The sequence below is a fragment of the Sphingomonas antarctica genome (genome assembly GCF_965137005.1).
GTDB classification, from domain to species: domain Bacteria; phylum Pseudomonadota; class Alphaproteobacteria; order Sphingomonadales; family Sphingomonadaceae; genus Sphingomonas_O; species Sphingomonas_O antarctica.
The window spans coordinates 112567-167484 of record NZ_CBCRXM010000003.1 but is presented as its reverse complement, the minus strand read 5'-3'; the positions used below and the strand labels follow the sequence as shown (position 1 = coordinate 167484).

Sequence of the window (54918 nt, the reverse complement as noted above, 5' to 3'; positions counted from 1 at the left end):
CGGAATCACGCTGAATTCGCTGTTGTTCTCGCGGAACTACTGGATCGACGATCCATATCAGTATCGCTTGCCCCCGGCTTATCCGCCGTATCGTTGGGTACGTTACTATAACGACGCGCTGCTGATCGACGAACGCAGCGGCTATGTCGTCGATGCGCAGTACGACTTCTTTTACTGACGTCACGCCGGGACGGCCCGGAGCTTCACCGCTCCGGGCCGGTTCGCTATGAGGCGGGGATGCCTGCCGATAAACTGATCGAATTGGGAAAGACCGTTTCCCGCCGCCTCCGTGCCAACCCGCAGGTCCAGGTCGTCGAAGGTGCGGGCACCGAGTTGTTCTGTTTCCAGAATTTCCTCGATCCGCTCGAATGCGGCGGATTGGTCGCGATGATCGACGCGGACCGGGTGCCGTCGACCGTTTATGCGACCAATGACGACAAGCATTTCCGCACCTCGGAAAGCTGCAACCTCGCGCGGACACATCCCTTCGTTCATGCGATTGATGCAAAGATCGACCATTTGCTGGGGATGAAGAACAGGCAGGGCGAATCCCTGCAGGGTCAGCGTTACGCCATCGGCCAAGAGTTCAAGGCGCACCATGACTGGTTCCACGTCGAGCAACCCTATTGGCAGGATGAGCGCAAACGCGGCGGGCAGCGTTGCTGGACCGCGATGATCTATCTCGATCAACCTGAGAGTGGCGGGGAAACCAGCTTTCCCGCCGCCGGCCTGATGGTCACGCCGCGCGCCGGCATGCTGCTCGCTTGGAACAACGCCAGCCCCGAGGGCAAGCTCAACAGTGCGACCCTCCACGCCAGTCTGCCGGTGACGAGCGGGATCAAGAATATCGTGACGAAATGGTACCGCGAGCGCTTTTGGTGTTAGCGCCGGTGACGCCCGGGTGGTTCTGCTGAGCGCGTAAAGCTGACGAACGGACAGCGTTCGCCGTCCGCCACCACCGCGCTGAATTTGTCGAGACGGTCGTTCGGCGATGCATCGAACGCCAAGCCATAGCTGTCGCCCAATCGAGTACAGGGTCCGGCGAAGCGAGCATAATACCAGTCGCCCTTGAAACTCTCGACATACAGGCCGGCCTGTCCATCGGGGATGTGCCGCATCACGCCGTCGCGCGCCACGCCGTCGAGCGAGACTTCGGGCGAAGCGGCGGCAAGAGCGAACAGCAGCGCAATCATGCCGGGACAACGCGTGAAGTCACGCCTGGTCGCCCATCGCTTCGAAAAAATGGCGCCGACATAACGCGACGTAGCGTTCATTGCCGCCGGGTTCGAGCTGGGCACCCTCCCGGACCGCGCGACCCGATCCATCGACGCGCAGGTTCATTGTCGCCTTGCGCCCGCATTCGCACACCGATTTGAGTTCGACCAAAGCATCGGCCAGCGCCAGCAATGCCGCCGATCCGGGAAACAATTGCCCCTGAAAATCGGTGCGCAGGCCATAGCACAGCACCGGAATCCCCTGCCGGTCGGCGACCGTGGCCAGCTGGAGCACCTGGTCGCGGCTGAGCCATTGCGCCTCATCGACCAGCACGCAAGCAAGCGGTGCGACATCGTGCTCGGCGACGATCGCCGCCGCCAGATCGGTGCTTGCGTCGAACAGATTGGCGTCCAGCTCCAACCCGATGCGCGAACAGACCATCGCCCGCCGGTCCAGCGACCCGGTCCACAACATCGTCCGCATGCCGCGTTCACGGTAATTGAAATCGGCCTGAAGCAGCGTCGTCGACTTCCCCGCATTCATCGAAGCATAGTAGAAATAGAGCTTGGCCATCAGGCCACGTCGTCATCTGCCGCAAGGTCGCGCGCGACGTGCGGATCGCGCAGCAGCTTGTCGATATGGCTGCCCTCGTCGAAACTGTCATCGGCGAGGAATTTGAGCTTTGCCGCATATTTGCCGTTCACCGCGCGCGCGACTTCGCGTTGCAGGAATGCGGTGTTGGTCCGCAGCGCTTTCAGCACCGCCTCCTCGTCCTTGCCCAGCAACGGCTTGATGAACGCGGTCGCATGCCGCAAATCGGGTGACATGCGCACTTCGGTGACCGTCACCGAATGACTGGTCAGCACGTCGTCATGCACATCGCCGCGCGTGAGGAGGTCGCTGAGCGCGTGCCGCACCGCTTCGCCGACGCGAAGGGTGCGGACCGATTTGTCGGGACGTTCGCTCACAGCGTCCGCGCGCGTTCCTCGACCTCATAGGTTTCGAGGTAATCGCCCGCCTTGATATCGTTGGTCGCGTCGAAGGTGACACCGCATTCGAGGCCCGCCCGGACCTCGGCGACATCGTCCTTGAAGCGGCGCAGCGAATTGACCGAGCCGTTATAGATGATGACGTCGTCTCGCGTGATGCGCGCGCGCAGGTTCTTGCGGATGATGCCTTCGGTGACGAGCAGACCCGCCGCCTTGCCGGTCTTGCCGGCGGGGAAGACCTGCTTGATCTCGGCGCGCCCGACGACGGTTTCGATATATTCCGGACCCAGCTGACCCGCCATCCGCTCGCGGATTGCGTCGGTCAGGTGATAGATCACGTCGTAATAGAGGAACTCGACGCGGTCGCGTTTGGCCAAAGCCTGCGCCTTGGGGTTCGGACGGACGTTGAAACCGATCACCGGCGCCTTTGAGGCAGCGGCGAGGAGCACATCGCTTTCCGTTATGCCGCCGACACCCTGGCTCAGCACGCGAACCTTGATCTCGTCGGTCGACAGGCGGTTCAGCGCGCCGACGATCGCCCCGACCGAGCCTTGCGTGTCGGCCTTCACGACCACCGGCACTTGCTCGACCTTCGTCGCGGCCAGGTTGGCGAACAGGTTTTCCATATCGACCGGCGCAGCGCCGGTGCGTTTGCCGGTCGCAACGCTGGCGCGATAGGCAGCGACTTCGCGCGCCCGAGCTTCGTTTTCGACCACCGACAGCGGATCGCCCGCCAGCGGCACACCCGACAGGCCGAGGATTTCGACCGGCATCGACGGACCCGCCGTTTTCACCTGCTTGCCCTGATCATCGATCAGCGCCCGGACCTTGCCCGACTGTTCGCCGACGACGATGATATCGCCGACCTTCAGCGTGCCGCGACGGACCAATACGGTCGCGACCGCACCACGGCCCCTGTCGAGTTGGGCCTCGATCACCGTGCCTTCGGCGAGGCGATCGGGGTTGGCGGTCAGCTCCATCAATTCGGCCTGGAGCAGGATCTTTTCGATCAATTCGTCGAGTCCGGTCTTCTTGGTCGCGGACACTTCGACGTCCTGCACGTCGCCGGACATTTCCTCGACGACGACTTCGTATTGGAGCAGCTGTTCGCGCACCTTTTGCGCATTCGCTTCGGGCTTATCGATCTTGTTGATCGCGACGATCATCGGCACGTTAGCCGCCTTGGTATGGTTGATCGCCTCCACCGTCTGCGGCTTGATCGCGTCATCGGCGGCAACCACCAGCACGACGATATCGGTAACGTTGGCACCGCGAGCACGCATGTCGCCGAACGCCTCATGGCCCGGCGTGTCGAGGAACGTCACCTTGTCGCCCGACTTCACCTGCACCTGATAGGCGCCGATATGCTGGGTGATCCCGCCCGCTTCGCCGCGCACCACGTTGGTCCCGCGCAGCGCATCGAGGAGCGACGTTTTGCCATGATCGACATGGCCCATGATAGTGACGACCGGCGCGCGCGGTTGCAGCGTTTCCGACGCATCGACGTCCTGATCCACATCGATATCCGCATCGCTCTCGCTGACGCGCGTGACGTTATGGCCGAATTCGGTGACCAGCAGTTCGGCGGTGTCCTGATCGATCAAATCGTCCATCGCGCTGGGCGTACCCAGGTTGAACAGCGCCTTGATCAGGTCGGAACCGCGTTCGGCCATACGGTTGGCGAGTTCGCCGACGGTGATCTGGTCGGGGACGACGACGTCGCGGACCTGTTTTTCGCGCGGACCCGAATGGCTGCCATGCGCACGACGTTCCTTTTCACGGGCACGCTTCAGCGCCGCCAGCGAACGGGCGCGGGCGCCCTCGTCGCTGTCGAGCGCGCGGGTAACGGTGAGCTTGCCCGCCTGACGGCGGTCGTCGCCACCGGCGCGACCCGCCGACGGACGACGCGCGGGTTCTGGACGCCGCACCGGTGCGGCGTTGGCGCCAAAAGTGCGCGGGCGGTCGGCTTCGGCCACCGGGCGCGCAGCCGGTGCGGCTTCGACCGCAGCGGGTGCCGCTGGCTCGGGTGTGGGTTCGGCGGCGCGGGCAGCAGCGGCGGCCTCTTCTGCCTTGCGATTGTCTTCGGCACGGCGGCGCTCGTCATCGGACTGCTCGATCTTCGAGCGATCCTCGCGGCGGCGATTTTCCTCGAGCGAGTTCATCCGCGCTTCCTCGGCCTCGCGCAGCAGACGTTCCTGCTGTTCGCGACGCTCCAGCGGCGACATGGCGCGCGGGGCAGCGGGCGGGGGCGGCGCGACGGGTTCGGGTGCCGGGGCCGGCGCGGCCTCGACCACCGGTGCGGCGACCTCGACTTCGGGCACAGCCGCGGCTTCCTCGCCCGGCCGACCGATGATGCGACGCTTCTTGACCTCGACCACCACGGTGTTCGAGCGGCCATGGCTGAAGCTCTGCTTGACCTTGCCGGTCTCGACAGTGCGTTTGATGCCCAGCGGTGCGCGCATGCCCAGCTTTGGCTTGTTATCGTCGCTCATTACTTACCCAAAACCCTTCGATTAAACGTCATGCGCCGCGGGCCCCTGACCCTTGGCGGAATTTTCTGCAAGCCAACCGGTGGTCGGCAACCCGATAAATGCGTGCCAGCGATCGATCGCCAGGGCGACGCGATCCGCCGCGCGGCGGTCCGTCACGCCGATATGGACCACGTTGTCGCGGCCCAGCGCAGCACTTAACATGGCTCGTGGGGCGGACAAAACCAACCCCCGCGCGCCCGATCCCTCGTCGTCGTTACCGACGCGCCATGCCTGGTCGAGGCGGCGGTTGCCGTCCTCGGCCGCGTCGGCGGCGTGAAGCAACAGCGACACCTTGCCGCTGCGCGCGGTTTCGGCGACGCGCTCGCTGCCTGTGACCAGCGTCGACGCGCGTGCTTCGAGACCCAGCCGGTTGAGCGCATCGTCGGCCAAGGCGGTCTCGATCCGCGCGCCCAAATCCTCGGGCACCGCGACCTCGCCGTCCTTGAACGCGCGTTGCAGCGCGCCCTTCAATTTCCCTTTGGCAACGGCGGCATCCAGTGCTGGCCGGTCAACGGCGATCCACGCGCCCCGCCCCGGGGCACGCGCACGCACATCGGGCAGCACGTCGCCCGAAGGAGACAAGGCAAGCCGCACCAGCCGCGCCCGGTCTCCCTTGGCGCGGGTCAGGACACAGGTCCGTTCGCTTACCGTGTCATTGGGTGGAGTCCGCAACCGCGTCCTCCTTGTTGGCATCGTCGTCACCGAACCAGCCCGCCGCCTGACGCGCCGCCATGATGATCTCGTTGCCCTGTTCCATCGACAGGTTAAACGCCTGCAGGATGCCGCCCTTGGGCTCGTTCGCCGGAACGATCTTGCGGCGCGGTTCGACGCGGCGCTTTTCGACCAGTTCGTCGGTGGCGAGGTCGCCAAGGTCGTCGAGCGTCTTTACGCCCGCCTTGCCCAGCACGACCAGCATCGCTTCGTTCAGATGCGGCATTTCGGCGAGGGCGTCCTCGACGCCGAGGCCACGACGCGTCTCCCGATTGGCCTCGTCGCGGCGCGCCAGTGCTTCGCCCGCCCGGCTCTGCAATTCGGCGGCCAAGTCCTCGTCGAACCCTTCAATTCCGGCGATCTCGCTGACGTCGACATACGCGACTTCCTCGAGGTTGGTGAAGCCTTCGGCGACCAGCAACTGCGACAGCGTTTCGTCGACGTCGAGTTCCTGTTCGAACAGCGACGACCGCTCGACGAATTCACGCTGGCGCTTCTCGCTGGCGTCGGCCTCCGTCAGGATGTCGATCGCCTTGCCGGTCAGCTGACTGGCAAGGCGGACGTTCTGCCCGCGACGGCCGATGGCGAGCGACAATTGATCGTCGGGAACGACGACTTCGATCCGCTCTTCTTCCTCGTCGATGACCACGCGCGCGACGTTGGCCGGCTGTAGCGCGTTGACGACGAACGTGGCGATGTCCTCACTCCACGGAATGATGTCGATCTTTTCGCCCTGCATTTCCTGCACGACCGCCTGAACCCGGCTGCCCTTCATGCCGACGCACGCACCGACCGGATCGATCGACGAGTCGCGGCTGATCACGCCGATCTTCGCACGGCTGCCGGGGTCGCGGGCAGCGGCCATGATCGTGATCACGCCGTCGTAGATTTCGGGGACTTCCTGCGCGAACAGCTTTTTCATGAAGTCGGGATGCGCGCGGCTGAGGAAAATCTGCGGCCCGCGCACTTCGCGCACGACCTTGAGGATCAGCGAACGGATGCGGTCGCCGACGCGGACGACTTCGCGGGGAATCTGGGCATCACGGCGGATGACGCCTTCGGCGCGGCCGAGGTCGACAACGACGTGACCGAATTCGACACGCTTGACGACGCCGGTGATCAGCTCGCCGCCGCGATCCTTGAATTCTTCGAACTGGCGCTCGCGCTCGGCGTCACGGACCTTTTGAAAAATGATCTGCTTCGACGCCTGCGCCTGGATGCGGCCGAATTCGATCGGGGGCAGCGGGTCGACGATGAAGTCGCCGACGACGGCACCGGCCTGAAGCTTTTGCGCCTGCTCGACGGTCACCTGCTTGTAGATGTCGTCGACTTCCTCGACGACTTCGACGACGCGCCACAAGCGCAAATCACCCGTTTCGCCGTCGAGCTTGGCGCGGATTTCCATCTCCGAACCGTAACGCGTGCGTGCCGAGCGTGCGATCGCGTCTTCCATCGCCTCGATCACGATTTCGCGATCGATCAGCTTTTCCTTCGCAACCGAATCGGCAATCGCGATCAGCTCCGCCTTATTGGCAGTGGCGGGGGCGGCAGTGGCCATTAGTCGTCGTCCTCTTCTTCGAGTTCTTCTGCGTCACCGGCATCCAAAGGCGCGGTGGCGGCGATCAATTTGTCGGTCAGCACGAGCTTGCCCGCAGCGATTTGTGCGAACGGAACGCGCAGGGTTTCGTCGGTTACGGCAATCAGAACGTCGTCGCCCTCGACGCCCGCGAGATCGCCATCGACCTGCTTGCGATTGCCGAGCGCTTCGATGAGCTTGAGCTTCGCGCGATGCCCTACCCAATCGGCATAGTCGCCAAGCCGGGTCAGCGGGCGATCGATCCCCGGGGAACTCACCTCCAAACGATAGGCTTCTTCGATGGGATCAACTTCGTCGAACACTTCGGACAGGCGGCGCGACAGCGACCCGCAATCGGCGAGCGTCAGCTGGCGCGTGTCGGGCCGTTCCGCCATCACCTGCAGCACCGGGCCGTCCTCGCCGCCGAACATCGCCACGCGCACGAGATTGAGACCCAAAGCCCTGGCTTCGGGTTCGATCAATGCGGTCAGTTCGGCGAGGTCGTCCATGAAACTCCTGAATATGCAGCTTCCCGGCGTCCGGACCCTGCGGCCCGAACCCAAACACCCGACGATGTAAGGAAGTGACATGGATATAGTCCGGCCTGCCGCGCGCTGCAAGCGGTGATCGGGTGTGGCGTAACCGCCACGGTGTGGCGGACATGACCCTACCTTAGGGAACCAAATTAAATAATGCAGGTTAAACTGCGATATCTAAACCAAAACTGACCCGGATTATGACTCAGCCTGCCCGTATCCTGATCGTCGAAGACGAAATGCTCGTGGCCACCGAGATGGAAGCGATTCTCGAGGATCTGGGTCACGCCCCCGTCGGCATCGCGCCCGATCTTGAGACCGCGATGCAACTGGCCGATCGCAGTATTGATCTGGCGCTGGTCGACCTCAATTTGCGTGACGGCTTGACCGGCCCCGAAATTGGACGGCTGCTGTGCGAAAAGTGCAATATCACGGTGCTGTTCGTGACCGCCAATCCCGGGCTGCTTGGGACTGGCATTGCCGGCACCGTCGGTGTGCTCGCCAAGCCGACCAGTGAAGCCGATGTAAAGCGAGCGGTCGACTACGCGCTGCGCGTTCGTCACGGTGAGCGCGTGACGCCACCCGCAGGACTTCGCGCCTTCGGCTAACGGACGCTTATGATCAGCGGATCAGGCGACTCGCCGCGACGGTGACCCGCGCATGCAATCCCTCTGGACGCCAATCCTCATCGATCGCGCCGCCCAGTTGCCCTCCGATTGACATTTCCACCAATCGTGAGCCGAACCCGCGTCCCTGGGGCGGGCCATCGACGCGCGGCCCCCCATCTTCGAGCCAGTCGATCACCAGATCCTCACCATTGCGCACCACGTTTACCGCGACACGCCCGTCAGCCGCCGACAGCGCACCATATTTGGCGGCGTTGGTGGCCAGTTCATGGAAAACCAAGGCGATCGGCGTGGCACCGCGATCGTCGATCGGGGTATCCTCGCCCGACAGCGTGAAGCGCCCTTCGGCAAAAGCGGGATAGGCGGAAAACAGCCGAGCGAGCAACGTCTGCACCGAAGCTTCGGGTACATCGGGACGCGATTCTTCACTGTGCGGACGGACGAATTCATGTGCCTGGCCGAGTGCCGCGACGCGTTGCTGCAGCAATACGGCGAACGGCTTGGCCTCAGGATAGCTGCGCGCCGACTGGCCGATCAGGCCGTTGACCACGGCAAAGATGTTCTTGATGCGGTGGCTCAGCTCGCGCGACAATATGACATTCTGTTCGGCGTCCAGTTTCGCGTCGTGAATGTCGGTGCAAGTGCCGATCCAGCGACTTATTTGCCCTGCGTCATCCCGCACGGGCGACGCGCGTCCAAGCACCCAGCGATAATCCCCGCTGCGGTGGCGCAGGCGATATTCGATTTCATAGGGCTCGCCGGTCGCCAGGCAGTGTCGCCAGCGGTCCCAGGCGCGCTCCTGATCATCCGGGTGGAACATGCCGTTCCATGCTTCACCATCGGTCGAGCCTTCCGGCACCCCCGTGAATTCGTACCAGCGGCGGTTGTAATAATCGTGGAAGCCGCCGGGCAATGTCGACCACACCATTTGCGGCATGAGATCGAGCAGGACGTCGAAGCGCGCCGAGCTTTCGCGCAGGGCCTCGGCCGCGCCGCGATGGGTGCCCTTGGCAGTCTCGCTGTTTTCGCCAACCCACAGGCTGCCGCTCATCGCATCCTTGTCCGCAACCGACACTCGCACCGTCTCCTCAAAGCAGATCGAGAGGTCCGCACCGGTGAGGGGCGTGGACGCGCCCGACGCCTTCTGTCAAACCTCAAGTTGATGAAATGGTTGCCACTGGCGCTTGTCGCCTTCGCCTCTGCCCCGCCCGCTTTTGCCGATGGGCTGGTCGACAATGTCAATGGCGTGACGCTAGACGAGAATGGCCGTGTGGTGCGCTTTTCGGCGCTGACCGTCACTGCCGACGGCCATATCGGCAAGCTGATCGAGGCGGGTAACAAAAAGCCCGACAAGCTCGATTGGCGCTATGACGGCAAGGGCCAGGTGCTGATGCCCGGGCTGATCGACGCGCACACGCATGTCATGGAAACGGGGCTGGCGGCCTTGTCGCTCGACTTGTCCGGGACCACCAGTCTGGCGCAGGCGCAGGACCGCATCCGCGCCTTCGCCGCCGCGCATCCCGAACGGAAATGGATCCTGGGCGGCGGATGGAATCAGGAGCGTTGGGCACTGGGCCGGTTTCCGACCGCTGCCGAACTCGATCTGGCCGATGGCCGCCCGATCTGGCTGTCGCGCGCCGACGGGCATGCCGGCTGGGCCAACGCCGCCGCGTTGAAGGCGGCGGGCATCACCGCCGCGACCAAGGCGCCGCCGGGCGGCCGGATCGAAGGCGGGGTGTTCGTCGACAGCGCCAAGGGCCTGGTGGAGCGGGTCGTGCCATCGCTCACATCCAAGGATCGCGATCTGGGGCTGGCCAAGGCGCAGGACGTTTTTCTGGCGTACGGCGTCACCGCGGTCGCCGACATGGGCACTTCGGGCGAGGACTGGCTGGCGTTTCGCCGCGCGGGTGATGAGGGGCGGCTGCGCGTCCGCATCGTCAGTTATTCGCTGGGGCTCGAGCCGATGGAGGCGATCACCTCGGGCCAGCCGACGCCGTGGCTCTATGGCGACCGGCTGCGGATGTCCGGCGTAAAGCTTTACGCCGACGGGGCATTGGGGTCGCGCGGTGCGTGCCTCAAACAGCCTTATGCCGACAAGCCGACCGAAAGCGGCGCGTGCTTCATGGACGACGCCAAACTGCGCAATCTGATGGTGCGCGCCTCGATGGACGGGATGCAGGTCGCCGTTCACGCCATCGGCGATCGCGCCAATGCGCAGGTGCTGTCGGCGATCGAGGAAGTGTCTGGCACCTTTAACGGCGACCGGCGCTGGCGGATCGAACACGCGCAGATCGTCGATCCGGCGGACCTGCCGCGCTTTGGCAAGCATGGCATCGTCGCGTCGATGCAGCCGGTTCACCAGACCAGCGACCGGACGATGGCCGAGGCGCGGCTCGGGCCGGCGCGATTGGCGGGGGCCTATGCTTGGGCATCGATGCTGCGCAACGGCGCGAGCCTCGTCTTCGGATCGGACACGCCGGTCGAGCGGCCCGACCCCTGGGCCGGGATGGCCGCGGCGGTGACGCGCGAGGATGACAAGGGCGAACCGTTCGGCGGCTGGCAGGCGCAGGAACGCGTGACGCGCGAACAGGCGCTGGCCGGCTATACGATCGGCGCCGCGCGGGCGATGTTTGCCGAAGCGAAACTGGGGCGTCTGGCGCCGGGCATGGATGCCGATTTCGTGCTGGTCGATGTCGATCCGTTGCAATCGACGCCGTCGCAATTGCGCGCGACACGGGTGAGTGAGACCTGGATCGGAGGAGTGCGGGCTTGGAAACGATAATCGAAGCGCTGCGGACACCGGACGCGCGGTTCGCCGATCTGCCCGGCTATGCTTTCGCGCCGCACTGGCACGAGCATGCCAACGGGCTGCGCATGCATTACCTTGATGAAGGGTCGGGCGATGCGATGTTCCTGTGTCTCCACGGCCAGCCGAGCTGGTCGTATCTGTACCGCAAGATGATCCCGCTGCTGGCGCCGCATGGCCGGGTGATCGCGCCCGATCTGTTCGGGTTCGGCAAATCGGACAAGCCGATGGCGCAGCGGGTGTACAGCTTCGATTTCCACCGGCAGAGTTTGGTCGACCTGATCGTCGCGCTCGACCTGACCAACGTCACTTTGGTGTGCCAGGATTGGGGCGGGTTGCTGGGCCTGACTATTCCGCCGTTCATGGCCGAGCGTTTTACGCGGCTGATTGTCATGAACACTGGCATGGCGACCGGGGAAAGTCCGCTGGGGCCGGGATTCGAGGCTTGGAAGGCCTTCAACCGCTCGCAGCCCGATCTCGACCTGCAATCGCTGTTCGCGCGCGGCACGCCGGTGTTGAGCGAGGCCGAAGCGGCAGCTTATGCGGCACCTTATCCCGATGCGTCGTATAAGGCGGGAGTGCGGCAATTTCCCGAACTGGTGCCGACGCACCGCGATGCGGGCGGCGCCCATATCAGCCGTGCCGCGCGCGCCTGGTGGCACGACGAATGGACCGGGAAGAGCTTTATGGCGATCGGCGGCAGTGATCCGGTGATCAACGAAGACGCGATGCAGGCGCTGCGCCGAAATATCCGCAATTGCCCCGAGCCGCTGATTATCCGCGAAGCGGGGCATTTCGTGCAGGAATGGGGCGAGCAAGTGGTGTCCGCCGCTTTGGCCAGCTTCGCAGAGGTCTAGCTGCCGGTCTGGCGGATCAGCGTTTCGGGCGTGAGGATCTGCGGCAGCTCGCGAGCATTCGCTTCGCCCGGCGCATAATAGAGGTAGAGCGGCACGCCGGCGCGGCCGTGCGCGCGGAGGAAGGCTCCGATCGTCGCATCGCCGTCGGTCCAGTCGCCGACGAGCGTGGTGACTCCGGCTTTTTTGAACGCCGCTTGCGTTTCTTCGCGGTCGATTGCGGCCTTTTCGTTGACCTTGCAGGTCAGGCACCAATCGGCGGTAAAATAGACGAAGACGGGTTTTTTGGCGGCGACGAGTTGGGCGAGGCGGGCTTCGGAGAATTTTTCGCCGGTCGCCGGGCTGTCGGCGGTGGCCGATATTGCGTTTCGCGCCTTGGGCCGCACCAATCCGGCGGCAGCGATGGTGCCAACGACCGCAATGGCTGCGGCGATGGCGATGCCGGCGCGACCGACATGCTGACGCCGGCCACCGAAGAACAGTGCTACCGTCACGACGGCAACCACGCCCAGCATGAGGGCCAAGCCGGTCGAGCCTGTTTGCCGCGAAAACACCCAGCCGAGCCACAGCGCGGTCAGCGCCATCGGCACCGCCAGCACGCGGCGCAGGGTGACCATCCATTGGCCTGGTCGCGGCAATTTGCGGCGCAGCGCTGGGATGAAGCCGATGGCGAGGAACGGGAGTGCCAAGCCGAATCCCAGCCCGGCGAACACGGCCAAGGCTGCCGCAGGCGGCAGGATTAGCGCCGCGCCCAACGCTGCGCCCATGAACGGGCCGGTGCATGGGGTCGCGACGAAAGCGGCGAGTGCGCCGGTGGCAAATCCGCCTGCGGGATGTGTGCCGCCGCCGAGCACGGGCAGCTCGAATACGCCGAGCAGATTGAGTGTCAGCGCAACCATCAGCGCGAATAGGATCAGGACGACGCGCGGGTCCTGCAGCTGGAACGCCCAGCCGACCTTGAGCGCGATGACCAAGCCGCCGAGCGCGGTGAGGACAAGTATCGCCCCCGCTGCATAGGCCAGCGCCTCGCGCCGCGCCGCGCGCTCATCCGCGCCCGATTTGGCGAGGCTGAGCGCCTTCAGACTGAGGATGGGGAACACGCATGGCATGATGTTGAGGATCAGCCCGCCGAGGATCGCGCCGAGCAGCGCGATGATCGTCGCGCGCGCGTCGGCGCGCGGGGCGGGCGGCGGGACGGCGGGCACGGGGCCCGGGACGGCGGTAAAGCTCAGCCCGCGACCCCCGCCGATCGCCAGCACCCCGGCGATCGACGCCTGGCTGAAGTTCGGCGCGGCGGACAGGCTGACGACCAGCGTATCGCCGACGCGCGTCACGGCCTGCGGGCTCGAATCGATGATCGCCTTGCGTCCGATTGGATAGATGCGCGGATCGGTGAGGGCGGCGTTGGCGGGATAGGGGATGGCGAAGCGGATCAGCGGCTGTTCGTGCGAAAAATGCGCTTCGGCGGCCAGCGGTGCGGGGAGCCTGGCGCGCCATGCATCGAAGCGCGGATCGCGATCGGTGCCGTCACCGGCGGTCAGGGTCAGCGCGAATTCGGCGGCTTCGGGAACGCAGACTTCGGCGCTGCACACGAGGTAATGTGCGCTCAATTTGAGCGGTATCGCCCGGCCCGACGCGAGGCTGCGCGGGACCTTGAGGCGAAACAGCAGTGCATGCTCCCCCTCGAACACATAATTGGCGAGGCCCGCGACGGAGAGGACATGCGGCACCGGGAAATCGGGCCCGGCGACCAGCGTGTCCGCGGGCAGGGTCCATTTGAACTGGGGCGGGAAACCCGCCTCGCCCGGATTGCTCCAATAGCCATGCCAGCCGGGATGCGGGGTCAGGACCAGTGCAACCGCAACCTCCTGTCCGGCGCGCGGGTGCATCGTTTCGGCGACCAGCACCCCGTCCATGTTGCGCGCGGCGGCAGGCGCGGCGATGCAAAGAAACAGCAACATGAGCAGGCGAGACAAGCGCATCGCGCACGCTATAGCGCCGTTTCACGAATGCCCAAGGAGTTGTCATGCGCCGGTTCCTCGCCACTTTCGCCGCACTCGTCGCCAGCCCGCTCGCGGCGCAACCGGCGACCCCCCCGAAGCTGATCGTCGTCGTGTCGGTCGATCAGTTTTCGGCCGATCTGTTCGCCGAATATCGCGGGCAATGGACCGGCGGGTTCAAGCGCCTGGCCAGCGGCGCGGTGTTTCCGTCGGGCTATCAAAGCCACGCCGCGACCGAGACTTGTCCCGGTCATTCGACGATCCTGACCGGCGACCATCCGGCGCGCACCGGGATCATCGCCAACAACTGGATCGATCAGGCGGCGCGCGCCGAAAGTCAGGTTTATTGCGCCGAAGATGAAACCGTCCCCGGATCGACGTTTCGCGCCTATACGCCCAGCGCGGCACATTTGCTGGTGCCGACGCTGGGCGACCGGATGAAGGCGCTGAACCCCGAAAGCCGCGTCGTGTCGGTGTCGGGCAAGGATCGCGCAGCGATCATGATGGGCGGGCACACGACCGACCAGATGTGGTTCCTCGATCCGTTCACCAAGAACAGGTTCGTGACACTGGCGCCGCGAGCGCAGATGCCGATTCCGGTTCCGGTGACGCGCGTCAATGCCGGGCTGACCAAGCTGCTTGGCGCGGAGGGCAAAGCGCAGAAACTGTCGCCGCAATGTAGCAATCGCGATCGCGCCGTGCCCTTGTCGCCCACGCTGTCGGTCGGTGACGGGCGCTTCGTGCGCAAGGCGGGCGACGTGGATTCGTTCCGCGCCTCGCCCGATCTCGACCGTGCGACGTTCGCGCTGGCGGGTGACCTCGCCCACGACATGAAGCTGGGTCAGGGTTCGTCGACCGATCTGTTGATCGTCGGCGCCTCGGGCACCGACTATGTCGATCACCGCTATGGGACCGAGGGTGCGGAAACGTGCATCCAGCTGACCGCGCTCGACGGATTGCTGGCGGAGCTGTTCAAGCAACTGGACCGCGCCAAGGTCGACTATGTCGTCGTGTTGACCGCCGATCATGGCGGGCATGACATCCCCGAGCGCAACCGCGATCACGCGCTGTCCGATGCGCAGCGCATCGATCCCGGTGTCACCGCCGGCAAGATCGGTGTGCAGATCGGCAAGGAAATGGGCCTGACCGGTCCGGTGCTGCGCTATGCCGATCTGGGCGACGTCTGGGTCGATAACGCTGTACCGGCGGCCAAGCGCGCGGACGTCGTTGCGCGGGCGAAGGCATTGTTCATGGCGATGCCCCAAGTGGCGACGGTGCTGACCAAGGCCGAGTTGATGGCAACGCCGCCGGGAACCAGGCCAGTCGAACTCTGGACCCTCGCCGAACGCGCGCGCGCATCCTTCAGCCCGGCGCGGTCGGGCGATTTCCTGGTGTTGCTGAAACCGCGGGTTACACCGATCGCGGTGCCGACGCCGGGCTATGCCGCAACGCATGGCAGTCCGTACGATTACGACCGCCGTGTGCCAATCCTGTTCTGGCGCAAGGGCATGACCGGGTTCGAACAGCCCAACAGCGTCGAGACGATCGACATCGCGCCGACCCTCGCCGCGCTGATCGGTTTGGAGGTTCCGGCGGGCGATATGGACGGCCGCTGCCTCGATCTCGATGCCGGAGCGGGATCGACCTGCCGCCGATGACTGTCCCGAAGCGGGACATGTACCACCGAAAGTTGGCCCGCGTGTCGTTTCTGTCCAATTTTGTGAGGCCGCAAGGGTTTAGCAGCGCCGACAAGCAAGGCGGGCGCGTCGCACCAGCGACGGCGCTCGCGCAACCAGTCAACAGGTGGGGGCCTGTGGGGGCGTCGCGGGGGGACATCGCGGCGCCCCCTCTAGTTTAATCGATATTGGGCCTGAGCCAGCGGCGGGCGGTGTCGAGGTCAACGCCGCGCCGCGCCGCATAATCCTCGACCTGGCCTTCGCCGATCCGCGCGACACCGAAATATTCGGCTTGCGGATGGCCGAAGTAAAAGCCGGAGACTGCCGCGGTGGGCAGCATTGCGAAGCTTTCGGTCAGCGTCAGCCCGGTATCGCCCGCCTGTAGCAGTTCGAACAGGATCGGCTTGAGGCTGTGATCAGGGCATGCCGGATAGCCAGGCGCGGGACGGATGCCGCGATACTCTTCCTTGATCAGTGCCTCGGGGGTAAGTTGCTCGCCGGGCGCGTAGCCCCACAATGTCGTGCGGACATGGCTGTGAAGGCGTTCGGCAAAGGCTTCAGCGAAGCGATCCGCCAGCGCCTTGAGCAGGATGTCCTGATAATCGTCATGCTGTGCACGGAATCCGGCGAGGTATGGCTCGATGCCGTGGATGCCGACCGCGAAGCCGCCGATCCAGTCGCCATCATGGTCGACAAAGTCGGCGAGGCACATATTGGGTCGGCCTTCGCGCTTGGCGATCTGCTGGCGGAGGAAGCTGAATTTGAAGTGATCCTCCCCTTCGAGATGGAGGATCACATCGTCGCCGTGACGGCGGCACGGCCATAAACCAGCGACCCCGCGCGCGGTGAGCCATTTTTCGTCGATGATCCGCTTGAGCATCGCTTGCGCATCGTCGAACAAGTTGCGCGCCGACTCGCCAACCACTTCGTCGTCGAGGATCGCAGGGTAATTGCCCGCCAATTCCCACGCGCGGAAAAATGGCGTCCAGTCGATGATGCTGGCGAGGTCGGCCAAATCCCAATCGTCGAACCGATGCACGCCGGGCTGGAGCGGTGGTTGCGGTTTCAGCCGCATGTCCGCCTTGACACCATTGGCGCGCGCGTCTTCGAGGCTGAGCAGCGGGTTTTGCCCCTTGCCCTCGCGGACTTCGCGGACGTGCGCGTAGTCCTTGGCAAAACCTTCGACATAGGCGTCGCGCCCGGTGTCGCTGACCAACGCCGTTGCCACGCCGACCGCGCGGCTGGCGTCGAGGACGTGCAGGACCGGGCCTTTGTATGCCGGGTCGATGCGCAGCGCGGTGTGGACTTTCGAAGTCGTCGCGCCACCGATCAGCAGCGGCATGGTCATGCCCGCGCGCTGCATTTCCTCCGCCACCGTGACCATTTCGTCGAGCGACGGGGTGATCAACCCGCTGAGGCCGATCATGTCCGCATCATTCTCGTTCGCGGCTTCCAAAATCTTCGACCACGGCACCATCACACCAAGGTCGATGACTTCGTACCCATTACATTGCAGCACGACCCCCACAATATTCTTGCCGATATCGTGGACGTCGCCCTTGACGGTGGCCATGATGATGCGGCCCTTGGCGCGCTGACCGGGGGTCTTTTCGGCTTCGATGAAGGGCAGCAGATGCGCCACCGCCTTCTTCATCACGCGCGCCGATTTGACGACCTGCGGCAGGAACATCTTGCCGCTGCCGAACAGGTCTCCGACGACGTTCATGCCGTCCATCAGCGGGCCTTCGATCACCTCGATCGGCTTGGGCAAAGCGAGGCGCATCTCCTCGGTGTCCTCGACGACATACATGTCGATGCCCTTGACCAGGGCATGTTCGAGCCGCTTGCGGACTTCCCAGCCGCGCCATTCCTCGGCAGCCTTTTCGACCGCCGCGTCGGTGCCGCGATAGCGTTCGGCGAGATCGACCAGCCGTTCGGTCGCGCCGGGATCGCGGTTGAGGATGACGTCCTCGCACGCCTGACGGAGCGCGGGGTCGATCGTGTCGTACACGTCGAGCTGGCCGGCATTGACGATCGCCATGTCGAGGCCCGCGGGTATCGCGTAGTAAAGGAACACGCTGTGCATCGCGCGGCGCACCGGTTCGTTGCCGCGGAAGCTGAAGCTTAGATTCGACAGGCCGCCCGAAAAATGCGCGTGCGGGCAACGGATGCGGATGTTTTTGACCGCCTCGATGAAGTCGACCGCGTAGTTATTATGCTCCTCGATCCCCGTCGCGACGGCAAAGATGTTGGGATCGAAAATGATGTCCTCGGGCGGGAAGCCGATGGTCATCAGGAGGTCGTAAGCGCGCGCGCAGATTTCCTCTTTGCGTGCCTGGGTGTCGGCCTGGCCGGTCTCGTCGAACGCCATGACCACGACGGCGGCGCCGTAATTCATGCATTTGCGCGCCTGGTCGAGGAAGGCCGTCTCGCCCTCCTTCATGCTGATCGAATTGACGATCGGCTTGCCGGGGACGCACTTGAGGCCAGCTTCGATCACACTCCATTTCGAGCTGTCGACCATGACCGGGACGCGCGCGATATCCGGCTCGGCGGCGATCAGTTTGAGGAAGGTGACCATCGCCGCTTCGGAATCGAGCAGCCCTTCGTCCATGTTGACGTCGATGATCTGCGCGCCGTTTTCCACCTGTTGGCGCGCGACTTCGACCGCGCGCGAATAATCGCCCGCCATGATCAGCTTCTTGAACGCCGCCGATCCGGTGACGTTGGTGCGCTCGCCGATATTGACGAAGGTTGCGGTCGATTGCGTCATGAATGTGATGCGGCTCAGGCCGCGAGCGTCATCGGTTCGAGGCCGGCGAGGCGTGTCTGCACGGGAACACTGGGCAGCACGCGCGGCGCAAGTCCGGCAATCTTGCGTACCATGGCGGCGATGTGCGCGGGGGTCGAGCCGCAGCAGCCGCCCAAGATGTTGACCTGACCTGCCTCGGCCCATTCGCCGACCAATGCCGCAGTCTCGTCGGGCAGTTCGTCATACGCGCCGAGATCGTTGGGCAGCCCGGCATTGGGGTAAACCATGATCAAAGTGTCGGCGAGCGCGCTCAAGACCTTCACATGCGGGCGGATTTGCTGCGCGCCGAACGAGCAATTGAGGCCGATGGTCAGCGGGCGGGCATGGCGAACCGAGTGCCAGAACGCCTCGACCGTGTGGCCCGACAAATTGCGGCCCGACAGGTCGGTCAGGGTCATCGACATCATGATGGGTAGTTCGCGGCCCAAAGCGGCCTCGGCCTGCTTGACCGCCATGATCCCGGCCTTGGCATTGAGCGTGTCGAACACGGTTTCGATCAGAATGAAGTCGCAACCGCCTTCGGCCAGCGCTTCGGTCTGTTCGCGATAGACGGCGGTCAGTTCGTCGAAATCGATCTCGCGAAAACCCGGATCGTTGACGTCGGGGCTGAGCGACAGCGTCTTGTTAGTCGGTCCGATCGCACCAGCAACGAAGCGCGGGCGACCGTCCCTGGCGGTATATTCGTCGGCGAGCGTGCGCGCGACGCGACCGCTTTGCACATTGATGTCGCGGACCAGATGCTCGGCGCCGTAGTCCGCCTGGCTGATGCGGTTGGCGGAAAAGGTGTTGGTCGAGACGATGTCCGATCCGGCATCGAGATAGGCGCGGGTGATCGTCTTTGGCACGTCCGGTTTCGACAGTGCGAGGATGTCGTTATTGCCCTTTTGATCGAGCGTCAGGCCGAGCAACCCGGCGTAATCGGCTTCGGACAGCTTCCAGTTCTGGATCTCGGTGCCGAACGCGCCGTCGGTCAGCAGAATGCGTTTGCCGGCTTCGGCGATGAGCTGTTCGCGCTTGGTCATGCCGCCTGCTCCATCGCGCTGCCTTGCGGGCGAACGCCGAGCAGATGGCAGATCGCATAGCTCAGCTCGGCGCGGTTGAGGGTGTAGAAGTGGAACTGGCGCACGCCGCCAGCGTAGAGGCGGCGGCACAATTCCGCGGCAACGGTCGCCGCGACCAATTGGCGCGCGGCGGGGAGATCGTCGAGGCCGGCAAACAGCTTTTCCAGCCAGGCGGGAACAGCCGTGCCGCACATCGTCGACATGCGCTTTACACTGGCAAAGTTCATCACCGGCATGATGCCTGGGACGATCTCGGCGTCGATCCCCGCAGCCGTCGCCGCGTCGCGGAAGCGAAAGAACGTCTCGGCCTCGTGAAAAAACTGCGTGATCGCGCGCGTCGCCCCGGCGTCGAGCTTGCGCTTGAGATTGTCGAGATCGGCGGTGGCATGCGGCGAATCCGGATGGCATTCGGGATAAGCGGCGACGGAGATTTCGAAGGGATGCAGCTGGCGCAGTCCGGCGACGAGAGTGGCCGCGTTTTCATAACCGCCGGGATGCACAGCGTAGGGCGTGCCTGAAGTCGGCATGTCGCCGCGCAAGGCGACGATGTGGCGCACCCCCGCTTGCCAATAGGCGTCGGCGACGGCGTCAATTTCTTCGCGTGATGCTTCGACGCAGGTGAGATGCGCGGCCGCCGGGATGCTGGTTTCGCGCGCGATGCGTTCGACTGTCGCGTGGGTGCGCTCGCGTGTCGAACCACCGGCGCCATAGGTTACCGACACGAAACGGGGGTTAAGCGGGGCGAGGGTCTCGACCGACTGCCACAGGGTTTCGGCCATCTTGTCGGATTTGGGCGGGAAGAATTCGAACGACACGGCGATATCGCCCGCAACATCGGCGAACAACGGTGCGGCAAGCGCACGGCGCGCTTCTTCGAGCTGGCGGACCGAGAGCGTCATGCGGCGAGCTTTCGGGCCAAAGCGGGCTTGGCGGCGCGCCACAATTTGACGGTCAGCGTGCCGCCTTCAAGCGTTTCGGTCGCGTCGAGTGTCAGGCCCGCATCCGCCAGCCAGCCCGCGATTTGGGCATCCTCGAAGCCGAGCCGCGCGTGCGCGGCGCCGTCGCGCAATTCTTCATGCTCGTGGCTGGCAAAGTCGGCAATCAACAAGCGGCCGCCGGGCGCGAGAATGCGCGCGGCCTCGCCGATCGCGACGGCGGGTTCGGAAAGATAGTGCAGGACTTGATGGACGATGACCGTGTCGGCCACCGCGTCGTTCAGCGGCAGGGCGGCAATCTCCCCCTGACGCAGGTCGCAGGGTTGGCCGTCGAGCTTGGCGCGCGCGAGGCGGAGCATTTCGGGGCTGCGGTCGATGCCCGTCGCGCGGCTGGCTTGCGCGCTGAACAGCTCGATCATCCGGCCGGTGCCGGTGCCGAGATCGACGAGTTGGCCGAGTGGTCCCGAGAGCATCGCGCGCATCCGCGCCTCGACCGAGTCGTCAGGGGCGTGGAGTGAGCGCAGCGCGTCCCATTCGTGCGCGTGTTGAGCGAAAAAGCGCTCGGCCGCAGCGGTGCGTTCGGCGCGGATCGCCGCGAGGTGGGCTATGTCCTCGCGGCCCAGTTCGGCGCCGCCTGCCGCGTGGATCAATGCTTCGAGCGGTTCGGCAATGGTTGCGTCACCGGGGGTCAGGAATACCCAACTGCCTTCGCGGCGGCGGCAGGCGAGCCCGGCGTCGCACAGAATCTTGACGTGACGCGACACGCGCGGCTGGCTCTGTTCCAGCACCTGCGCCAGTTCGCCGACGGCCAGTTCCATTTGCCCGAGCAACGCGACGATGCGCAGCCGGGTCGGATCGGCCAAGGCCCGGAAAAGATCGGTCAGCGTGTCCACGAGGCGCATATAAAGAAATCCTTATATGCGGTCAACGCAGAGGTTAACGTGCAACGAATATGCCGGTCCGGGGGTTGAGCGGGAATCTACAGGGAGACGATGTGATGACCAAGACACTGCTGACCGCCGCCGCGATTGCGACCCTCGCGCTCGGCGCATGTTCGAAATCGACCGAACAAAATGCCAGCGAAACCTATAACGGCGCGGTCTCCGACACCGCCACGACGACCAATGAAGCGGTCAGTGACGTCAATGCCGCGACCAACGATGCGATGATGTCGGCAGGCAATGCGATGGACTCGGCGGGCAACCACACAATGTCCGCCGCCGACAAGATGCGTGCTTCGACCGCGAATGCGATGGACGATACCGGCGACGCGATGAAGGATGCCGGGAATTCGATGAAGCGCTAAGGCGCCTTGTCCGGGTAAGAAAGGGGCCAGGGCGCTGGGTGCGCTCCGGCCCTTTTTTGGTTGGTCAGAAGGGCGCCGTGGCAAAGCCACGTCGTCGGTCCTCGCAAGAGCGAGGCCGGCCGTTCTGATTTCGTGGTCGGGATAGCCCGAAGGCTATCCCGTGCCCGAAATCAGAAATCCATTCCGCCCATTCCGCCCATTCCGCCGCCGCCCATGCCGCCACCCATGGCAGGCTTGTCTTCGGGCATTTCCGAGACAGCCGCTTCGGTGGTGATGAGCAGACCGGCGACCGACGCTGCGTTCTGCAGCGCGGTACGGACGACCTTGGTCGGGTCGATCACGCCGGCCGCGACCAGATTCTCATACTTGTCGGTCTGGGCGTTGAAGCCCATTGTCGGGTCGTTGCCTTCGAGCAACTTGCCCGAAACCACCGCACCGTCATGGCCGGCATTCTGCGCGATCTGGCGAACCAGCGTCGTCAGCGACTTGCGCACGATGTCGACGCCGCGCGTCTGGTCGTCGTTCGAGCCGGTCAGCCCCTCGAGCGCCTTGGTCGCGTAGAGCAACGCGGTACCGCCACCGGGGACGATGCCTTCTTCGACCGCCGCACGGGTCGCGTGGAGTGCGTCGTCGACGCGATCCTTGCGCTCCTTGACTTCGACCTCCGAAGCACCGCCGACCTTGATCACGGCAACACCGCCGGCGAGCTTGGCAAGACGCTCCTGGAGCTTTTCCTTGTCATAATCGCTGGTGGTGTTCTCGATCTGCTGACGGATCGCTTCGACGCGGCCCTTGATCGCATCGGCTTCACCCGCACCGTCGACGATGGTGGTGTTGTCCTTGTCGATCGAGACGCGCTTGGCGGTGCCGAGCATTTCGAGCGTGACGTTTTCGAGCTTGATGCCGAGGTCTTCCGAGATCACTTCGCCCTTGGTCAGGACGGCGATGTCTTCGAGCATCGCCTTGCGACGATCGCCGAAGCCCGGCGCCTTGACGGCCGCGACCTTGAGGCCGCCGCGCAGCTTGTTGACGACGAGCGTGGCCAGAGCCTCACCCTCGATGTCTTCGGCGATGATCAGCAGCGGACGGCCCGACTGGACGACGGCTTCCAGGATCGGGAGCATCGCCTGCAAGTTCGACAGCTTCTTTTCGTGGATCAGGATATAGGGGTCCTGAAGCTCGACCGACATTTTTTCCGGGTTGGTGATGAAGTAGGGCGAGAGGTAGCCACGGTCGAACTGCATGCCTTCGACGACGTCGAGTTCGAACTCGAGTCCTTTGGCTTCCTCGACGGTGATCACGCCTTCCTTGCCGACCTTTTCCATCGCTTCGGCAATCTTTTCACCGACGACGGTGTCGCCGTTCGCCGAAATGATGCCGACCTGGGCGATTTCCTGGCTGCCCGACACGGGCTTGGACCGCGACTGCAGGTCTTCGACGACCTTGGTCACGGCGAGATCGATGCCACGCTTCAAGTCCATCGGGTTCATGCCCGACGAGACCGACTTCATGCCTTCGCGCACGATGGCCTGGGCCAATACGGTCGCGGTGGTCGTGCCGTCACCGGCATTGTCGTTGGTCTTCGAGGCGACTTCGCGCAGCATCTGCGCGCCCATATTCTCGAACTTGTCCTTGAGCTCGATTTCCTTGGCGACGGTGACGCCGTCCTTGGTGATGCGCGGGGCACCGAAGCTCTTGTCGATGACGACGTTGCGGCCCTTCGGCCCCAGGGTCACCTTGACCGCGTCGGCGAGGATATCGACGCCGCGAAGAATGCGCTCACGCGCGTCACGACCGAATTTTACGTCTTTGGAAGCCATGTCAGCTGCCCTTTCGGATTGGAAGTTTAGTCTAAGTTTAGCCCTGAAACAGGCCGCATCAGGTCAGGCGACGAGCCCGAGCCCGTTGGCGATCAGCCAACAATGCCCAGAATGTCGCTTTCCTTCATGATGATCAGGTCTTCGCCCTCGAGCTTGACCTCGGTGCCCGACCATTTGCCGAACAGGATCTTGTCGCCGGCCTTGACGTCGAGCGGGGTGATCGTGCCGTCTTCGGCCTTGGTGCCCGAGCCGGCGGCGACGATTTCGCCTTCCTGCGGCTTCTCCTTGGCAGTGTCGGGGATGATGATGCCGCCTGCGGTCTTTTCATCAGCCTCGATGCGGCGGACGAGCACGCGGTCATGCAGCGGTCGAAAATTCATAGTTTGGCCCTCTCAGCTCTTACAAAAAGCAATTGGCACTCCGAATCCATGAGTGCCAGCAAGGCGCATATGGGAAGCGGCCCATGAGCCGTCAAGCGGTGCAGATTTATACCCATAATGCACAGCAAGATGAAATGACTATCACAATAGTTCAAATAATGAACAAGACAAAGATCTTTGGTTTCAAATACAACGGAACCGCTACGAGAGTCGAAGGGTTGGCTTAATCGCAGCGGGTAAGTCCCGCGCACTAGAGGAGACAGACCATGCAGGGACAAACATTCAATAGTTTGCTGAAAACAGTAATCCTGACATTGCCACTGACGGCGATGGTGGCGTGCAGCAGCTCTGGCGGCTATCGTCTTGCGTCAGTCGGTGACGTTGGTGCGACGGGCGGCAATGGTAGTGACGGTAGCGATGGTACCGGCAGTACCGGCGCAACCGGTGGCACGGGATCGACCGGCGCGACCGGATCGACCGGCGCCACCGGAAGCACGGGTGCGACCGGGTCGACGGGTGCAACCGGTATGCAGGGCGGCCTGGGTGCCGGCGTGATCACCACGGCGGGCAACGTCGTCATCGGCGTGGCGGGCAAGCATGCCCAGCTCGCCAATACCGTGAACGGCGCAGTTCCGGCGCTGACTCCGGTGACCGGCACAGTAACCGCGGTGCTGCGCAATACCGGCCAGACTTTGGTCGATATCGGCAATGGCCGGACGGTTTCGCTCAACACGGTCAAGGGCGTTGTCGGCGACGTCGTGCGCATCGATCTGGGCACCAACAGCGTGATCGCTGCACCAGGGCGGCCGTCGCTGATCGGCGTGGGTCTGCTCAATCCGGTGCCGGTCCAGGGCACGCTGGCGGCGGTCAATGTCGGCAATGGCATTCCGCTGGCGGGCGGACTGGTCGGCACCGGCGCGGCGTCGGGTGTCCTCGGCACCGTCACCGGCGCGACCGGGACGACAACGGGCACGACCGGCATCGTCACCGGCGTGGTCAATACCGCAACCGGGACTGTCGCCGGCCTGACCGGATCGGCGGGCGGTGTAACCCTGCCCATTACCGCGGCCGGCGGTGCTGGTGCGGGCGTTGCGACACCGCTCGGCGCGGTCGGGACGCTGGTCGGCGGAACGGTCAAGGGCGTGCTCAAGCCCGGCGGCTAACTCCCCCTTGGAGCGGCGGCGCGGACTGCAATCCCGCACGCCGCCGCTCCCCTTTTGTCCAGTTGTGAAGGGGATATCATGATCCAAGCCTTGATGCTGCTCGCCGCAGGAGCGGCGAGCACTGCGCCGCGCATTGGCGATTTGCCGATTTCGCGCGACCGTATCGACCGCGCGGCACCACGCGCGCCAGTGCCGGTTCAACCGGTGCGGATCCCCGCCAAAGTCATTTCGGTGGGCAGCGATACGCCGATCAAGGGCATTAGGTTCAGAGGGGCCAAGGCGCCCGCTCCCGTCGCTGCCGCCGCCGGACGTTTCCTCGGCAAGCCGGCAACAGCCAAGACGCTGGGCGAACTCGCTGCGGCGTTGTCAACCGCTTATGGCTCGAGCGCGGTGGCCCTTTATACCGTTGCAATCCCCGAACAGGATTTTGCGGGCGGCATTGTCACTGTAAGCCTGACCGAAGGCAGCATCGCGCGAGTCGAAATTCAGGGCGATCCGAAGCGACATCCGCAATTGCGCCGCCGCCTCGCCCCGCTGACGCAGCAAAAGCCGCTGAGCCGGGCGACGTTCGAACGGCAATTGACGCTGGCACAGGCCATCCCCGGGCTGACGATGACGCCGCAATTCACCGATCCGAATTTCGACGGTGCGCTGGTGATGGGCGTTGCGGTCAAGCAAAAGCGACACAAGCTGACCGGCGGATTCAGCAGCCGCGGGATCGATTTGCTGGGCGGCGGACAGTTCGACGCCGCGCTCGAGCTCTATGGCACCGCGATAGATGGTGACCAGTTCACGCTGACGGGGAGCGCGGCCCGCGATTTCAAACGCTATCGCTTTGCCTCGGCAGGTTACAGCGCACCGATCGGCGGTGACGGGCTGACCGCGGGGCTGTCCGCCGCCTATTTCGAGACGCGGCCCAAATTCATTCCGATCCGCGGGAAGGCGCGGCAGGCGGCAGCATCGCTATCTTATCCGTTGATCCACAGTTTCAAACGATCTGCCGATGTCAGCCTGTCGTTCGAAGGGTTGAACAGCGACAATGCCGCGTTCGGCAACATCATCGCCAGCGAACGCACGCGCGTGGTGCGCGGTGCCGCGAGTTTCTCGGTAACCCTGCCCAATCGTTCGGCATCGGTGCTGGTGTCGCTGTCCAAGGGCTTTGACGGACTCGGTGCGCGTGCCGCCGCGCCCTATATTCAGCCCGATTTCCTGAAAGCGACGGCGGCGGCTTCGGTGGCGCAGGCGATCGGCAAGCGCGCGGCGCTGCGCGGATCGCTGACCGCGCAATATACGCGCGACAATTTGCCTGCCGCCGAACGGATGACGCTGGGCGGAGAGACGATCGGGCGGGCGTTCGATACCGGCGTGCTGTCGGGCGATCGCGGTGTCGGGGCGCTTGCCGAGTTCGCATATCAACCGCTCAAGATCGAGCGGCTCAAGACCAGCGAGATTTACACCTTTATCGATGAGGGGCGGCTGACGGTGCTGGGTGCGCCGGGCCTTGCCGACCAGAGCTATTCGCTGGGGTCCGCCGGGGCGGGGTTTCGCGCGCGGTATCGCGAGAAATATGAGCTGGGGCTGGAAGGATCGCGCGTGATCGACCGGCCGACCCCGGGCTATGCCGAGAAGTGGCGGCTTACGGTGTCGTGGCGGATAACGACATGAGCAACCGGTCGCGGCGGCTCCAGCGATACAGCAACAGGATCGCCACCACGAGCAGGCCGACGGCGAGGCCGATCCACACGCCCAACCCCCGCAGCGGGGTATAGAAACCGAGCACGATCGCGGTGCCGAAGCCCGGCAGCCAATATCCGAACACGGCGATCGCCATGGGCACGCGCGTGTCCTGCAGTCCGCGCAGCGCCCCGGCCGCCACCGCCTGCGCGCCATCGGCCAGCTGAAACGCTGCGGCGACGATCATGTATTGAAGGGCGAACGCGACCAAAACAGCATTTTCCGGTGCATCGGTATCGACATACAGGCTGAGCAATTGGCGCGGGGCGAACCACATCGCGCTCGCGGTCAGCGTCATCACGGCGATGCCCAGAATGATCGCCGCATTGCCGGCGCGTGCAATTCCGGCGCGGTCTCCGGCACCAAAGGCATAGCCGACGCGGATCGTTCCCGCCTGGGCGATGCCGAAGGGAATCTGGAACGCGACGGCTGCGATCTGCAGCGCGATGGTGTGTCCGGCCAGCTCGGCCTCGCCGATCCGGCCCATCAGGAAGGCCGCGCCGGAAAACAATCCGGCTTCGGCGACGATCGTGCCGCAGATCGGCAGCCCGACGCGCAGCAAGTCGAGAAAACGCACCCAGTCGGCGCGCCACCAGCGGCCGAACAAATGGTAACGCCGCAGGCGGCGGTCGGTGAGGATCACCGCGACATAAGCCAGCAACATGCCACTGGTGGTGACGATGCTGGAGATCGCCGAGCCTTGCAGCCCGAGCGCGGGACATCCGAAATGGCCGAACACCAGCGCGTAATTGCCCACAATGTTGATCGCGAGGCCGAGCGCGATGATCAGCGTCGCGACGGCCGCGCGACCCATCGCCGCGACGAAGCTGCGCAGCATCGCCGCAACGATCGCGGGGGGCGTCGACCACATTAATATGTGCAGGAACGGGCGGGCCGTGGCGACCACATCCGCATCCTGTCCCGTCGCCTGCATGAACCACGGTCCCGCCGCGCACAGCAGCAGGACGACGGCGGATGCCAGCGCCGACAGCCATAGCCCCATGCGGAAGCTGCGCCGCACTTCGCGCACCGCGTGGCGGCGGCGACCGAGTTCGGCGGCGACGAGCGGCGAAACTGCCCCGACCAGACCGGTTGACGACCACAGCAACAGCCCGAGGATCGACACCGACAGCGACGACGCGGCGAGCGATTGCGGGCCGAGCCGCGCGACGAAAATCACGTCGACCGCATAGACCGCCATTTGCAGCAGGTTCGCCGCGACCAACGGCAGCGCCAGCGCGAGTGTTGCGCGCGCTTCGACGCGCCAGGCGGGCGAAGCTGCGGGCATGCGGCCCTTTGAGCGAAGGCTGCCACGTTTACTAGAGCGCGGGGCGGCGTTAGCGCGGCGGTGGAACGAGGAAGACGTGATGCGGATCGTTGCGAGCGCGTGGAAATTGCTGGTCGGCGTCAAGGACGCGCTGGTGCTGTTGTTCCTGCTGTTGTTCTTCGCGCTGCTTTACGCGGGGCTGAAGGGGCGACCCAATCCGACGCTGGGCGAGGGCGCGTTGTTGCTCGACCTGAACGGCGCGCTGGTCGAGCAACCCGCGCCGGTGTCGTTCGGCCAGGCAGCAGGCGGTAGCGCGACACGGCAGTATCGCCTGCGCGACATACTGACCGCGATCGATGCGGCGACGGGCGACGGGCGGGTCAAGGCGATCGCGCTTAACCTCGACGGGTTCACTGGCGGTGGTCAGGTCAGCCTGAGCGATGTCGGCGCGGCGCTCGACCGGTTCCGCAAATCGGGCAAGAAAGTGCTCGCTTTCGCCACTGGCTATACCGATGACAGTTATCAACTGGCGGCGCATGCCAGCGAAGTGTGGCTCGATCCGATGGGGCTGGCGCTGTTCGCGGGGCCGGGTGGCTCGCACCTCTATTACAAGGGGCTGATCGACAAGGTCGGGGCCAACGTCCACGTCTATCGCGTCGGCAAGTTCAAATCGTTCGTCGAGCCGTACACGCGCAGCGAGGCATCGCCGGAGGCGAAGGAGGCCAATCTCGCGCTGGCCGGGGCTTTATGGTCGAACTGGCAGAATGAGATTGCGAAGGCGCGGCCCAAGGCCAAGCTGGCGGCGTACACCGCCGACCCGCAAGGCGCGGTGGCCGATGCGCCGGGCCTCGCCGAAGCGGCGTTAAGCAATGGCATCGTCGATAAATTGGGCAGCCGCGCGGCATTCGGTGCAGCGGTCGCGCGCATTGCCGGGTCGGGCACGCGCGGCGCGCCGTTCGCGGCGATCGAGCTGCCCGCCTTCATCTCCGCGCATCCGTATCAATCGGGCGATGGCGCGATCGCGGTGGCGACGGTTGCGGGCGACATCGTCGATGGGACCGCCGATGCGGGGACGGCGGGCGGCGACACCATCGCGCGGCTGATCGACCGGGCGGTGGCAACGGGGACCGTCAAGGCATTGGTGCTGCGCGTCGATTCGCCGGGCGGATCGGCGCTGGCCAGCGACCGCATCCGTGAAAGCCTGGTCGCGGCGCGCGCGGCGGGCATCCCCGTGGTGGTGTCGATGGCCAATGTCGCGGCGTCGGGCGGTTATTGGGTGACGACGGCGGCGGACCGCGTGTTTGCCGAACCCGCGACGATCACCGGATCGATCGGGGTGTTCGGGATCATCCCGACCTTCGAAGGCGCACTGGCCAAGATCGGCGTGACGTCGGATGGGATCAAGACGACGCCGCTGTCGGGCCAGCCCGACATCATCGGCGGGACCAGTCCGGCGTTCGACAGCCTGATCCAGCGCAGCGTCGAGGGAACGTACGGACGCTTCGTATCGCTGGTCAGCACGGCGCGGCGCATCCCCCTCGCCCGCGTCAACGAGATCGCGCAGGGTCGCGTGTGGGACGGCGGATCGGCGCGGCAATTGGGGTTGGTCGACCGGTTCGGCGGGATCGACGCTGCGATTGCCGAAGCGGCGCGGCTGGCCAAGATCGACCCGAATGCGCGCCATGCCATCTGGCTCGAAAAGCCCAAGAGCTGGACGCAGGCACTGGCCGAAGGCTGGGCCAATTCGGGCGATACCGACGACGACCAGACGCCGGATGCGCTGACCACGTTGACGCATATCCGGATGAGCGAGATCGCGGCGGCGCTGGGCGAAATGCGCGGCATGGTCGGGGCGGCGGCGATTCAGGCGCGGTGCCTCGAATGCCCCGTTCCGCTGGCGGTGCGCGCACCCGATGCGAGCCTGATGGAGATCGTCCGCATGTGGTTGAAGCTGTGACCATCGCGATCCGCGCGGCGACGGCGGCGGATGCGGCGGCGATCGCCGATATCTATGCGCCTTATGTCCGCACCTCGACGATCAGTTTCGAGACCGAACCGCCCAGCCCCGCGACGATGGCCGAACGGATGACGGCATCGCCGCTGCACCCGTGGTTGATCGCCACCGATGAGGACGGGTTGGTGCTGGGTTACGCCTATGCGACGACGTTCAAGGCGCGCGCGGCGTATCGCTGGACCGTCGAGACATCGGTTTATCTGGCCGGCGATCAGCGCGGCAAGGGCGTCGGGCGGCTGCTTTATGCGCGGTTGCTGGCGACGCTGAAAACGCAAGGGTATGTGCAGGCGGTGGCCGTGATCGCGCTGCCCAACGACTGGTCGATTTCGATGCACGAATCGGTGGGTTTCCGCCGTGCCGGGCAGTTGCGCGAGGTTGGGTGGAAATCGGGTAGCTGGCTCGACATCGGTTACTGGCAGGCCGAACTCGACGAACCGAGCGATCCGCCGACGGAAGTGCGGGCGTTTGCGGATGTGGGTGTTGTCCGCGCCTAAAAAAACGAGGCGCGGATTCCATCGATCACGAATTGCGCCGCCAATGCCGCGAGGATCACACCCAGTACGCGCGTGATCATCGCCTCGAGCTTGTTGCCGAGGAGTCTGAGCAGCGGCCCGGCCGCCAATAAAGCGAGCATCGTCAGGAGAAGCGTCAGCGCCAGAGCGGCAAGCACGACGCCGCGTTCGACCCAGCCTTCGGCGCGGCTGGTCAGCAGCATCGCCGACGCGATCGATCCCGGCCCGGCGATCATCGGAATACCCATCGGAAACACGCTGATGTCATCGGCTTCGTCGACATTCGCAGCACGATTCTCACGCCGCTCGGTGCGTTTTTCGAACACCATATCGAGTGCGATCATGAACAACATTACGCCGCCGGCGATGCGAAATGCGGGCAGACCGACGCCGAGCGCGTGGAGAAACCCCTTCCCGACCAACGCAAAGGCAAACAATATTCCCGCCGCGACCAGGACCGACCGGATCGCCATCGCCCGGCGGTGGGCAGCAGGGGTGCCCGCGACGAGACTGCCGAAAATCGGTGCGCAGCCGGGCGGATCGATGACGACGAAGAATGTCGCGAACGCGGACACGAACAGGGGGAGGAGCTCGGTCACTTGCGCTGCACGCCCTGCCGCCGCTGCGCGCTGGTCAGGGTGTTCTTGAGCAGGCAGGCGATGGTCATTGGGCCGACGCCGCCGGGGACGGGGGTGATCGCACCGGCGATTCCTTCCGCGCTGGCGAAATCAACATCGCCGACCAGCTTGCCGTCTGCGCCGCGATTGATGCCGACATCGATCACCGTCGCGCCGGGTTTGAGCCAGTCGCCCGTGACCATGTTTGGACGGCCCACCGCCGCGACGACAATGTCGGCGCGGCGCACGACTGCGGGCAAATCGCGGGTGCGGCTGTGCGCGACGGTGACGGTGCAGCTTTCGCCGAGGAGGAGTTGCGCCATCGGCTTGCCGACGATGTTGCTGCGTCCGATGACCACCGCATCGAGGCCCGCCAGATCGCCGCGCACGGCTTTGATCAGCATCAGGCACCCCATTGGCGTGCAGGGGACGAAGCCGTGCAGGCCGCTCGCCAAACGTCCGACATTTTCAGGGTGAAAGCCGTCCACATCCTTGTGCGGCGAGACGGTGGCGATGACTTTGTTGGTGTCGATGTGCGCGGGCAGCGGCAATTGCACGAGGATGCCGTCCACGCTGTCGTCGTCGTTGAGTTGGCGGACGAGCGCGAGAAGGTCGGCTTCGGGCGTGCCGGCGGGGAGCTTGTGTTCGAAGCCGAGCATTCCGGCCTCGCGGCAGGCCTTGTTCTTTGACCGCACATAGACCGCGCTGGCGGGGTCTTCACCGACCAGAACTACGCCGAGGCCGGGCGCGCGGGCCAGTTTGGCCACCTCCGCTGCGACTTCGGCGCGCAGCGTTGCAGCAGCGGCCTTGCCGTCGATGATCATCCGTTCGCCGCGACCGACATGAGGATGTTGGGCAGGACGATGTTGCTGAGAATGTAGAGCAGCAGCAACACGACCATCGGCGACAGGTCGAGCGCGCCGAAATCGGGGAGGATGCGGCGGATCGGGCGGTAAAGCGGCTCGGTCAGCCGATCGAGCGCCTGCCAGATCGAGCGCACGGTCGGATTGGACGTGTTGATCACGTTGAACGCGATCAGCCAGCTGAGCACCGCCTGGACGACGATGATCCACCACACCACGTTGAGCAGGACCATGAGGATTTGAATGAGCGTGATCATAGCGCGCAGATAGCGACGCTAACGCCTCACCGCTAGGCTGCGCGCCTTACAAGCGTACCCGCACCCTCTGCGGTGAACATTTCGACGAGAATGACGTGCGGCACACGGCCGTCGAGAATGACTGCGGCCTCGACGCCGCGTTCGACCGCGTGGACGCAGGTTTCGAGCTTGGGGATCATGCCGCCCTTGACCGTGCCGTCGGCTTTGAGTGTCGCGACGTCTTCGGGCGTCATGTCGGTCAGCAGCGCGCCGTCTTTCGACAACACGCCCGCCACGTCGGTCAACAGGAACAGCCGCTTGGCCCCGACGGCGGCGGCAATCGCGCCCGCCATCGTGTCGGCGTTGATGTTGTAGGTTTCGCCGTCCGCGCCGGGCGCGATCGGGGCGATGATCGGCACCACGCCCGCCGCCGACAGCGTGTCGAGGATCGAGCGGTCGACGTGTACCGGTTCGCCGACAAACCCCAGATCGACATTGCGTTCGATGCCGACATTAAGGTCCGCGTCGCGCCGCCCGCCGATTTTCTCTGCGGTGACCAGCCCCGCGTCTTTGCCCGACAGGCCGACCGCGCGACCGCCCGCTTGAACGACGACACCGGCGATTTCCTTATTGATCGCGCCCAGCACCATTTCGGCGACGCGTGCGGTTTCCTTGTCCGTCACGCGCAGCCCACCGACGAAGCGCGATTCGACGCCGAGCTGTTTCAGCATCGCGCCGATCTGCGGCCCGCCACCGTGCACGACGATCGGGTTGATGCCGACCGCTTTCAACAGCACGACATCCTCGGCGAAATCGCGCACCGCAGCGGTATCGCCCATGGCGTGGCCGCCATATTTCACGACGAAGGTCTGCCCCTCGTAGCGCTGCAGATACGGCAAAGCCTCGATCAACGTCGCGGCTTTTTCAAGGAGACCCGTGTCGGGTGCGTGGCGGGAGATCATGCCTCTCCCTGATCGAGGCGATGGCCGATTCGCACAACGATCCAGATCAAGAGCGGGATCATGACCGCCGACAACACGATCTTGGCGATCATCTGGCCCGCCATCAGATCGAGGATCGGGCGGACGCCGTAAAAGCTGGCGGTGATGAAGATCAGCGTGTCGACGATCTGGCTGAGCGCGGCGGCGATGAAGCCGCGCAAGCTGGCCCAGCGGCCGGTCGCGGCGCGCAATTTGCTGAACAGCCAGATGTTGAGCGTGACCGAAATGCCATAAGCGAGAATGCCCGCCGCCATCATCCGCCAGCTTTGGCCGAGGATGATCGGGAACGCGTCTTTCGCGGGCGGGTACATGCCCGGATCAGTCGGCAACTGGATGACGAACCAGGTCAGGAAGATCGCGAACGCCAGCGGGACGAAGCCGAACCGGACCAGCCGATCGGCCGTCGCCTTGCCGTAAAGCTCGGCGACGCCCGACGAAATGCCCACCAAAGTCAGGAAGGGAAAAATGCCCGCCTCGACTGCGAGCGGCCCGAGCGCAACCTGCTTCGCGCCGAGCACACCGCCCAGCGTGACCATGCCGCCGTAAAAGACGGTCAGTGCAAACAGGGCAGGCGCAGTGCGGGGATGGGTTTGGTCCATCGTGCGGCTGCTATCGTGTCACGCGCGGAACGCAACATCGCGCGCATTCGTTACGCGACCACAACAGGAGAAGTTTCATGGCGGATATCGATCGGGACGACCATGTCGTCGTTGAAAAGAGCAGCATCAACATCGGCGGGATTATTGCGGCGATCGCTTTGCTGTTGCTGGTTTTGGGCCTGCTGAAATATTTCGGCGTATCGCCGATCTAGAACAGCGTCGTCAGCCCGTAAAACAGCGCGCCGACGGTGGCGCTGGCCGGGATTGTGATCACCCACGCCGCGACCACATTCTGCGCGACATTCCAGCGCACTGCCGAGGCGCGGCGCGCGACGCCCGCACCGATTACCGAACCGGTGATCGTGTGCGTGGTGGACACGGGTATGCCCAGCACCGAGGCGATGAACAGCATGATCGAGCCGGCGGCCGAAGCGCTGAACCCCTGATGCTGCGACAATTTGGTAATGCGGCTGCCCATCGTCTCGATGATTTTCCACCCGCCGGTCAGTGTGCCCATTGCGATGGCGATGTAGCAGCTGATCGCCACCCAGTGCGGCACCTCGAAATCGCCGTGGAGATAGCCGGTCGAATAAAGCAGGACGGTAATGATCCCCATCGTCTTTTGCGCGTCGTTAAGGCCATGGGTCAGCGACAAGGTTGCCGCGGAAACCAGATGCAGCCCGCGGAACGTGCGTTCTGCCCCTCGGATGCTGGCCCGCGAGGCCATCCAACTGGACAGCAGCATGATCGCCAGCGCTAGGATCATGCCGAGCAATGGCGACAGGACGATGGCGATCAAGGTCTTGTTGAGCCCGACCCATTTAATGCCGGTCAAACCCGCATGCGCGACGCCTGCACCAACCATGCCGCCGATCAGCGCGTGGCTCGACGACGACGGAATCCCCTTGAGCCAGGTGACGACGTTCCAGAACATCGCCCCGACCAAAGCGGCGAAAACCACTGCGGGTGTGATCAGATCTTTGTCGATCAGTCCCTTGCCGATGGTGTCAGCCACCGCGTGGAGCGACGGGAATGCGAGCGTCAGGAAATAAGCGGCGAAGTTGAAAAAGGCGGCAAAGGCCACCGCCTGCACCGGTCCGAGCAGCCGGGTGGCAACGACGGTAGCAATCGAGTTCGCCGCGTCGTGCAGGCCGTTCAGATAATCGAACGCCAGCGCGATGACGATCAGCCCGATGAGCAGCGGGAGAGCAAGCTCGTGCATCAGCTGTGGTCGATGACGATGCCGTCGATCGCGTCGGCGACATCTTCGAAAGCGTCGATGATGCGCTCCAGCTGCTTGTAGATTTCGCGCCGGACCAGGAATTGCATCGGATCGCTGTTGGTTGCCTCGAACGCGCGCTTGAGGCCAGCCATGTGAATGTCGTCGGCATGTGTTTCCATGCGTACCAGCCGCCCAGTCAGTTCATGCAGGCGCGCACCGTTGCGGCCGACATCGCGCAACAACGGGATGGCTTCGCACGTCACACGCGCAGCATCGACGACGATCGCCGCCATGTCCTTCATATCCTGTTCGAATACCGTCACGCCGTAGACCGCGACGGACTTGGCGGTCGCCTGCATTTCATCGATGGTGTCGTCCATCGACCCGATCAGGCTGGTGATCGCGCCGCGATCGAAGGGGGTCAGGAAGGTCTGGCGGACGGTGGTCAGGACTTCGCGGATGACCGCATCGGCATCATGTTCGCGTTCATCGATCTCACGGATATGCTCGGCGGTCGCCGACCCCCCTTCGACCAACCGGCCGAGCGCGTTGGCGGCGGCGACGATGGTTTGGGAATGGGCTTCGAACAGGTCGAAGAAATTGCCCTGCTTGGGCAAAAGGCGCTGAAACCAGGCAAACATAGGACCGACTCTCGATTTTTGGGCAACAGTGCCGAGCAGACTAGGCGGACGCGCCGCACGGTTGAAGGCGGACGCATCGAACGACCGGATCAGGTCGGATAAATCGGGCTCATCGACCTGACCGGCAGCTTCGGCGAGGGGGAACCAGCGCCGCTCACGCTCGCTGGCTTCTTTCCACACCGCCAATTCCTGCGTCACCGCCAGCGGATAGACATCGACGTCGAACATCAGCGACGCCCCGTTGGCGCGGCGCTTGCGGTAACGATAGGTGCCAAGCGGAGTCGGGCAAACCGAACCGCGTACGCCCGCTTCTTCCTCAGCCTCTACCGCGGCGGCGGCGTGCGGCGACAGCGACGATCCCTGATTGCCCTTGGGCACGACCCAGCGCCCGCTGTCGCGCGACGTGACCAACAGAATACTGACCGGCGCATCATAGGCGGTGCCGTTGCTGCGATACGGCAAAGCGGCAATCTGGCGGCTGATGGCGAATCCCCCTGTGCAAGGCGCGGGTTACCCGTCCGCATATGCTGCGGCAACGGCAGATGGGGGGCGGATGTTGCAACCGTGTGACAGATTGCCTTGGGGACGCGCGCCGTGCCATGCGCTGATCCGCAAGGGCGGGGAGACAGACGTGAATCGCATCCTGATCGGCATTTTGGGGATCGTCGTGATCCTGGCGATTGCCGTGGCGCTGTCTTCCAACCGCCGGGCCATCAGGCTGCGGGTCGTCGCGCCGGCATTCCTGTTGCAGGTCGGGCTGGCGTTCCTCGCTTTGTATACGTCGTGGGGCAAGGCGGTTATCCAGGGGATGTCGTCCGGCGTGTCGAACCTTCTCGGCTACGCCAAGGCCGGGACGGACTTTATCTTCGGGCCGCTGGCATCGCCGGCTATGGGCGCGAACAGTTTCGCCATTGCCGCATTGCCGGTGATCATCTTTTTCGCGTCGCTGATCTCGATCCTATATTACCTCGGTATCATGCAGTTCATCATCCGTTGGGTCGGCGGCGCGATCCGCGCGCTGACCGGGATTACGCGCATCGAGAGCCTTGGCGCGGCGGCAAACATCTTTGTCGGCCAGTCGGAAAGCCCCCTGGTCATCAAGCCGTACCTCGCCGGGCTGACGCCGCCGCAACTGTTTTGCGTGATGACCGTCGGTATGGCGGGCGTGGCAGGGACGATCCTGGGTGCCTATGCCGCAATGATCGGCCAGCAATTGCTGCCTTATCTCCTCGCTGCGAGCTTCATGTCCGCGCCCGGCGGCGTGCTGATGGCCAAGATCATCATGCCCGACGTGATCGTGCCGCTCGAGCCGGCCGACATCACCCTCCCTGAAAACCGGATCAGCGCGGAAGGTCCGGCGGCGTTGTTGCCCGAAGGTGGCTTGCCGCCACCCGATGATCTATCCGCGGCGACACATGACGAGGAGCGTCCGGCCAACATCATCATGGCCGCGGCACAAGGCGCGCAGACCGGCGTCAAGCTGGCGGTGGCGGTCGGCGCGATGGTGCTGGCGTTCGTTGCGCTGATGGCGCTGGCCAATGGGCTCCTCGGCGGGGTCGGCGGCTGGTTCGGCGTGCCTGACCTCAGCTTCCAGAAGCTGTTGGGCTATGTGTTCGCGCCGGTGATGGTGCTGCTCAATGTGCCGTGGAACGAAGCGGGTGTTGCAGGCGGGTTGTTCGGCACCAAGGTGGTGCTTAACGAATTCGTCGCATTCATCGACCTCGGCAAGGCGTCGCCGGGCCTGTCGCCGCATACCGTCGGCGTGGTGACGTTTGCGCTGTGCGGGTTCGCCAATTTCTCGTCGATCGCAATTCAGATGGCGGTGACCGGCAATCTCGCACCCAATCAGCGGCCGGTGATCGCGCGGCTGGGACTGAAGGCGCTGGTTGCCGGAAGCCTCAGCAATTTGATGAGCGCGGCGCTCGCGGGATTGTTGCTCCCGTAACTACCGCGCTCATCGAGATCGTTAAACGACGCGGCGACCGGTGATCAGCTGAACCACGATGACGATGACGGCGATGACCAGCAGAAGGTGGATCAGCGCACCGCCGACCGGAATGACGAACGCGCCAAGCGCCCACAGGATCAGCAGAATTACAACGAGTGTCCAAAGCATAGTCTCTCTCCCTGTTAAAACGTGATGCCGATCCCGACCGCGGCGGTCAGGTTGCTGTTGTCGCGCGTGATCGGTGAGCGTTTGAATTTGCCGAGGAACTGGGTCTGCGACACACCGCCAAAGAGCGCTACACCCTTGCGCAGGTCACCCGACAGCGACAGCGCGGCGATCGCGCCGAATGTCACGTCCTTGAACCCGCTGCCGATCGAATAGGCCGCCAGACCGCTGGCCACCGACTGCGGCGCGGTGACACCGAAATAATATTGGCTGTACTTCCCGCCGACATAATGCGCCGCCGCCGACAGGCCGACATAGATCGTCTTGCTGAGCGGTGTGCCATAGCTGATCTGCGGCGTGATGACGTAGCTCTTGGACGCGCCGCCGACATCGTAATAGCCCGCGACGGTGAGCGACAGATTGTCGTAATCCGACGTGATCACACCGTTTTGCGAATAGCCGATCTGGCCGCCGACTTCGATCCCGGTGTCGAGCTTGCCGAGACGTTCGATCTGAATGTCGTTGATCGTCTTCAGGCTGGTGCGGTTGAACGTGCCGTGGATCACGGGTCCGAGGACCAGCTTGCCGCCGGTCGGCGTTTCGCGCGGGATCAGGTCGACGTACAGGCCCGTGCCCTGCGTCGTGAACGAAATCCCCGAAATCGATCCGCGTGCCTGGGCCGCCGGGATGATGTGATTGTCGCCCGACCCCTCGAAGCGCGGCGTGGTCGCGACGCCGCCGCCGATCGTGATCGAATCCTTCTGATCGTCACCCTTGTTGTCGCTCTGGGCGAAGGCCGGCGTCGCCAAAGCGATCCCGGCGAGAAAAATCAGTCCCCGCATGCTCGTAAACTCCCTGTTATGGCTGCGTAACAGTTTTCGCTCGCAACCGTTCCCTAGTCAAAGCGCCCGAGGCCGAGGTCGGTGCCGAAAAGCCGGTCCCAGTGGCGAAAATACAACCCGTAATTGCCGTTATAGCGGTCGTGATGGCGCTGATGATGCGTGGCGGTGATCAGCCAATTGCCCACCGGCCCTTCGCGCATCCAATGCGGGAATAGCTCCCAGCCCATATGATTGGTGGTGCCCATGACGGTCATGATCGCGAGCACGATGCCGAGCGCCGCGACGTGAATCGGGATGACAAACACCAGCACCGGGATGACCAACGCGCCGGTCAGCGCTTCAAGGGGATGGAATGCCATCGCCGCCCAGGCGGTCGGCGGGCGGCTGGCATGGTGGACCGCATGCGCAAGGCGAAACGGGCGCGGGCGGTGCATCCAGCGGTGGGTCCAATAGAACCAAGTGTCGTGCGCCAATAGATAAGCGAGCACACTGAGCGGCAGATACCATAAGGGATAGGCGTGCACATCGGTGTAGATCAGTGTCCACCCGCGCGCCTGCCAACCCCAGGCGACCACGCCTGCCGGCACACCGTAAATGGCGGCGGAGGCGAGGCTCCAACCGATCTCGCGCCGGATTTGCGGCGTAAGTTTGGCGTAAAGCCCAGGTCGGGCCGCGCGCGTCGCCAGCGCAAAGCCGCCACTGACCGCGAGGTAGCGCAACCCGACGATCAGCGTCATGGCGAGGGCCGATAAGAGCAAGGCGGTCATCGCGCCACTCTAGTCACAAACGCCGGACACGAAAACGCCGCCGATGTTGCCACCGGCGGCGCTGTAATTTCCGACCAGCGTTAGGCGAAAACGACGTTCGAACGGCGGCGGCGCGATGCGATACCGACGAAGCCGAAGCCGCCGATCAGCAACGCCCATTGCGCAGGCTCAGGCACGCCGAGCACCGACACCTTGTCGATGAACGCGGTCTCGTCGGCCGCGACCTGGCCGTTGAACGACAAGGTATAAGTCTGCCCGGCGGTCAGGCCCGAGAGGATGCCGCCGTTGGCGCCGAACGCCTGGCTGCTGACCGTCGAATACGTGCCGAGCGTGTTCGCGCCGACGGTGACGGTGTAGGTCTGGTTGCCGTTATTGGCACCGAAAGCCGGACGGCCGCCAGCGAGCCACGACACGTTTGCCTTGCTGTTCGACGCAACGAACGACTGCGACAGCGTGCTCAGGCCCTGAAGCGCGGCAAACTGGCCGCCGTCCTGACCTGCAGGCGGAGTGGCGCCGTACCAAGCGTTGCTGCCCGTCGCATTGACCAATGCCGAGCCGGTATAGGTCCAGCTGCCAGATGTGCCGGCGGGATAGGTGTAATTGCCGGTACCGATGTTCGGCGATTCGAAGCTGCCATTGGTCAGCAATTCGGCCGCATTGGCGCTACCGGTAATGGCGAGGGCGGCAATCGCGCCCAACAGGAAAGACTTCATCGACAACCCCTTTGGTTGACGACGCCTTAAGCGATTCGGTGTTTGGCCACTAGCGCTTAAAAGTCCCGAATCGACGCACTGAGCGGTTAACGCGCCGAGCGGACCCAATCGTTGAGCGGCCACATCGGTAGCGTCGATGCGAAGTTCACGCCGATGAGGCCGCCGCGTCGCCAACAGACGATCGCGCGATAATCGCCCAGGCCGTCCAGCACCACGCGCAGTTCGGGCACACGCGGCAATTTGCCTTCTTCGAAACACGCTCCGGTCTGCGAGATGTCGCGAAGCGTCACGCGCGCCCTGGTCTGACCGGCGGTCACGCCGACGATCGCGGCGATGCGCAGGCGCGGCGGACGCGGACGCGGGCCGGCGGTGTGCCCGGCGAGGATTTTGGGGAGATCGGCTTCGGTATCGAATTGCAGGCCGCTGCGTTCGCCCTTGACCCAGACGACAGTCGCCACCAGGCTTTCGTCGAGGCGCAAATCCAGCGTGACGCGCTCACCGATGTCCAGGTCGCCATTGTGCGCGATCATCGCGCCGCCGGTCGAAATATTGCGCAGGACGCACAACTCCTCGCCGCCGACGCGCGAAATCCTGCCGGTGCGAAAGATCGAGACATAGCGATTGTCGTCCGAGCGGCGCTCGACCGACGACACGATCATCTCTTCGCGATTGACCTGAATGGCGCTCACGCGCTGCTATCCCCCAAGCTGACGGCGCAGACTTAGCATCGCGAACCTTACCAACGGGTTGGGAACGGCGTCGTTTCGGGGCTATGGGCGGCGCGTGAGCGATATTACTATTTTCGGCGGCGGATTGGCGGGCGGTTTGATCGCGCGCGCGCTGGTGGCGCGGCGGCCCGAAATTGCCGTGACGGTGATCGAAGCCGGGGAACGGCTCGGCGGCAACCACGTCTGGTCGTTCTTCGACACCGACATCGCGGCAGATGATCGCTGGCTGGTCGATGACCTGGTCACGTATCGCTGGCCCGCCTACGACATCGCCTTTCCCAAGCTGCGGCGGACGATCCCGCAAGGCTATAACAGCATCGAATCCGAGCAGTTCGACCGGGTATTGCGCGGCGAACTCGGCGCGCGGATCGTCCATGGCGATGCGGACAACGTGATACACAACGGTGCGGTGATCGACGCGCGCGGGCCAGGCGATCTGGCGCATATCGACGGCGGCTGGCAGAAATTCGTTGGCATCAGTTTTCAGTTCGCCACGCCGCACGGGATCGAACGTCCGACCATAATGGATGCGACGGTCGAACAAATCGACGGCTATCGCTTCGTTTATGTCCTGCCGTTCGGTGAACGCGAACTGTTCGTCGAGGATACTTATTACAGCGATACACGCAATCTCGATTCTGACGTGCTGCGAGCGCGGCTGATCGAGTATGTCGCCGCCAGGGGCTGGGATGCGCAACCGGGCAACCGATTCGAAAGCGGCGTGCTGCCGGTCATCATGGCGGGCGACTTCGAAGCCTATTGGCGATCGACCGGCGATGGCGCGAAGGCCGGTATGCGCGCCGGACTGTGCCACCCGACGACCGGCTATTCGCTGCCCGATGCGGTACGGCTGGCGAGCGCGATCGCCAAGTCGGACGATCTGTCGGCGGACGGGCTGGCAAGGCTCACCCACGATCATGCCCGGCGCGCCTGGGGCCAGCGGGGTTTTTACCGCTTGCTCGACCGCATGCTGTTCCGCGCCGGATTGCCGGCGGAGCGTTATCGCGTCCTGCAGCGTTTCTATGGTCTGCCGGAGCCCCTGATCGGGCGTTTCTACGCGGGCCAATCCACGTTAGGGGACATCATGCGCACACTCAGCGGTAAACCGCCCGTTCCCTTCTGGCCCGCGGTCCGGGAGTTGTTTCGATGAAATCCGCGATCGTCATCGGCAGCGGTTTCGGCGGCCTCGCGCTGGCCATCCGGCTGCAATCGGCGGGCATCGCGACGATCATCGTCGAAGCGCGCGACCGGCCCGGCGGGCGGGCTTATTATTGGGAGCGCGACGGCTTTGTCTTCGACGCGGGGCCGACGGTCATCACCGACCCAAACTGCCTCAAGGAATTATGGGCGCTCAGCGGGCGTGACATGGCCGACGACGTCACGCTGACGCCGGTGTCGCCCTTCTATCGGCTCAACTGGGGCGACGGGACGAATTTCGATTATTCGAACGACGACGTGTCGTTGAAGCGCGAGATCACGAAGCTCAATCCCGCCGATGTCGCGGGCTATGCGCGGTTCCTCGATTATGCGGCGGGGGTGTACCGTGAGGGGTATGAAAAACTCGGTCATGTCGCGTTTCTCGACTTCGCATCGATGCTCAAGGCCGCGCCCGCGCTGGCCAAATATCAGGCTTGGCGCAGCGTCTATTCGATCGTGTCGAGCTATGTGCAGAACGAAAAGCTGCGTGAGGCGCTGAGTTTCCACACTCTTCTCGTTGGCGGCAATCCGATGACGACGAGTTCGATCTACGCGCTGATCCACAAGCTGGAAAAGGATGGCGGAGTGTGGTTTGCGCAGGGCGGCACCAACCGGCTGGTCGCGGGCATGGTCGCGCAATTCGAGCGGTTGGGCGGGACGATCCGGCTGGGCGATCCAGTGGTGCGGATCGAGTCCTTGGGCGACCGCGTAACCGGTGTCACGACCGCCAGCGGCTGGACCGCGACCACCGATGCGGTCGCGTCGAACGGCGACGTCACCAACACCTATGCCAAATTGCTGACGACCAGCGCGGTCGGTGCGCGGCGCGCCAAGGCGCTCAAGCGCAAGCGCTTTTCGCCATCCCTGTTCGTAGTGCATTTTGGCGTGGAGGGGACATTCCCCGACATCGCGCACCACACGATCATGTTCGGGCCGCGCTACAAGGGGCTGCTCGACGATATCTACAAGAATGGCGTGCTGTCGGCGGATTTCTCGCTGTATCTGCACCAGCCGACCGTGACCGATCCAAGCATGGCTCCGCCGGGACACTCGACCTTCTACGCCCTCGCCCCGGTGCCGCATCTCGGCAAATTTCCTGGCGATTGGGACGGCGACCTCGGCAAGGATTATGCCGACCGCATCCTCGCTGAAATCGAGCGGCGGCTGATTCCGGGACTGCGCGGCAAGATCCGCACGCGGTTTCATTACACGCCGATGGATTTCGAACGCGATCTCGACGCGCATCTGGGTTCCGCATTCAGCCTTGAGCCCGTGCTGTGGCAAAGCGCCTATTTCCGCGTCCACAATCGCGACGACGACATGAAGAACCTCTACTTCACCGGCGCGGGCACGCATCCGGGCGCGGGTATTCCGGGCGTGGTGGGGAGCGCGAAGGCGACAGCGGCGCTGATGCTGGCTGACCTCGGTTGAAACGCCTCGCCGTCTACTGCGGTTCGGCGTCGCCCGAGCCGCGCTACCTCCAACTGGGCCGTGACGTCGGTCGCGGGCTGGCGGAGCGCGGGATCGGCGTAGTCTATGGCGGTGGACGGCTTGGGCTGATGGGCGCGGTGGCCGATGGCGCGCTCGCTGCGGGCGGTGAGGTGATCGGCGTGATCCCGCACATCCTGGTCGATACCGAAGTCGCGCATCGCGGGCTGACCGAACTGCACGAAGTGCCCGGGATGCACGAACGCAAGCGCATGTTCACCGATTTGTCCGACGGGTTCGTCACCATCCCCGGCGGCACGGGGACGATGGATGAATTGTGGGAAGCGCTCAGCTGGGCGCAACTGGGCTATCACGCCAAGCCGGTCGGCTTGCTCAACGCGTTCGGCTTTTACGACCGCCTGATCGAATTTTGGGAGCATATGGGCCGGGTCGGCTTCGTGCGTGAACAGCACCGTGAATTGCTGATTTCGGATTTGACGCTGGATGGTCTGCTCGACCGGATGGCGGCGTTCGAACCCGCGACGCCGATTACCGCGATGAGTGTCGATGACCTTTGATCGCCGCGCCCGGCTGGTCCAATCCGCGCAATTGTCGATCGCGGCGGGGTCCAAATCGTTCACGCTCGCCAGCCAGATTTTCGACTCGCAGACGCGCGAACGCGCTTGGCTGCTCTATTTCTGGTGCCGCGCCTGTGACGACATCGTCGATGGCCAGGATCATGGCGGTGCGCTGACCGTGCTAACCGATGCACCCGCGCGCGTCGCGCATGTCCGCGCGCTGACCGAGCGTGCTTTGGCGGGAGAGATCACCGGCGACGAGCCATTCGATGCGCTGGGCGTGGTCGCTGCCGAGTGCCGTATCTCGCACCATCTGCCGATGGACGTGATCGAAGGCTTTGCGATGGACGCCGCGGACTGGCGACCCAAGAGCGAGAACGACCTGCTCGCTTATAGCTATCACGTTGCGGGAGCGGTCGGACGGATGATGGCACTGGTCATGGGCGTGTCGCCGACCGACGCCGACACGCTCGACCGCGCGACCGATCTTGGCATCGCCTTTCAGCTGTCCAACATCGCGCGGGATATTAGTGAGGATGACGCGGCAGGGCGCTGCTATCTGCCGATCAACTGGCTGGTCGAAGCCGACATCGCACCGGGCGAACAGATGCGCCCACACAACCGCAGCCGCCTCGCCGACATGGCATGGTGGCTGGCGGACATGGTCGCCGATTACGAAGCTTCCGCACGGGTGGGCGCGGCGCGACTGCCGTTCCGCAGCCGCTGGGCGGTGCTTTCGGCAGCCAGCATCTACGGCGAGATTGCGCGCGAGGTCGATCGGCGCGACGTACAGGCTTGGGACCACCGTGTCGTCGTGGGCAAGCGGCAAAAGGCATGGCTGGTTTTCAGGGCGCTCGGCCAGGCTTTGCTCAATCGCCCGTCCGCCCGCGACCGTGAAGGCTTGTGGACGCGGGAGGACGCGTTAGCGGCGGTCGGGTGAATCAGTATCACGACCTCCTTCGGCGCATCCTCGACGATGGCGCGCAACAGGCCGACCGCACCGGCGTGGGCACGCTTTCGGTATTCGGCCACCAGATGCGCTTCGACCTGCGTGCAGGGTTTCCGCTGGTCACCACCAAGAAGCTGCACTTGCGCTCGATCTTTATCGAATTGCTGTGGTTCCTCAAGGGCAGCACCGACAATAACTGGCTGAAGGACCGCAAGGTCGGCATATGGGACGAATGGGCGGGCGAGGACGGTGATCTCGGCCCGATCTACGGCAAGCAATGGCGCGACTGGGAAACCAGCGATGGCGGGCATATCGATCAGATTGCGGCGCTCGTCGCACAGATCAAAAACGACCCCGCCAGCCGCCGCCAGATCGTCACCGCGTGGAATCCGGGGGAGCTCCCCCGCATGGCGCTGGCGCCGTGCCACTGCCTGTTCCAGACGCATGTTGCCAATGGCCGGCTGTCGCTGCAACTCTATCAACGCAGCGCCGATGTGTTCCTCGGCGTGCCGTTCAACATCGCCAGCTACGCGCTACTGACGCATTTGCTCGCCGATCAGGCGGGCCTAGAAGTCGGCGATTTTATCTGGACTGGTGGCGATTGCCATTTGTACCTCAACCACCTCGACCAGGCGCGCGAACAAGTGAGCCGCGACGTCCGCGCGCTGCCCAAACTGGTGCTCAAACGCCGCGCCGCGTCGATCGACGACTATCAATACGAGGATTTCCGGATCGAGGGCTACGATCCCCACCCGCACATCAAGGCCGAGGTCGCGGTATGAACCTCCCTCTCCCTGAAGACGAGAGGGACAGCTGGCGCAGCCAGCAGGGAGAGGGGCTGTGGGCTCTTACTCCCCTCTCCCTGGCGCTTCGCGCCTGTCCCTCTCCCCTTCAGGGAGAGGGACGATGATCAACATGATCGTCGCCCGCGCGGCCAATGGCGTGATCGGCAAGGACGGCAAACTCCCCTGGCACATCCCCGCGGACCTCAAGCGCTTCAAGGCGCTGACGATGGGCGGCGCGATGATCATGGGGCGCAAGACCTTCGAAAGCCTCCCCGGCCTCCTCCCCGGTCGCCGCCACATCGTCCTGACCCGCGATCGTTTCTGGGAAGAACCCGGCTCCGAACCGGTCGGCAACGTCCACGAGGCGATTCGACTCGCGCGCACCGATCCGATCTGGGTCATCGGCGGCGCGGAGATCTTTGAGGCCTTCATGCCACTCGCCGATCGCATCGAGCTGACCAAGGTTGCGGGCCACCCCGAAGGCGACACGACGATGCCCGCGCCGCTGCCGAGCGAATGGCTGGCCAGCGCACGCGAAGATCATGACGGCTACAGCTTCGTCACGCTCGATCGGCGGCGGCATCCATGATCGCGCATTTGCTCGCTAAATACGGGCTGTTCGCGTTGTTCTTCGGCGCGGGGCTGGAGGGGGAATTGGCGGTGGTCGCGGGCGGCGTACTCGCCGAACGCGGCATGTTTCCATTGGCCGGGGCGATGATCGTGGCGACGCTCGGCTCGTTCACCGCGGATCAGACGTGGTATTTCCTCGGGCGCTACGCGCGCAATTCGCGGTTCGTGACGCGGATGAAGAAAAAGAGCTTGTTCGCCAAGGCACTGGACCTGCTCCACCGCCGCCCGGTACCGTTCATCCTCGGCTTTCGCTTCGTCTATGGCATGCGCACGGTCAGCCCGGTGGCGATCGGCGTCGCGGGAATTCCGGTGCGCCGGTTCCTGCCGCTCAACATGATCGCCGCCATCATCTGGGCGCCGCTGTTCACGTGGCTTGGCTATCACCTTGGCAAGGCGGCATTTCCGTTGGTCCGCCGGATGGGCGGCGATGTGCTGATCGCGCTCGGCGGGATCATCGTCGTCGGGATCGCGGTGTGGCTGATCGTCCGTTGGCGTCGCGGTCCTGCGGTGTCCGAACCACAACTTCCCGAAAGCGACGGATCGGCCTAACACCGCGCGATGATCATCGTCACAGGGGCGCTCGTCGCCGAGCCGGGAAAATTCGATCGGGCACTCGCCGCCGCGCAAGCGCATACGCGGGCATCGCGAGAGGAACCGGGCTGCATCAGCCATGACGTCTTCCCCGATCCGGAACATCCCGACCGCCTGTTCTTCTACGAACGCTGGGACTCGATGGACGCGCTCAAAGTGCATTTCGGCGTCACCGAAGCGCGCGGCTTTTCGGCCAGCCTCACCGGTGTCGCCAAACCCGATCCGGCTCACCGACTGTCGATCTATGAAACGACCGAAGTCCGCCCCGGTTGATCTCTAACTTTATTTTCATAATAGTGGAAATATGGAAGCAAAGTTGGCGATCGATGCATTGGCGGCGTTGGCTCAGGAACACCGCCTCGCCGTTTTCCGGTACCTGATTCAGCGCGGCGCTGATGGTGCGATTGCGGGCGACATCGCGATTGAAGTCGCCCTGCCGCCCTCGTCGCTGTCGTTTCATCTCGCGCATCTGACGCGCGCCGGATTGATCGTACGCCGTCGTTTCGGACGTTCGCTCAATTATTCGGTCGATTACGCCGTCATGGGCGATCTGATGACGTATTTGACTGAAAACTGCTGCGGCGGGGAGTTTTGCCTTACAAGTAACAGCCTCGGGCTGGGCGCGGCAGCATGAAACGCACATTGGTTGCGGAAGCTCTGGGTACCGGTCTGCTCGTTGCCACCGTCGTGGGGTCGGGCATCATGGCCGAAGGGCTGGCGGCAGGGAACGATGCGGTGGCGTAGCTCGGCAATATGGCGGCCACGGTCGCGGGGCTGTTCGTGCTCATCACCATCCTCGGTCCGGTCTCCGGCGCGTCCTTCAATCCAGCCGTGACCTTGGTCGTGCCGGGCGGAAATCGCTTGCCGGTGATTGCTGCCCAAATCGTTGGAGGCATTGGAGGAACGCTGCTCGCGCATGCGATGTTCGGGCATGCGGTGATCGAAACCGGTCTCAAAATTCGGTCGGGTGAGGGACAATGGCTGGGGGAGATGGTGGCAACCTTCGGTCTGTTGCTGACGATCCGCTTGGGTCAAAAACATCGCCCCGAGGCGTTGCCGGCATTGGTCGCGGCATGGATCGCGGCGGCCTATTGGTTCACCTCGTCCACCAGCTTCGCCAACCCTGCGGTCACGATCGCGCGGGCGATGACGGATAGTTTCGCCGGAATCCGGCCCATCGATGCGCCTGCATTTATCGCGGCGCAGATGATCGGCGCCTGGTTCGGCTGGCGAAGCGGCGGCTGGCTGATATCGGAGGACACGGAATGAAGGCGACGATCTGGCACAATCCTGCATGCGGCACTTCGCGCCGGACGCTGGCAATTTTGGAAGCGACGCCGGACATCCAGTTGGCTGTCATCGAGTATCTTCGAACGCCGCCGGATCGCGCGCGCCTGTCCGAATTGTTTGCTAAAGCGGGTCTGTCGCCACGACAAGCGATGCGCACGTACGCCGAACCCGCCCAAAGCCTCGTTGCCGAACTCGAATTGACCGACGCGTCGGACGAGACGATCGTGGACGCGATGATGGCGCATCCGATATTGATCAACCGACCATTGGTCGAGACCGACAAGGGTGTCCGCCTGTGCCGCCCGCCCGAAATGGTCCACGAAATTCTGTGAAGCTCGCGCTCGCCTGGACGGTCGGGGTTATTGCGCTGCTACTCATTGCGGCGTCGGCCCTGCTTTACACGCCAGACACCGACAAACAGGCGATGTTCGTGGAATATGGCGCGCCGCCGTCGCGGTTCGTCAATCTCGGTGCCCTGACAGTGCATTACCGGGACGAAGGGCCACGGGATGCGCCGGTGATCGTGCTGCTGCACGGATCGAACAGCGACCTTCACACCTGGGACCCGTGGACGAAGCGGCTGACCGCGAAGTATCGCGTGATCCGGTTCGACCAGATCGGTCACGGGCTGACCGGTCCCAGCCCGACGCGCGATTACCGTGCCAGCGCGTTCGTCGAGACGGTCGACCGCCTGACGACGCAGCTCGGCGTCAAGCGCTTCGTCCTGGCCGGCAGTTCGATGGGCGGGTGGGTCGCATGGGAATATGCCCGGCGGCATCCGGGGCGGTTGAACGGTCTGGTCCTGATCGACGCGGCGGGCGCGCCCGAAGACCCGAACAAGCAATTGCCGATTGGTTTCCGCATCGCGCGAACGCCGGTGTTGAGCAACCTGATGCTGTGGTTCACCCCGCGCGCGGTCGTTGCCAAGAGCGTCCATCAGACGGTGAGCAATCAGGCGGTGGCGACGCCCGCGACGATCGACCGCTATTGGGAATTGCTGCGCTATCCGGGCAATCGCCAGGCGACGATCGATCGGTTCGCGACGCCGCGTGTGCAGGTACCGCGCGATCAGGTGGCGTGCATCGCGACGCGCACGCTGATCCTGTGGGGCGCAGAGGACAAGTTGATCCCGGTCGCGTCGGCGCAGTGGTTCAAGGCGGCGCTCGGCAACAGCCAGCTGATCGTCTATCCCGGCGTCGGGCATTTGCCGATGGAAGAAGTGGCCGACCGGTCGGAATCCGATCTCGAAGGCTGGCTCGCCGGCCTCCCACGCCTCGATTGACCTTCGCCCGCCGCGCCGCCATCACAAACGCATGGCCGAAGACGTTGCGACGCTGAGTTTCGAAGATGCGCTCAAGCGGCTCGAGCAGGTCGTGCGCGAGCTGGAATCGGGTGAGGCAACCCTCGACAAGGCGATCGCGCTTTACGAAGAGGGGGAGGGCCTGAAACGCCAGTGCGAAACCCGCCTGAAGAATGCCCAGGCGCGGATCGAAAAGATCACGCTCGGCACCGACGGGCGACCCACCGGCACCATGCCGTTCGATGGCGACTGACGTGACGCTGACTTTGGTCCAGCCGACGCTCGACGATGCGCTGCGCGACATCGCGCATGAAGTTGACGCCCTGCTTGATGCCCTCCTGCCCGTGCCGGAGGACGCGCGCGCCCCGCTGTATCGGGCGATGCGCCACGCGGCGATCGGCGGCGGCAAGCGGCTGCGGCCGTTGCTCGTTACCGCCACCGCGCAATTGTTCGGCGTCGATCGGGCCGCAGCGTTGCGCGCGGGCTGCGCGGTCGAGGCGATTCACGTTTACTCGCTGATCCACGACGATCTGCCGTGCATGGACGATGACGACCTCCGTCGCGGCAAGCCGACGGTGCACAAGGCGTTCGACGAAGGCATTGCGGTGCTGGCAGGCGATGCGCTTCACGCGCTGGCGTTCGAATGGCTCGCCGATCCCGCGACCCATCCCGATCCGTTCGTGCGCTGCGAACTGATTGCGGGCCTCGCCACCGCCGCCGGTCCTGGGGGTATGGCGGGCGGCCAGATGATGGACATTGCCGCTCCCGGTGCCAATTTCGACCTGCCCGCCGTCACCCGGTTACAGGCGATGAAGACGGGTGCGCTCATCGCCTATTCGGTCGAAGCGGGGGCGATGCTCGGGCGGGTGTCGCCGGACGTGCGGACGTCGCTCAAGGCTTATGCGCGCGACATCGGGCTGGCATTCCAGATCGCCGACGACCTGATCGATGCGACCGGTGACGAAGCCACCGTGGGCAAGGCGGTGGGCAAGGACGCTGCGGCGGGCAAGGCAACGTTCCTCTCGCTGCTCGGCCCCGAACGCGCCCGGTCGCAAGCCGATGCGCTGGTCGAACAGGCGGTCAATCACCTCGGATCATGGGGGGCGGAGGCCGATCTGCTCCGCGCCATCGCGCGCTATGCGGTGGACCGCGACAGGTGAACCGGATCGGCGTCTATCCCGGCACGTTCGACCCGCTGACCCTCGGACATATGGACATCATCCGCCGCGGCGCAAAGCTGGTCGATCGCCTGATCGTCGGCGTCACCACCAACGCGTCGAAGACCGCGATGTTCACCGTCGAGGAACGCCTGGCGACGGTCCGCCGCGAAACTGCCGGCATTGGACAGGTCGAGGTCGTGAGTTTCGACAGCCTGCTGATGGATTTTGCCGACAGCGTCGGCGCGACGACGGTCGTGCGCGGCATTCGCGGCGTCACCGATTTCGAATACGAATATCAACTGACGGGCATGAACCGCCAGCTCAACGACCGAGTCGAGACGATCTTCCTGATGGCCGATGTCGCGCTGCAGCCCATCGCCAGCCGCCTGGTCAAGGAAATCGCGATCTACGGCGGCGCGATCGGCAAGTTCGTGCCGGCTGCCGTCGACGCCGAAGTGCGGGCGAAACTCGGACGCTAAATCGGCAGCGCCATGGTTGTTCGCGCCGCAAGCAGATATTTTTCCATCGCGATCGCCGCTTCGTCCGAGAGCTGGATGAAAATCCGGCGCGCGTCGTGCGGATCGGCGACGCGGCGCAGCAGGCCGCGATCGGTCATCGCCTTGATCCAGCGGAGTGCTGTCGTCGGCGGCACCGCGGCGGCGATACACAGGGACGAGACTGCGACGCGCACCCGCTCGATCCGCGCCGCCGCAAGATCGAGCAGCATGTCCCAGGCCGGATCGGCGAAGAGTTCGGGTGAGAAAAACTTCTCGCGCATTCGCCGCAAACGAATGACGACACGAACTTCGGTGGCGGTGATGGCGCGATCTGCGGATGCGACGGGGCCACCGGAATCGTCGATGCCGTCGTCGCCCTGCGTCCCGCTCAAGCCGGAGCGTCCCAATCCCTCGGGCAACTCCACCAGAGTTCGCGCAATCCGGGCGATTTCGTCGGCCAGCCTTTGCAGCCGCAGCCCTTCGTCGGACGCGACGTCAAACGCGGCGCTGGGAACCCGTCGCCTTCCATGTGTCGCGGTGGCAAGGGCGAGATGCAGATCGACGGAATCACGGCCAATCACGATATCCGCGTCGGGGCAGGCATGAACGACCGCATCGAGGTTCAGCAACGAGGCTCTCACGATGACCGGCCCGGCAGCGGCGATCTCGGCATCAGCGACCAGCAGCGCATCCGCGGCTTCCGCGGCGCTCGCGTCCCCCAAATCGATCAGCAGGATATCCGACGACAGCGACGTTGGTGGCTCGGCGAAGTTCCGGCGGGCAATCACGCGCCCACCGGCGGCGTCGACCACGCGCGTTAGCTCGTCAATCTCGGCCAAAGTGGCGGCCACGATCGTCACCGACGGGTTCGTTAGACCGGGCGAGGAGATGCTCATTGCCAGCATATCTTCGACGCCAACCGGTAAAGGAGCAAACATATTCTGTTGATGCAGTTTTTTCCCCGCGACCGGCCAGATTTGGTCCGGTCCAGAGTAAATAACTGAAACACTCCGTTTTGCGCAGGGATTAGCGCCGATCGGCGAGCTTGCGCTCCCACGCCAGCGCATCGCGGACAATGCCGTCGAGATCGTCGCGCTTCGGTGTCCAGCCAAGTACGTTCAGCGCCCGGCTGTTGTCCGCGACCAGCGCCGCGGGGTCTCCCGCGCGGCGACCTTGCAGACGGCGCTCGATCTTCATGTTCGTGACGCGATCGACCGCGTCAAGGACTTCGTTGACCGTCGCACCATGAGCATAGCCGACATTAGCGAGCAGATTGTCCGGGGAATTGGCAACCAGCCAGTCGAGCGCCGCGACATGGGCGTCGGCCAAATCGCTGACATGAATATAGTCGCGCACGCCCGTGCCGTCCTTGGTGGCATAGTCGTCACCGAAGATCGCCACAGAGTCGCGCTTGCCGAGGGCGGCTTCGCAAGCGACCTTGATCAAGTGCGTCGCGCCTGCGGTCGACTGGCCAGTGCGCCCTTCTGGATCGGCGCCGGCCACGTTGAAGTAACGCAGGACCGCATGGTTGATCGGATGCGCTGCGGACACGTCGCGCAGCATCATCTCGGTCATCCATTTGGACGTGCCATAGGGGTTGATGGGGCTGGGCGGCAGGTCTTCGGACAAGGGCATCTGCTCGACATCGCCATAAATCGTCGCGGTCGAGGAGAAGATGAAATGCTTCACCCCCGCCGCGACCGCGCGCTCGATCAAAATGCGCGAACTGGCGGTGTTGTTGTCATAATATTTGAGCGGATCGGCGACGCTTTCGGGAACGAGGATCGAGCCGGCGAAATGCAGGATTGCGCCAATCTTGTGCTCCGCCAGCACGCAATCGACGATGGCCGCGTCGCCGATATTGCCTTCGACCAGCGCTACGTCGTCGGGGATTGCCCAACGAAACCCGGTGGAAAGATTGTCGAGCACAACGACGGGCCACCCTGCCTCGCGCAAAGCCAGCGTGGCGTGGCTGCCGATATAGCCAGCACCGCCGGTGACGAGGACGGGAAATTTTTGGGAGGTCATAGCCGCACTTTAGCGGCGAGTTGCCTTTCGAGCCAAGCTGCCGCCTCGTCAGGCGACTTTTTCTCGCCATCGACCATGAGGTTTGCGCGGCGCATCAGATCGACGGGGATCGCTCCGGCGAGCGGCTTAAGCACCGGCACCAAAGACCGATCCTTGACCAGCAACAGCGCGTCGTAACCGGGCAACGCGCCCTTGGGGTCGGCAAGGACGGTGAGCCCGTCCGCCGCGATGCGCCCGTCCGAGCTGAACGCCGAAATCACATCGGCGTCGCCCGATTTCAGCGCATCGTACATGAACGTCGGGGCGAATGCGCGGGTCGCCTTGAAGTCGAGGCCATAGGCCGCTTTCAGCGCCGCCCATTCGGGCCGGTCGAGGAACTCGAGGTCGGCGCCGAGAATCAGCGATCCGGCGTCCAGATCGACGATGGTCCGCACGCCGGGACGCGGACGCATCGCGAGGGCGTAGGCGTTTTCGAAGCCCAGGCAGCCCAGGCTGGCGACGCCTTGAGTGGCGGCCCACACGCCGATCAGCCGGTCCATCTCGGCATGCGGTGGCGTATCCTTGCGGCGCATTTCATTGGCCCAGATCGTCCCGGCATAATCGACATACACGTCGATCTCGCCGGTTTTGAGCGCGCGGAAAATCACCGCCGAACCCAGCCCTTCGCGATAAGCGACCTTGTACCCGGCCGCCTCGAGCCGATGCCCAATTAGCCGCGCGAGGATGAATTGTTCGGAGAAATTTTTGGCACCGATGGTGATGCGCCGGTCGGCACGGCCTTGGACGGCAAGCAGCGCCAGCGGCACCGCCACGAGGATCACCAGCGCGCCCCAGGTTAGCCACTTGCGCCGCCCCTTCGCGCCGAGCTCCGCCAGCGCGAGCAGCCCGTCGATGATCAGCGCCAGCGCCGCCGCGGCGAGGCAGCCGGTCGTGACCAACACCCAATTCTGTGTCTGCAGCCCCGAGAAAATCATGTCGCCAAGGCTCGGCTGGCCAACGGTGGTAGACAGTGTCGCGGCACCGATCGTCCACACCGCGGCGGTGCGAATGCCCGCCATCACGCTGGGCAGCGCGAGGGGCGCCTCGACCAGCCGCAGCTTTTGCGATCCCGTCATGCCCATCGCGTCGGCGGCTTCGCTCACCGATTTGCCGATGCCGCTAATGCCCAGGGCGGTGTTCCGGACGATTGGCAGCAGCGCGTAGAGCGTCAGCGCGAGGAGGGTAGGCAGAAAACCGAGTGGTGAGACCGGCAGTCCGCCCTTTTGCACGAAGAGCAGGATCGGGAAGAACAAGGCGAGCAAAGCGAGACCGGGGATGGTCTGCACGAAACTGGCAAAGCCGAGGATCGCGCGGCCGAAACCGGGCCGGCGGGCGGCGAGAACCCCCGCGGGCAGGGCGATGAGCAGCGCCAACGCCAGCGCGGCGGCGCTGAGCAATATGTGCTGCGCGAGCAGCGGCGGCAGCCGTGTGAAGGCTTCCGACCAAGTCAGTCGCTATGGTCCGAAGAAGCAGGACCCCGGATCAAGTCCGGGGTGACAGCTGAACTTTGATTAGAGACACTTTCGTCCCCCCGGCCACCGAGTCTGGGTCCCGCTTCTTTCGACGCCAAGGCCGCAGCC

The 54918-nt window shown here is 64.4% G+C and carries 58 protein-coding genes and 2 pseudogenes (2 of these 60 cut by a window edge); 28 read left to right on the top strand and 32 right to left on the bottom strand.

The window, feature by feature from the left end; translation table 11 throughout:
- Together ACM9ME_RS04595 and ACM9ME_RS04590 are read left to right on the top strand one after the other, a co-directional pair.
- Positions 1–178: the end of an RcnB family protein gene (locus ACM9ME_RS04595; RefSeq protein ID WP_415642261.1), read on the top strand. The gene continues 353 nt to the left of window position 1, outside the view; the window shows 178 of its 531 coding nt (coding positions 354–531); the start codon falls outside the window, past its left edge; its stop codon occupies positions 176–178.
- 59 nt (positions 179–237) lie between these two features.
- A complete protein-coding gene (locus tag ACM9ME_RS04590; protein WP_415642260.1) occupies positions 238–885 on the top strand; it encodes a prolyl hydroxylase family protein in 648 nt (215 codons plus the stop codon).
- On the opposite strand, the gene ACM9ME_RS04585 is transcribed toward ACM9ME_RS04590, so the two are convergent.
- Genes ACM9ME_RS04585 through rimP form a run of 7 tightly spaced genes read right to left on the bottom strand, consistent with a single transcriptional unit; the run spans position 882 to position 7531 of the window.
- Positions 882–1193, bottom strand: a complete 312-nt coding sequence (locus ACM9ME_RS04585; RefSeq protein WP_415642259.1) for a hypothetical protein — start codon at positions 1191–1193, stop codon at positions 882–884. The genes ACM9ME_RS04590 and ACM9ME_RS04585 overlap by 4 nt on opposite strands.
- 19 nt (positions 1194–1212) lie before the next feature.
- The gene (locus ACM9ME_RS04580) at positions 1213–1788 is read right to left on the bottom strand and encodes a thymidine kinase (RefSeq protein ID WP_415642258.1); all 576 of its coding nucleotides are present in this window, start codon (positions 1786–1788) and stop codon (positions 1213–1215) included.
- Positions 1788–2183 carry a 30S ribosome-binding factor RbfA gene (rbfA, locus tag ACM9ME_RS04575; RefSeq protein ID WP_415642257.1) on the bottom strand — a complete coding sequence of 132 codons (396 nt, stop codon included), beginning with the start codon at positions 2181–2183 and terminating at the stop codon, positions 1788–1790. The genes ACM9ME_RS04580 and rbfA overlap by 1 nt, the downstream gene beginning before the upstream one ends.
- Complete coding sequence (gene infB, locus ACM9ME_RS04570) at positions 2180–4696, bottom strand: translation initiation factor IF-2 (protein ID WP_415642256.1); 2517 nt, start codon at positions 4694–4696, stop codon at positions 2180–2182. Before infB ends, rbfA begins: the two co-directional genes overlap by 4 nt.
- Positions 4697–4717: 21 nt before the next feature.
- Entirely contained in the window at positions 4718–5407 is a 690-nt protein-coding gene (locus tag ACM9ME_RS04565) for a DUF448 domain-containing protein (RefSeq protein WP_415642255.1), read from the bottom strand.
- Positions 5388–7004 carry a transcription termination factor NusA gene (gene nusA / locus ACM9ME_RS04560; RefSeq protein WP_415642254.1) on the bottom strand — a complete coding sequence of 539 codons (1617 nt, stop codon included), beginning with the start codon at positions 7002–7004 and terminating at the stop codon, positions 5388–5390. The genes ACM9ME_RS04565 and nusA overlap by 20 nt, the downstream gene beginning before the upstream one ends.
- Positions 7004–7531 carry a ribosome maturation protein RimP gene (gene rimP, locus ACM9ME_RS04555; protein ID WP_415642253.1) on the bottom strand — a complete coding sequence of 176 codons (528 nt, stop codon included), beginning with the start codon at positions 7529–7531 and terminating at the stop codon, positions 7004–7006. Before rimP ends, nusA begins: the two co-directional genes overlap by 1 nt.
- 227 nt (positions 7532–7758) lie before the next feature.
- On the opposite strand from rimP, the gene ACM9ME_RS04550 reads away from it, so the two are divergent.
- Positions 7759–8166 carry a response regulator gene (locus ACM9ME_RS04550; RefSeq protein WP_415642252.1) on the top strand — a complete coding sequence of 136 codons (408 nt, stop codon included), beginning with the start codon at positions 7759–7761 and terminating at the stop codon, positions 8164–8166.
- Positions 8167–8179: 13 nt separating this feature from the next.
- Here the strand turns inward: ACM9ME_RS04550 and ACM9ME_RS04545 are convergent, their stop codons facing one another.
- Positions 8180–9265, bottom strand: coding sequence for a sensor histidine kinase (locus ACM9ME_RS04545; protein WP_415642251.1), 1086 nt, complete (start codon positions 9263–9265; stop codon positions 8180–8182).
- 81 nt (positions 9266–9346) lie between these two features.
- Between ACM9ME_RS04545 and ACM9ME_RS04540 the strand changes: the two genes are divergently transcribed.
- A complete protein-coding gene (locus ACM9ME_RS04540) occupies positions 9347–10966 on the top strand; it encodes an amidohydrolase (RefSeq protein WP_415642250.1) in 1620 nt (539 codons plus the stop codon).
- A complete protein-coding gene (locus tag ACM9ME_RS04535) occupies positions 10954–11847 on the top strand; it encodes a haloalkane dehalogenase (RefSeq protein WP_415642249.1) in 894 nt (297 codons plus the stop codon). Before ACM9ME_RS04540 ends, ACM9ME_RS04535 begins: the two co-directional genes overlap by 13 nt.
- Here ACM9ME_RS04535 and ACM9ME_RS04530 read toward each other — a convergent pair.
- The gene (locus ACM9ME_RS04530; protein ID WP_415642248.1) at positions 11844–13826 is read right to left on the bottom strand and encodes a protein-disulfide reductase DsbD family protein; all 1983 of its coding nucleotides are present in this window, start codon (positions 13824–13826) and stop codon (positions 11844–11846) included. The two genes, ACM9ME_RS04535 and ACM9ME_RS04530, sit on opposite strands and share 4 nt — an antisense overlap.
- A gap of 44 nt (positions 13827–13870) precedes the next feature.
- On the opposite strand from ACM9ME_RS04530, the gene ACM9ME_RS04525 reads away from it, so the two are divergent.
- A complete protein-coding gene (locus ACM9ME_RS04525) occupies positions 13871–15502 on the top strand; it encodes an alkaline phosphatase family protein (protein WP_415642247.1) in 1632 nt (543 codons plus the stop codon).
- A gap of 196 nt (positions 15503–15698) precedes the next feature.
- Here ACM9ME_RS04525 and metH read toward each other — a convergent pair.
- The 4 genes and pseudogenes from metH to ACM9ME_RS04505 all read right to left on the bottom strand — a co-directional run.
- Positions 15699–18344: pseudogene (metH, locus tag ACM9ME_RS04520) on the bottom strand (methionine synthase); the annotation flags it as partial.
- Positions 18308–19354 (bottom strand): homocysteine S-methyltransferase family protein, encoded by a 1047-nt coding sequence (locus ACM9ME_RS04515; protein WP_415642246.1) that lies wholly within the window; start codon positions 19352–19354, stop codon positions 18308–18310. The pseudogene metH and the gene ACM9ME_RS04515, both read right to left, overlap by 37 nt.
- On the bottom strand, positions 19351–20292 hold the full coding sequence (gene metF, locus ACM9ME_RS04510) for a methylenetetrahydrofolate reductase [NAD(P)H] (RefSeq protein WP_415642245.1): 942 nt from the start codon (positions 20290–20292) through the stop codon (positions 19351–19353). Before metF ends, ACM9ME_RS04515 begins: the two co-directional genes overlap by 4 nt.
- On the bottom strand, positions 20289–21230 hold the full coding sequence (locus tag ACM9ME_RS04505; protein WP_415642244.1) for an ArsR/SmtB family transcription factor: 942 nt from the start codon (positions 21228–21230) through the stop codon (positions 20289–20291). Before ACM9ME_RS04505 ends, metF begins: the two co-directional genes overlap by 4 nt.
- Before the next feature lie 95 nt (positions 21231–21325).
- Here ACM9ME_RS04505 and ACM9ME_RS04500 point away from each other — a divergent pair, with 95 nt between their 5' ends.
- Positions 21326–21634, top strand: coding sequence for a hypothetical protein (locus ACM9ME_RS04500; RefSeq protein ID WP_415642243.1), 309 nt, complete (start codon positions 21326–21328; stop codon positions 21632–21634).
- 170 nt (positions 21635–21804) lie between these two features.
- Here the strand turns inward: ACM9ME_RS04500 and groL are convergent, their stop codons facing one another.
- Positions 21805–23454 (bottom strand): chaperonin GroEL, encoded by a 1650-nt coding sequence (gene groL / locus ACM9ME_RS04495; protein WP_415642242.1) that lies wholly within the window; start codon positions 23452–23454, stop codon positions 21805–21807.
- 92 nt (positions 23455–23546) lie between these two features.
- A complete protein-coding gene (gene groES, locus ACM9ME_RS04490; RefSeq protein ID WP_415642241.1) occupies positions 23547–23834 on the bottom strand; it encodes a co-chaperone GroES in 288 nt (95 codons plus the stop codon).
- Between the two features lie 266 nt (positions 23835–24100).
- Between groES and ACM9ME_RS04485 the strand changes: the two genes are divergently transcribed.
- Both ACM9ME_RS04485 and ACM9ME_RS04480 read left to right on the top strand, forming a co-directional pair.
- Positions 24101–24997 (top strand): hypothetical protein, encoded by an 897-nt coding sequence (locus tag ACM9ME_RS04485; RefSeq protein WP_415642240.1) that lies wholly within the window; start codon positions 24101–24103, stop codon positions 24995–24997.
- A gap of 78 nt (positions 24998–25075) precedes the next feature.
- Positions 25076–26662, top strand: coding sequence for a ShlB/FhaC/HecB family hemolysin secretion/activation protein (locus ACM9ME_RS04480; protein WP_415642239.1), 1587 nt, complete (start codon positions 25076–25078; stop codon positions 26660–26662).
- Here ACM9ME_RS04480 and ACM9ME_RS04475 read toward each other — a convergent pair.
- Positions 26634–28019 (bottom strand): MATE family efflux transporter, encoded by a 1386-nt coding sequence (locus ACM9ME_RS04475; protein WP_415642238.1) that lies wholly within the window; start codon positions 28017–28019, stop codon positions 26634–26636. The two genes, ACM9ME_RS04480 and ACM9ME_RS04475, sit on opposite strands and share 29 nt — an antisense overlap.
- Before the next feature lie 79 nt (positions 28020–28098).
- Between ACM9ME_RS04475 and sppA the strand changes: the two genes are divergently transcribed.
- Both sppA and ACM9ME_RS04465 read left to right on the top strand, forming a co-directional pair.
- Entirely contained in the window at positions 28099–29955 is a 1857-nt protein-coding gene (sppA, locus tag ACM9ME_RS04470; protein ID WP_415642411.1) for a signal peptide peptidase SppA, read from the top strand.
- Positions 29952–30506, top strand: coding sequence for a GNAT family N-acetyltransferase (locus ACM9ME_RS04465; RefSeq protein WP_415642237.1), 555 nt, complete (start codon positions 29952–29954; stop codon positions 30504–30506). Before sppA ends, ACM9ME_RS04465 begins: the two co-directional genes overlap by 4 nt.
- Here ACM9ME_RS04465 and ACM9ME_RS04460 read toward each other — a convergent pair.
- The 5 genes from ACM9ME_RS04460 to ACM9ME_RS04440 are packed head-to-tail and all read right to left on the bottom strand — an operon-like array spanning position 30503 to position 33840.
- Positions 30503–31123, bottom strand: a complete 621-nt coding sequence (locus ACM9ME_RS04460; protein WP_415642236.1) for a MarC family protein — start codon at positions 31121–31123, stop codon at positions 30503–30505. The two genes, ACM9ME_RS04465 and ACM9ME_RS04460, sit on opposite strands and share 4 nt — an antisense overlap.
- On the bottom strand, positions 31120–31965 hold the full coding sequence (gene folD, locus ACM9ME_RS04455) for a bifunctional methylenetetrahydrofolate dehydrogenase/methenyltetrahydrofolate cyclohydrolase FolD (RefSeq protein ID WP_415642235.1): 846 nt from the start codon (positions 31963–31965) through the stop codon (positions 31120–31122). Before folD ends, ACM9ME_RS04460 begins: the two co-directional genes overlap by 4 nt.
- Positions 31962–32261: a YggT family protein gene (locus ACM9ME_RS04450; protein ID WP_415642234.1), complete on the bottom strand. Its 300-nt coding sequence runs from the start codon at positions 32259–32261 to the stop codon at positions 31962–31964. The genes folD and ACM9ME_RS04450 overlap by 4 nt, the downstream gene beginning before the upstream one ends.
- Positions 32262–32293: 32 nt before the next feature.
- Positions 32294–33202, bottom strand: a complete 909-nt coding sequence (argB, locus tag ACM9ME_RS04445; protein ID WP_415642233.1) for an acetylglutamate kinase — start codon at positions 33200–33202, stop codon at positions 32294–32296.
- Positions 33199–33840: a queuosine precursor transporter gene (locus ACM9ME_RS04440; protein ID WP_415642232.1), complete on the bottom strand. Its 642-nt coding sequence runs from the start codon at positions 33838–33840 to the stop codon at positions 33199–33201. Before ACM9ME_RS04440 ends, argB begins: the two co-directional genes overlap by 4 nt.
- Positions 33841–33917: 77 nt before the next feature.
- Between ACM9ME_RS04440 and ACM9ME_RS04435 the strand changes: the two genes are divergently transcribed.
- Complete coding sequence (locus ACM9ME_RS04435; RefSeq protein WP_415642231.1) at positions 33918–34052, top strand: hypothetical protein; 135 nt, start codon at positions 33918–33920, stop codon at positions 34050–34052.
- On the opposite strand, the gene ACM9ME_RS04430 is transcribed toward ACM9ME_RS04435, so the two are convergent.
- Together ACM9ME_RS04430 and ACM9ME_RS04425 are read right to left on the bottom strand one after the other, a co-directional pair.
- The gene (locus tag ACM9ME_RS04430) at positions 34049–35062 is read right to left on the bottom strand and encodes an inorganic phosphate transporter (RefSeq protein ID WP_415642230.1); all 1014 of its coding nucleotides are present in this window, start codon (positions 35060–35062) and stop codon (positions 34049–34051) included. The genes ACM9ME_RS04435 and ACM9ME_RS04430 overlap by 4 nt on opposite strands.
- Complete coding sequence (locus tag ACM9ME_RS04425; RefSeq protein ID WP_415642229.1) at positions 35062–36165, bottom strand: DUF47 family protein; 1104 nt, start codon at positions 36163–36165, stop codon at positions 35062–35064. Before ACM9ME_RS04425 ends, ACM9ME_RS04430 begins: the two co-directional genes overlap by 1 nt.
- Positions 36166–36184: 19 nt before the next feature.
- Here ACM9ME_RS04425 and ACM9ME_RS04420 point away from each other — a divergent pair.
- Positions 36185–37573: pseudogene (locus ACM9ME_RS04420) on the top strand (NupC/NupG family nucleoside CNT transporter); the annotation flags it as partial.
- Positions 37574–37669: 96 nt separating this feature from the next.
- Here ACM9ME_RS04420 and ACM9ME_RS04415 read toward each other — a convergent pair.
- The 5 genes from ACM9ME_RS04415 to ACM9ME_RS04395 all read right to left on the bottom strand — a co-directional run bounded on the left by ACM9ME_RS04415 (position 37670) and on the right by ACM9ME_RS04395 (position 40827).
- Positions 37670–37819 (bottom strand): lmo0937 family membrane protein, encoded by a 150-nt coding sequence (locus ACM9ME_RS04415; RefSeq protein WP_415642228.1) that lies wholly within the window; start codon positions 37817–37819, stop codon positions 37670–37672.
- Positions 37820–37833: 14 nt separating this feature from the next.
- A complete protein-coding gene (locus ACM9ME_RS04410) occupies positions 37834–38658 on the bottom strand; it encodes a MipA/OmpV family protein (protein WP_415642227.1) in 825 nt (274 codons plus the stop codon).
- Positions 38659–38711: 53 nt separating this feature from the next.
- The gene (locus tag ACM9ME_RS04405; protein ID WP_415642226.1) at positions 38712–39425 is read right to left on the bottom strand and encodes a sterol desaturase family protein; all 714 of its coding nucleotides are present in this window, start codon (positions 39423–39425) and stop codon (positions 38712–38714) included.
- An 80-nt stretch (positions 39426–39505) separates the two neighbouring features.
- Positions 39506–40138 carry a PEPxxWA-CTERM sorting domain-containing protein gene (locus tag ACM9ME_RS04400; protein WP_415642225.1) on the bottom strand — a complete coding sequence of 211 codons (633 nt, stop codon included), beginning with the start codon at positions 40136–40138 and terminating at the stop codon, positions 39506–39508.
- An 86-nt stretch (positions 40139–40224) separates the two neighbouring features.
- Positions 40225–40827, bottom strand: a complete 603-nt coding sequence (locus ACM9ME_RS04395; RefSeq protein ID WP_415642224.1) for a PilZ domain-containing protein — start codon at positions 40825–40827, stop codon at positions 40225–40227.
- A gap of 94 nt (positions 40828–40921) precedes the next feature.
- Here ACM9ME_RS04395 and crtY point away from each other — a divergent pair, with 94 nt between their 5' ends.
- The 15 genes from crtY to coaD all read left to right on the top strand — a co-directional run bounded on the left by crtY (position 40922) and on the right by coaD (position 51253).
- The gene (crtY, locus tag ACM9ME_RS04390; protein WP_415642223.1) at positions 40922–42016 is read left to right on the top strand and encodes a lycopene beta-cyclase CrtY; all 1095 of its coding nucleotides are present in this window, start codon (positions 40922–40924) and stop codon (positions 42014–42016) included.
- Complete coding sequence (locus ACM9ME_RS04385) at positions 42013–43494, top strand: phytoene desaturase (RefSeq protein ID WP_415642222.1); 1482 nt, start codon at positions 42013–42015, stop codon at positions 43492–43494. The genes crtY and ACM9ME_RS04385 overlap by 4 nt, the downstream gene beginning before the upstream one ends.
- Positions 43491–44069, top strand: coding sequence for an LOG family protein (locus tag ACM9ME_RS04380; protein ID WP_415642221.1), 579 nt, complete (start codon positions 43491–43493; stop codon positions 44067–44069). Before ACM9ME_RS04385 ends, ACM9ME_RS04380 begins: the two co-directional genes overlap by 4 nt.
- Positions 44059–45009: a phytoene/squalene synthase family protein gene (locus ACM9ME_RS04375; protein ID WP_415642220.1), complete on the top strand. Its 951-nt coding sequence runs from the start codon at positions 44059–44061 to the stop codon at positions 45007–45009. Before ACM9ME_RS04380 ends, ACM9ME_RS04375 begins: the two co-directional genes overlap by 11 nt.
- Positions 45006–45800 carry a thymidylate synthase gene (locus ACM9ME_RS04370; protein WP_415642219.1) on the top strand — a complete coding sequence of 265 codons (795 nt, stop codon included), beginning with the start codon at positions 45006–45008 and terminating at the stop codon, positions 45798–45800. The genes ACM9ME_RS04375 and ACM9ME_RS04370 overlap by 4 nt, the downstream gene beginning before the upstream one ends.
- A gap of 124 nt (positions 45801–45924) precedes the next feature.
- A complete protein-coding gene (locus ACM9ME_RS04365) occupies positions 45925–46392 on the top strand; it encodes a dihydrofolate reductase (RefSeq protein ID WP_415642218.1) in 468 nt (155 codons plus the stop codon).
- Positions 46389–46982, top strand: a complete 594-nt coding sequence (locus ACM9ME_RS04360; protein WP_415642217.1) for a DedA family protein — start codon at positions 46389–46391, stop codon at positions 46980–46982. Before ACM9ME_RS04365 ends, ACM9ME_RS04360 begins: the two co-directional genes overlap by 4 nt.
- Positions 46983–46991: 9 nt before the next feature.
- Positions 46992–47297: a putative quinol monooxygenase gene (locus ACM9ME_RS04355; RefSeq protein WP_415642216.1), complete on the top strand. Its 306-nt coding sequence runs from the start codon at positions 46992–46994 to the stop codon at positions 47295–47297.
- A 43-nt stretch (positions 47298–47340) separates the two neighbouring features.
- Positions 47341–47658, top strand: coding sequence for an ArsR/SmtB family transcription factor (locus ACM9ME_RS04350; protein ID WP_462933484.1), 318 nt, complete (start codon positions 47341–47343; stop codon positions 47656–47658).
- A 119-nt stretch (positions 47659–47777) separates the two neighbouring features.
- Positions 47778–48293 carry an aquaporin gene (locus ACM9ME_RS04345; protein ID WP_415642214.1) on the top strand — a complete coding sequence of 172 codons (516 nt, stop codon included), beginning with the start codon at positions 47778–47780 and terminating at the stop codon, positions 48291–48293.
- Complete coding sequence (gene arsC, locus ACM9ME_RS04340) at positions 48290–48646, top strand: arsenate reductase (glutaredoxin) (RefSeq protein WP_415642213.1); 357 nt, start codon at positions 48290–48292, stop codon at positions 48644–48646. Before ACM9ME_RS04345 ends, arsC begins: the two co-directional genes overlap by 4 nt.
- On the top strand, positions 48643–49596 hold the full coding sequence (locus ACM9ME_RS04335) for an alpha/beta fold hydrolase (RefSeq protein ID WP_415642212.1): 954 nt from the start codon (positions 48643–48645) through the stop codon (positions 49594–49596). The genes arsC and ACM9ME_RS04335 overlap by 4 nt, the downstream gene beginning before the upstream one ends.
- 31 nt (positions 49597–49627) lie before the next feature.
- On the top strand, positions 49628–49867 hold the full coding sequence (locus ACM9ME_RS04330; protein WP_415642211.1) for an exodeoxyribonuclease VII small subunit: 240 nt from the start codon (positions 49628–49630) through the stop codon (positions 49865–49867).
- Positions 49857–50774, top strand: a complete 918-nt coding sequence (locus ACM9ME_RS04325; RefSeq protein ID WP_415642210.1) for a polyprenyl synthetase family protein — start codon at positions 49857–49859, stop codon at positions 50772–50774. The genes ACM9ME_RS04330 and ACM9ME_RS04325 overlap by 11 nt, the downstream gene beginning before the upstream one ends.
- Positions 50771–51253 carry a pantetheine-phosphate adenylyltransferase gene (coaD, locus tag ACM9ME_RS04320; RefSeq protein WP_415642209.1) on the top strand — a complete coding sequence of 161 codons (483 nt, stop codon included), beginning with the start codon at positions 50771–50773 and terminating at the stop codon, positions 51251–51253. Before ACM9ME_RS04325 ends, coaD begins: the two co-directional genes overlap by 4 nt.
- Here the strand turns inward: coaD and ACM9ME_RS04315 are convergent.
- The 4 genes in view from ACM9ME_RS04315 to ACM9ME_RS04300 are tightly spaced (at most 50 nt apart) and all read right to left on the bottom strand, a layout consistent with a single transcriptional unit that may run on beyond the window.
- On the bottom strand, positions 51250–52338 hold the full coding sequence (locus ACM9ME_RS04315) for a hypothetical protein (protein ID WP_415642410.1): 1089 nt from the start codon (positions 52336–52338) through the stop codon (positions 51250–51252). The two genes, coaD and ACM9ME_RS04315, sit on opposite strands and share 4 nt — an antisense overlap.
- On the bottom strand, positions 52298–53299 hold the full coding sequence (galE, locus tag ACM9ME_RS04310; protein WP_415642208.1) for a UDP-glucose 4-epimerase GalE: 1002 nt from the start codon (positions 53297–53299) through the stop codon (positions 52298–52300). The genes ACM9ME_RS04315 and galE overlap by 41 nt, the downstream gene beginning before the upstream one ends.
- Positions 53296–54735, bottom strand: coding sequence for an ABC transporter permease/substrate-binding protein (locus ACM9ME_RS04305; protein WP_415642207.1), 1440 nt, complete (start codon positions 54733–54735; stop codon positions 53296–53298). The genes galE and ACM9ME_RS04305 overlap by 4 nt, the downstream gene beginning before the upstream one ends.
- A gap of 50 nt (positions 54736–54785) precedes the next feature.
- A protein-coding gene (locus tag ACM9ME_RS04300) for an ATP-binding cassette domain-containing protein (protein ID WP_415642206.1) crosses the window boundary here: on the bottom strand, positions 54786–54918 show its 3' end. 680 nt of this gene lie beyond the right edge of the window; 133 of the gene's 813 nt are visible here — the last part of the coding sequence; its start codon lies off the right edge, out of view — the gene reads right to left on this strand; its stop codon occupies positions 54786–54788.

Bases quoted from the DNA above. Each gene is read 5' to 3' on its own strand.
- ACM9ME_RS04590 (WP_415642260.1), top strand. From the start codon at position 238: ATGCCTGCCGATAAACTGATCGAATTGGGAAAGACCGTTTCCCGCCGC.
- ACM9ME_RS04585 (WP_415642259.1), bottom strand. From the start codon at position 1,193: ATGATTGCGCTGCTGTTCGCTCTTGCCGCCGCTTCGCCCGAAGTCTCG.
- ACM9ME_RS04580 (WP_415642258.1), bottom strand. From the start codon at position 1,788: ATGGCCAAGCTCTATTTCTACTATGCTTCGATGAATGCGGGGAAGTCG.
- infB (WP_415642256.1), bottom strand. From the start codon at position 4,696: ATGAGCGACGATAACAAGCCAAAGCTGGGCATGCGCGCACCGCTGGGC.
- nusA (WP_415642254.1), bottom strand. From the start codon at position 7,004: ATGGCCACTGCCGCCCCCGCCACTGCCAATAAGGCGGAGCTGATCGCG.
- rimP (WP_415642253.1), bottom strand. From the start codon at position 7,531: ATGGACGACCTCGCCGAACTGACCGCATTGATCGAACCCGAAGCCAGG.
- ACM9ME_RS04550 (WP_415642252.1), top strand. From the start codon at position 7,759: ATGACTCAGCCTGCCCGTATCCTGATCGTCGAAGACGAAATGCTCGTG.
- ACM9ME_RS04540 (WP_415642250.1), top strand. From the start codon at position 9,347: ATGAAATGGTTGCCACTGGCGCTTGTCGCCTTCGCCTCTGCCCCGCCC.
- ACM9ME_RS04530 (WP_415642248.1), bottom strand. From the start codon at position 13,826: ATGCGCTTGTCTCGCCTGCTCATGTTGCTGTTTCTTTGCATCGCCGCG.
- ACM9ME_RS04525 (WP_415642247.1), top strand. From the start codon at position 13,871: ATGCGCCGGTTCCTCGCCACTTTCGCCGCACTCGTCGCCAGCCCGCTC.
- ACM9ME_RS04515 (WP_415642246.1), bottom strand. From the start codon at position 19,354: ATGACCAAGCGCGAACAGCTCATCGCCGAAGCCGGCAAACGCATTCTG.
- metF (WP_415642245.1), bottom strand. From the start codon at position 20,292: ATGACGCTCTCGGTCCGCCAGCTCGAAGAAGCGCGCCGTGCGCTTGCC.
- ACM9ME_RS04505 (WP_415642244.1), bottom strand. From the start codon at position 21,230: ATGCGCCTCGTGGACACGCTGACCGATCTTTTCCGGGCCTTGGCCGAT.
- ACM9ME_RS04500 (WP_415642243.1), top strand. From the start codon at position 21,326: ATGACCAAGACACTGCTGACCGCCGCCGCGATTGCGACCCTCGCGCTC.
- groL (WP_415642242.1), bottom strand. From the start codon at position 23,454: ATGGCTTCCAAAGACGTAAAATTCGGTCGTGACGCGCGTGAGCGCATT.
- groES (WP_415642241.1), bottom strand. From the start codon at position 23,834: ATGAATTTTCGACCGCTGCATGACCGCGTGCTCGTCCGCCGCATCGAG.
- ACM9ME_RS04485 (WP_415642240.1), top strand. From the start codon at position 24,101: ATGCAGGGACAAACATTCAATAGTTTGCTGAAAACAGTAATCCTGACA.
- ACM9ME_RS04480 (WP_415642239.1), top strand. From the start codon at position 25,076: ATGATCCAAGCCTTGATGCTGCTCGCCGCAGGAGCGGCGAGCACTGCG.
- ACM9ME_RS04475 (WP_415642238.1), bottom strand. From the start codon at position 28,019: ATGCCCGCAGCTTCGCCCGCCTGGCGCGTCGAAGCGCGCGCAACACTC.
- sppA (WP_415642411.1), top strand. From the start codon at position 28,099: ATGCGGATCGTTGCGAGCGCGTGGAAATTGCTGGTCGGCGTCAAGGAC.
- folD (WP_415642235.1), bottom strand. From the start codon at position 31,965: ATGATCATCGACGGCAAGGCCGCTGCTGCAACGCTGCGCGCCGAAGTC.
- ACM9ME_RS04450 (WP_415642234.1), bottom strand. From the start codon at position 32,261: ATGATCACGCTCATTCAAATCCTCATGGTCCTGCTCAACGTGGTGTGG.
- argB (WP_415642233.1), bottom strand. From the start codon at position 33,202: ATGATCTCCCGCCACGCACCCGACACGGGTCTCCTTGAAAAAGCCGCG.
- ACM9ME_RS04440 (WP_415642232.1), bottom strand. From the start codon at position 33,840: ATGGACCAAACCCATCCCCGCACTGCGCCTGCCCTGTTTGCACTGACC.
- ACM9ME_RS04435 (WP_415642231.1), top strand. From the start codon at position 33,918: ATGGCGGATATCGATCGGGACGACCATGTCGTCGTTGAAAAGAGCAGC.
- ACM9ME_RS04430 (WP_415642230.1), bottom strand. From the start codon at position 35,062: ATGCACGAGCTTGCTCTCCCGCTGCTCATCGGGCTGATCGTCATCGCG.
- ACM9ME_RS04415 (WP_415642228.1), bottom strand. From the start codon at position 37,819: ATGCTTTGGACACTCGTTGTAATTCTGCTGATCCTGTGGGCGCTTGGC.
- ACM9ME_RS04410 (WP_415642227.1), bottom strand. From the start codon at position 38,658: ATGCGGGGACTGATTTTTCTCGCCGGGATCGCTTTGGCGACGCCGGCC.
- ACM9ME_RS04405 (WP_415642226.1), bottom strand. From the start codon at position 39,425: ATGACCGCCTTGCTCTTATCGGCCCTCGCCATGACGCTGATCGTCGGG.
- ACM9ME_RS04400 (WP_415642225.1), bottom strand. From the start codon at position 40,138: ATGAAGTCTTTCCTGTTGGGCGCGATTGCCGCCCTCGCCATTACCGGT.
- ACM9ME_RS04385 (WP_415642222.1), top strand. From the start codon at position 42,013: ATGAAATCCGCGATCGTCATCGGCAGCGGTTTCGGCGGCCTCGCGCTG.
- ACM9ME_RS04375 (WP_415642220.1), top strand. From the start codon at position 44,059: ATGACCTTTGATCGCCGCGCCCGGCTGGTCCAATCCGCGCAATTGTCG.
- ACM9ME_RS04365 (WP_415642218.1), top strand. From the start codon at position 45,925: ATGATCAACATGATCGTCGCCCGCGCGGCCAATGGCGTGATCGGCAAG.
- ACM9ME_RS04360 (WP_415642217.1), top strand. From the start codon at position 46,389: ATGATCGCGCATTTGCTCGCTAAATACGGGCTGTTCGCGTTGTTCTTC.
- ACM9ME_RS04355 (WP_415642216.1), top strand. From the start codon at position 46,992: ATGATCATCGTCACAGGGGCGCTCGTCGCCGAGCCGGGAAAATTCGAT.
- ACM9ME_RS04345 (WP_415642214.1), top strand. From the start codon at position 47,778: ATGGCGGCCACGGTCGCGGGGCTGTTCGTGCTCATCACCATCCTCGGT.
- arsC (WP_415642213.1), top strand. From the start codon at position 48,290: ATGAAGGCGACGATCTGGCACAATCCTGCATGCGGCACTTCGCGCCGG.
- ACM9ME_RS04330 (WP_415642211.1), top strand. From the start codon at position 49,628: ATGGCCGAAGACGTTGCGACGCTGAGTTTCGAAGATGCGCTCAAGCGG.
- ACM9ME_RS04325 (WP_415642210.1), top strand. From the start codon at position 49,857: ATGGCGACTGACGTGACGCTGACTTTGGTCCAGCCGACGCTCGACGAT.
- ACM9ME_RS04315 (WP_415642410.1), bottom strand. From the start codon at position 52,338: ATGCGCTGGCGTGGGAGCGCAAGCTCGCCGATCGGCGCTAATCCCTGC.
- galE (WP_415642208.1), bottom strand. From the start codon at position 53,299: ATGACCTCCCAAAAATTTCCCGTCCTCGTCACCGGCGGTGCTGGCTAT.